This window comes from Amycolatopsis sp. VC5-11, from assembly GCF_037034185.1.
GTDB lineage: Bacteria > Actinomycetota > Actinomycetes > Mycobacteriales > Pseudonocardiaceae > Amycolatopsis > Amycolatopsis nivea.
Genome location: NZ_JBAGKF010000017.1, coordinates 1 through 56,267, shown reverse-complemented (window position 1 = coordinate 56,267; position 56,267 = coordinate 1). Strand labels below are relative to the sequence as shown.

54 protein-coding genes, 1 tRNA gene and 1 pseudogene (1 of these 56 running past the window's edge) are annotated in these 56,267 nt (G+C 68.7%); 25 read left to right on the top strand and 31 right to left on the bottom strand.

Annotation, left to right across the window (positions count from 1 at the left end; all coding sequences use genetic code 11):
• The 3 genes from WA670_RS35475 to WA670_RS35465 all read left to right on the top strand — a co-directional run.
• Positions 1-253, top strand: the final stretch of a protein-coding gene (locus WA670_RS35475; RefSeq protein ID WP_037811141.1) for a GNAT family N-acetyltransferase. Its footprint begins 407 nt before the window's first position; only the last 253 of its 660 coding nucleotides appear in the window; its start codon lies beyond the left edge, outside the window; it ends in the stop codon at positions 251-253.
• A 161-nt stretch (positions 254-414) separates the two neighbouring features.
• Positions 415-1,233 carry a divisome protein SepX/GlpR gene (gene sepX, locus WA670_RS35470; RefSeq protein ID WP_336160604.1) on the top strand — a complete coding sequence of 273 codons (819 nt, stop codon included), beginning with the start codon at positions 415-417 and terminating at the stop codon, positions 1,231-1,233.
• Positions 1,234-1,307: 74 nt separating this feature from the next.
• A tRNA-Ala gene (locus WA670_RS35465) sits at positions 1,308-1,380 on the top strand.
• Between the two features lie 149 nt (positions 1,381-1,529).
• Here WA670_RS35465 and WA670_RS35460 read toward each other — a convergent pair.
• On the bottom strand, positions 1,530-2,492 hold the full coding sequence (locus WA670_RS35460) for an amidohydrolase family protein (protein ID WP_336160602.1): 963 nt from the start codon (positions 2,490-2,492) through the stop codon (positions 1,530-1,532).
• Between the two features lie 144 nt (positions 2,493-2,636).
• Here WA670_RS35460 and WA670_RS35455 point away from each other — a divergent pair, with 144 nt between their 5' ends.
• Positions 2,637-3,560: a LysR family transcriptional regulator gene (locus WA670_RS35455; RefSeq protein WP_336160600.1), complete on the top strand. Its 924-nt coding sequence runs from the start codon at positions 2,637-2,639 to the stop codon at positions 3,558-3,560.
• A gap of 21 nt (positions 3,561-3,581) precedes the next feature.
• Here WA670_RS35455 and WA670_RS35450 read toward each other — a convergent pair whose 3' ends face one another.
• From WA670_RS35450 to WA670_RS35435, 4 genes are all read right to left on the bottom strand, one after another.
• Entirely contained in the window at positions 3,582-5,075 is a 1,494-nt protein-coding gene (locus WA670_RS35450; RefSeq protein ID WP_336160742.1) for an aldehyde dehydrogenase family protein, read from the bottom strand.
• Positions 5,076-5,117: 42 nt separating this feature from the next.
• Positions 5,118-6,191, bottom strand: a complete 1,074-nt coding sequence (locus WA670_RS35445) for an amidohydrolase family protein (RefSeq protein WP_336160598.1) — start codon at positions 6,189-6,191, stop codon at positions 5,118-5,120.
• A 138-nt stretch (positions 6,192-6,329) separates the two neighbouring features.
• Complete coding sequence (locus WA670_RS35440; protein ID WP_336160596.1) at positions 6,330-8,090, bottom strand: chitinase; 1,761 nt, start codon at positions 8,088-8,090, stop codon at positions 6,330-6,332.
• Positions 8,091-8,194: 104 nt separating this feature from the next.
• Positions 8,195-8,617, bottom strand: coding sequence for a MarR family winged helix-turn-helix transcriptional regulator (locus tag WA670_RS35435; protein ID WP_037811147.1), 423 nt, complete (start codon positions 8,615-8,617; stop codon positions 8,195-8,197).
• Between the two features lie 80 nt (positions 8,618-8,697).
• Here WA670_RS35435 and WA670_RS35430 point away from each other — a divergent pair, with 80 nt between their 5' ends.
• Complete coding sequence (locus tag WA670_RS35430; protein WP_336160593.1) at positions 8,698-9,843, top strand: MFS transporter; 1,146 nt, start codon at positions 8,698-8,700, stop codon at positions 9,841-9,843.
• 59 nt (positions 9,844-9,902) lie between these two features.
• Positions 9,903-10,859: a LysR family transcriptional regulator gene (locus tag WA670_RS35425; RefSeq protein ID WP_037811150.1), complete on the top strand. Its 957-nt coding sequence runs from the start codon at positions 9,903-9,905 to the stop codon at positions 10,857-10,859.
• Here WA670_RS35425 and WA670_RS35420 read toward each other — a convergent pair.
• From WA670_RS35420 to WA670_RS35410, 3 genes are all read right to left on the bottom strand, one after another.
• Positions 10,856-11,743: a carbohydrate-binding protein gene (locus WA670_RS35420; RefSeq protein WP_336160591.1), complete on the bottom strand. Its 888-nt coding sequence runs from the start codon at positions 11,741-11,743 to the stop codon at positions 10,856-10,858. The genes WA670_RS35425 and WA670_RS35420 overlap by 4 nt on opposite strands.
• A gap of 189 nt (positions 11,744-11,932) precedes the next feature.
• On the bottom strand, positions 11,933-12,472 hold the full coding sequence (locus WA670_RS35415) for a helix-turn-helix domain-containing protein (protein WP_336160740.1): 540 nt from the start codon (positions 12,470-12,472) through the stop codon (positions 11,933-11,935).
• A gap of 197 nt (positions 12,473-12,669) precedes the next feature.
• Positions 12,670-13,503 (bottom strand): LysR family transcriptional regulator, encoded by an 834-nt coding sequence (locus WA670_RS35410; RefSeq protein ID WP_037811154.1) that lies wholly within the window; start codon positions 13,501-13,503, stop codon positions 12,670-12,672.
• A gap of 70 nt (positions 13,504-13,573) precedes the next feature.
• Here WA670_RS35410 and WA670_RS35405 point away from each other — a divergent pair, with 70 nt between their 5' ends.
• Both WA670_RS35405 and WA670_RS35400 read left to right on the top strand, forming a co-directional pair.
• A complete protein-coding gene (locus tag WA670_RS35405) occupies positions 13,574-13,891 on the top strand; it encodes a hypothetical protein (RefSeq protein ID WP_043832494.1) in 318 nt (105 codons plus the stop codon).
• Positions 13,888-14,619, top strand: a complete 732-nt coding sequence (locus tag WA670_RS35400) for an SDR family NAD(P)-dependent oxidoreductase (protein ID WP_275290764.1) — start codon at positions 13,888-13,890, stop codon at positions 14,617-14,619. The genes WA670_RS35405 and WA670_RS35400 overlap by 4 nt, the downstream gene beginning before the upstream one ends.
• Here WA670_RS35400 and WA670_RS35395 read toward each other — a convergent pair.
• Genes WA670_RS35395 through WA670_RS35385 form a run of 3 tightly spaced genes read right to left on the bottom strand, consistent with a single transcriptional unit; the run spans position 14,616 to position 17,307 of the window.
• On the bottom strand, positions 14,616-15,386 hold the full coding sequence (locus tag WA670_RS35395; protein WP_336160589.1) for an alpha/beta fold hydrolase: 771 nt from the start codon (positions 15,384-15,386) through the stop codon (positions 14,616-14,618). The genes WA670_RS35400 and WA670_RS35395 overlap by 4 nt on opposite strands.
• Positions 15,387-15,396: 10 nt before the next feature.
• Positions 15,397-16,467, bottom strand: coding sequence for an NADH:flavin oxidoreductase/NADH oxidase (locus WA670_RS35390; protein WP_336160587.1), 1,071 nt, complete (start codon positions 16,465-16,467; stop codon positions 15,397-15,399).
• A gap of 45 nt (positions 16,468-16,512) precedes the next feature.
• Positions 16,513-17,307 carry an IclR family transcriptional regulator gene (locus WA670_RS35385; protein ID WP_336160585.1) on the bottom strand — a complete coding sequence of 265 codons (795 nt, stop codon included), beginning with the start codon at positions 17,305-17,307 and terminating at the stop codon, positions 16,513-16,515.
• A 56-nt stretch (positions 17,308-17,363) separates the two neighbouring features.
• On the opposite strand from WA670_RS35385, the gene WA670_RS35380 reads away from it, so the two are divergent.
• The gene (locus WA670_RS35380; RefSeq protein WP_336160583.1) at positions 17,364-18,278 is read left to right on the top strand and encodes a polysaccharide deacetylase family protein; all 915 of its coding nucleotides are present in this window, start codon (positions 17,364-17,366) and stop codon (positions 18,276-18,278) included.
• On the opposite strand, the gene WA670_RS35375 is transcribed toward WA670_RS35380, so the two are convergent.
• Positions 18,231-19,406, bottom strand: a complete 1,176-nt coding sequence (locus WA670_RS35375; protein WP_275290769.1) for an MFS transporter — start codon at positions 19,404-19,406, stop codon at positions 18,231-18,233. The genes WA670_RS35380 and WA670_RS35375 overlap by 48 nt on opposite strands.
• Positions 19,407-19,538: 132 nt before the next feature.
• Here WA670_RS35375 and WA670_RS35370 point away from each other — a divergent pair, with 132 nt between their 5' ends.
• Both WA670_RS35370 and WA670_RS35365 read left to right on the top strand, forming a co-directional pair.
• Positions 19,539-20,870: a sensor histidine kinase gene (locus WA670_RS35370; protein WP_051728832.1), complete on the top strand. Its 1,332-nt coding sequence runs from the start codon at positions 19,539-19,541 to the stop codon at positions 20,868-20,870.
• A gap of 11 nt (positions 20,871-20,881) precedes the next feature.
• Positions 20,882-21,529 (top strand): response regulator, encoded by a 648-nt coding sequence (locus tag WA670_RS35365; protein ID WP_037811162.1) that lies wholly within the window; start codon positions 20,882-20,884, stop codon positions 21,527-21,529.
• Positions 21,530-21,566: 37 nt separating this feature from the next.
• Here the strand turns inward: WA670_RS35365 and WA670_RS35360 are convergent, their stop codons facing one another.
• Positions 21,567-23,255 carry a 2-isopropylmalate synthase gene (locus WA670_RS35360; RefSeq protein WP_336160579.1) on the bottom strand — a complete coding sequence of 563 codons (1,689 nt, stop codon included), beginning with the start codon at positions 23,253-23,255 and terminating at the stop codon, positions 21,567-21,569.
• A gap of 203 nt (positions 23,256-23,458) precedes the next feature.
• Here WA670_RS35360 and WA670_RS35355 point away from each other — a divergent pair, with 203 nt between their 5' ends.
• Complete coding sequence (locus WA670_RS35355; RefSeq protein ID WP_134729226.1) at positions 23,459-24,388, top strand: LysR family transcriptional regulator; 930 nt, start codon at positions 23,459-23,461, stop codon at positions 24,386-24,388.
• On the opposite strand, the gene WA670_RS35350 is transcribed toward WA670_RS35355, so the two are convergent.
• The 6 genes from WA670_RS35350 to WA670_RS35325 form a co-directional block, all read right to left on the bottom strand.
• Positions 24,389-25,093 (bottom strand): GNAT family N-acetyltransferase, encoded by a 705-nt coding sequence (locus WA670_RS35350; protein ID WP_134729224.1) that lies wholly within the window; start codon positions 25,091-25,093, stop codon positions 24,389-24,391.
• Between the two features lie 13 nt (positions 25,094-25,106).
• Positions 25,107-25,838, bottom strand: a complete 732-nt coding sequence (locus tag WA670_RS35345; protein WP_037811165.1) for a DUF2786 domain-containing protein — start codon at positions 25,836-25,838, stop codon at positions 25,107-25,109.
• 230 nt (positions 25,839-26,068) lie between these two features.
• A complete protein-coding gene (locus WA670_RS35340) occupies positions 26,069-26,719 on the bottom strand; it encodes a response regulator transcription factor (RefSeq protein WP_336160578.1) in 651 nt (216 codons plus the stop codon).
• Entirely contained in the window at positions 26,716-27,858 is a 1,143-nt protein-coding gene (locus WA670_RS35335; protein WP_037811168.1) for a sensor histidine kinase, read from the bottom strand. The genes WA670_RS35340 and WA670_RS35335 overlap by 4 nt, the downstream gene beginning before the upstream one ends.
• Positions 27,859-28,072: 214 nt before the next feature.
• Entirely contained in the window at positions 28,073-28,642 is a 570-nt protein-coding gene (locus tag WA670_RS35330) for a TetR/AcrR family transcriptional regulator (RefSeq protein ID WP_009083495.1), read from the bottom strand.
• On the bottom strand, positions 28,639-29,424 hold the full coding sequence (locus WA670_RS35325) for an SGNH/GDSL hydrolase family protein (RefSeq protein WP_037811169.1): 786 nt from the start codon (positions 29,422-29,424) through the stop codon (positions 28,639-28,641). Before WA670_RS35325 ends, WA670_RS35330 begins: the two co-directional genes overlap by 4 nt.
• Positions 29,425-29,582: 158 nt before the next feature.
• On the opposite strand from WA670_RS35325, the gene WA670_RS35320 reads away from it, so the two are divergent.
• The 3 genes from WA670_RS35320 (at position 29,583) to WA670_RS35310 (ending at position 32,119) form a co-directional block, all read left to right on the top strand.
• Positions 29,583-30,227, top strand: a complete 645-nt coding sequence (locus tag WA670_RS35320) for a lytic polysaccharide monooxygenase auxiliary activity family 9 protein (protein ID WP_037811170.1) — start codon at positions 29,583-29,585, stop codon at positions 30,225-30,227.
• A gap of 86 nt (positions 30,228-30,313) precedes the next feature.
• Positions 30,314-31,183, top strand: a complete 870-nt coding sequence (locus WA670_RS35315; protein ID WP_037811171.1) for a YwqG family protein — start codon at positions 30,314-30,316, stop codon at positions 31,181-31,183.
• A gap of 24 nt (positions 31,184-31,207) precedes the next feature.
• Positions 31,208-32,119, top strand: a complete 912-nt coding sequence (locus WA670_RS35310; protein WP_336160575.1) for an NAD-dependent epimerase/dehydratase family protein — start codon at positions 31,208-31,210, stop codon at positions 32,117-32,119.
• A gap of 3 nt (positions 32,120-32,122) precedes the next feature.
• On the opposite strand, the gene WA670_RS35305 is transcribed toward WA670_RS35310, so the two are convergent.
• Positions 32,123-33,601, bottom strand: coding sequence for a helix-turn-helix domain-containing protein (locus tag WA670_RS35305; protein ID WP_238604193.1), 1,479 nt, complete (start codon positions 33,599-33,601; stop codon positions 32,123-32,125).
• Positions 33,602-33,701: 100 nt separating this feature from the next.
• Between WA670_RS35305 and adh the strand changes: the two genes are divergently transcribed.
• From adh to WA670_RS35280, 5 genes are all read left to right on the top strand, one after another.
• Positions 33,702-35,225, top strand: a complete 1,524-nt coding sequence (adh, locus tag WA670_RS35300; protein ID WP_037811172.1) for an aldehyde dehydrogenase — start codon at positions 33,702-33,704, stop codon at positions 35,223-35,225.
• Positions 35,225-35,596, top strand: a complete 372-nt coding sequence (locus WA670_RS35295; RefSeq protein WP_037811174.1) for a DUF779 domain-containing protein — start codon at positions 35,225-35,227, stop codon at positions 35,594-35,596. Before adh ends, WA670_RS35295 begins: the two co-directional genes overlap by 1 nt.
• 137 nt (positions 35,597-35,733) lie before the next feature.
• Positions 35,734-36,213, top strand: a complete 480-nt coding sequence (locus tag WA670_RS35290; protein WP_336160573.1) for a hypothetical protein — start codon at positions 35,734-35,736, stop codon at positions 36,211-36,213.
• A 17-nt stretch (positions 36,214-36,230) separates the two neighbouring features.
• Positions 36,231-36,731, top strand: coding sequence for a hypothetical protein (locus WA670_RS35285; protein WP_336160572.1), 501 nt, complete (start codon positions 36,231-36,233; stop codon positions 36,729-36,731).
• A 26-nt stretch (positions 36,732-36,757) separates the two neighbouring features.
• Positions 36,758-37,447 carry an MOSC domain-containing protein gene (locus WA670_RS35280; protein WP_336160570.1) on the top strand — a complete coding sequence of 230 codons (690 nt, stop codon included), beginning with the start codon at positions 36,758-36,760 and terminating at the stop codon, positions 37,445-37,447.
• Here WA670_RS35280 and WA670_RS35275 read toward each other — a convergent pair.
• Together WA670_RS35275 and WA670_RS35270 are read right to left on the bottom strand one after the other, a co-directional pair.
• Complete coding sequence (locus tag WA670_RS35275; protein WP_336160569.1) at positions 37,424-38,998, bottom strand: beta-N-acetylhexosaminidase; 1,575 nt, start codon at positions 38,996-38,998, stop codon at positions 37,424-37,426. The two genes, WA670_RS35280 and WA670_RS35275, sit on opposite strands and share 24 nt — an antisense overlap.
• Before the next feature lie 472 nt (positions 38,999-39,470).
• Positions 39,471-41,345, bottom strand: coding sequence for a propionyl-CoA synthetase (locus WA670_RS35270; RefSeq protein WP_336160567.1), 1,875 nt, complete (start codon positions 41,343-41,345; stop codon positions 39,471-39,473).
• Positions 41,346-41,562: 217 nt separating this feature from the next.
• On the opposite strand from WA670_RS35270, the gene WA670_RS35265 reads away from it, so the two are divergent.
• Positions 41,563-43,284, top strand: a complete 1,722-nt coding sequence (locus tag WA670_RS35265) for a serine/threonine-protein kinase (protein WP_037811181.1) — start codon at positions 41,563-41,565, stop codon at positions 43,282-43,284.
• Between the two features lie 41 nt (positions 43,285-43,325).
• On the opposite strand, the gene WA670_RS35260 is transcribed toward WA670_RS35265, so the two are convergent.
• Positions 43,326-43,892, bottom strand: a complete 567-nt coding sequence (locus tag WA670_RS35260; RefSeq protein WP_336160564.1) for a class I SAM-dependent methyltransferase — start codon at positions 43,890-43,892, stop codon at positions 43,326-43,328.
• A gap of 55 nt (positions 43,893-43,947) precedes the next feature.
• Here WA670_RS35260 and WA670_RS35255 point away from each other — a divergent pair, with 55 nt between their 5' ends.
• Positions 43,948-44,727: an AraC family transcriptional regulator gene (locus WA670_RS35255; RefSeq protein WP_336160562.1), complete on the top strand. Its 780-nt coding sequence runs from the start codon at positions 43,948-43,950 to the stop codon at positions 44,725-44,727.
• On the opposite strand, the gene WA670_RS35250 is transcribed toward WA670_RS35255, so the two are convergent.
• Positions 44,678-46,246, bottom strand: coding sequence for a dolichyl-phosphate-mannose--protein mannosyltransferase (locus tag WA670_RS35250; protein ID WP_336160560.1), 1,569 nt, complete (start codon positions 46,244-46,246; stop codon positions 44,678-44,680). The two genes, WA670_RS35255 and WA670_RS35250, sit on opposite strands and share 50 nt — an antisense overlap.
• Positions 46,247-46,300: 54 nt before the next feature.
• Here WA670_RS35250 and rsmI point away from each other — a divergent pair, with 54 nt between their 5' ends.
• Positions 46,301-47,140: a 16S rRNA (cytidine(1402)-2'-O)-methyltransferase gene (rsmI, locus tag WA670_RS35245; RefSeq protein WP_336160558.1), complete on the top strand. Its 840-nt coding sequence runs from the start codon at positions 46,301-46,303 to the stop codon at positions 47,138-47,140.
• Position 47,141: 1 nt separating this feature from the next.
• Here the strand turns inward: rsmI and WA670_RS35240 are convergent, their stop codons facing one another.
• Both WA670_RS35240 and WA670_RS35235 read right to left on the bottom strand, forming a co-directional pair.
• On the bottom strand, positions 47,142-48,263 hold the full coding sequence (locus WA670_RS35240) for a hypothetical protein (protein WP_336160556.1): 1,122 nt from the start codon (positions 48,261-48,263) through the stop codon (positions 47,142-47,144).
• 9 nt (positions 48,264-48,272) lie between these two features.
• Positions 48,273-48,749: a QsdR family transcriptional regulator gene (locus tag WA670_RS35235; protein WP_134665088.1), complete on the bottom strand. Its 477-nt coding sequence runs from the start codon at positions 48,747-48,749 to the stop codon at positions 48,273-48,275.
• Between the two features lie 176 nt (positions 48,750-48,925).
• Here WA670_RS35235 and WA670_RS35230 point away from each other — a divergent pair, with 176 nt between their 5' ends.
• Entirely contained in the window at positions 48,926-49,885 is a 960-nt protein-coding gene (locus WA670_RS35230; protein ID WP_037811187.1) for a quinone oxidoreductase family protein, read from the top strand.
• On the opposite strand, the gene WA670_RS35225 is transcribed toward WA670_RS35230, so the two are convergent.
• The 5 genes and pseudogenes from WA670_RS35225 to WA670_RS35205 form a co-directional block, all read right to left on the bottom strand.
• Positions 49,882-51,120: an aminodeoxychorismate synthase component I gene (locus WA670_RS35225; RefSeq protein ID WP_336160554.1), complete on the bottom strand. Its 1,239-nt coding sequence runs from the start codon at positions 51,118-51,120 to the stop codon at positions 49,882-49,884. The two genes, WA670_RS35230 and WA670_RS35225, sit on opposite strands and share 4 nt — an antisense overlap.
• A gap of 45 nt (positions 51,121-51,165) precedes the next feature.
• On the bottom strand, positions 51,166-51,780 hold the full coding sequence (locus tag WA670_RS35220) for a glycoside hydrolase family 25 protein (RefSeq protein WP_037811190.1): 615 nt from the start codon (positions 51,778-51,780) through the stop codon (positions 51,166-51,168).
• Between the two features lie 97 nt (positions 51,781-51,877).
• The gene (locus WA670_RS35215; RefSeq protein ID WP_037811192.1) at positions 51,878-52,642 is read right to left on the bottom strand and encodes an ABC transporter permease; all 765 of its coding nucleotides are present in this window, start codon (positions 52,640-52,642) and stop codon (positions 51,878-51,880) included.
• Positions 52,632-53,631 (bottom strand): annotated as a pseudogene (locus tag WA670_RS35210) (ATP-binding cassette domain-containing protein). The gene WA670_RS35215 and the pseudogene WA670_RS35210 overlap by 11 nt, the downstream one beginning before the upstream one ends.
• Positions 53,632-53,725: 94 nt before the next feature.
• Positions 53,726-54,310, bottom strand: coding sequence for a PadR family transcriptional regulator (locus tag WA670_RS35205; RefSeq protein WP_037811196.1), 585 nt, complete (start codon positions 54,308-54,310; stop codon positions 53,726-53,728).
• A 61-nt stretch (positions 54,311-54,371) separates the two neighbouring features.
• Between WA670_RS35205 and metG the strand changes: the two genes are divergently transcribed.
• A complete protein-coding gene (gene metG, locus WA670_RS35200; RefSeq protein WP_037811198.1) occupies positions 54,372-56,168 on the top strand; it encodes a methionine--tRNA ligase in 1,797 nt (598 codons plus the stop codon).
• Positions 56,169-56,267: the final 99 nt, after the last annotated feature.

The window sequence follows — 56,267 nt, the reverse complement described above, 5'->3', positions numbered from 1 at the left end:
CGTCGCGCTCGTGACAGATCACGCTTTCGATGTCGCCGGCCTGCACCGGCTCGAAGCGACCGTGCGACCGGAGAACAACGCCAGCATCCGCGTGCTCACCAAGGCCGGATATCGGCAGGAAGGGCTGTTCGAGCGGTACCTCGACGTCGCCGGCGCCTGGCGTGACCACCTGTGTTTCGCCGTGACGAAAGAGGAGACCGGCAACGGCCTGGTGTCCCGGCTGGTGGCGTCCGGACGCGCCGAACTTGCCTGACGGTGACTACGCGTCCCAGTGCGATCACGCGTTACCACATCATGTGAGATTCACCTAATGCGGTGATGCATTTTCGTGATCGAACCCGGCGAGTCTGCGCCTCCTGTGTGACTGTTGTGGCTAGCGTGACTACAGCAGAGGATCGGGGGAGGTGACGGGAGATGCCCAGTTCGGTGATCATCGTCGCGCTCGCCGCGGCATGGCTCGTCGTTCTCGTGCCCATGGTGGCTCGCAAACGCCAGCAAGTCGCGCGGACGCCAACCTCCGCGCTGGCCGCCCGGGTAGTGCGAAGGGGCAGTGCTCGCAACGAGGGACAGGAGGACGACGCCATGTCCGACCATGCGAATCCTTCGGTGGAGGATGACCTCGCCGAACTCGAGGCGGGACTCGACGCTGACCTGGACGCCGAGCCCGAACCCGAACCGGAGCCGCTTCCGCAGCCTTCGCGCGCGGAACGGGCCGCCGAACCGCGCCGCGAACGGCGCAGCTACCGGCCCGGCCGGGGCGGCTTCGACCCGGAGGCAGCGGAGATCGCGGCCAAGGCGAAGTACGCGTTCCGTCAGCGGGTGGTCGTGATCCTGCTGATCGCCGCCGTCGTCACGGCCGCGATCGCCGGATTCGCCATCTCGCTCGCGTGGTGGGCGCACGCCGCGGTGGACATCGCCCTCGTCGGCTACCTCGTGTACCTCCGCCGCCAGGTCCGCATAGAGAACGAGATCCGGCAGCGCCGGATGGCCCGCTACGCGACGACGGCTCCCGCTCCTGCCTACGAGGCGTACGACTCCTTCGAGGAGGAGGAAGAGGAGGACGTCGAGGTCGTCGCACCCGAGGTGCCGCGCGACATCGTGGAGCGCAAACCGTCCCCGATGTCCCGCATCCGCCGGCAGGCAGTTGTGGTCGACCTGGACGACGAAGACCCGGCTTTCGAGGAGCTCGCCGAGCCCACCGCGGGCCCGTACCGCCGGGCGGTCGGAGAGTGACCCCCCGTTGTTCGGTGCCTGGAGGGCGCTGCTAAGCTTTCCAAGCACTGAACAACAGGGGCTCACGCTCCTGAGGGGCTGTAGCGCAGTTGGTAGCGCGTCTCGTTCGCATCGAGAAGGTCAGGGGTTCGATTCCCCTCAGCTCCACAGCAAGTCAAAGGCCCTTTCCGGCTAACCGGGAAGGGTCTTTTTCGTGCCCGTACAGCAGTAAAGTACGGCAGCGCCTTTCGCCTCCCTATTCGTCAGTGCTGCAGTAGCAATACGGTCTCCGCCGTGTTCGAGTGCACGGAGTCTGCTCAGGCGGGCGTAACCTGCCGACCGAGCCGGGCGGCGGCTTCGGGGAATAGGCGTAGCGCGTTGCCGCCGATAGCTTCGAGTTGATCGCGCGGCAGTCCGTCGAAGCTTGCCAGGGCAAGTCTGTTGGCTTCCAGCGTTGCCTCCGTGCTGCATGGCACGCCGCTGTCGGAGCCGTAGACGATGTGGTCTGGGGTGGTCATGGCCAGAGCCGCGGCGAGAGAGTGCGCGGTGCCGGTGGCGGCGGTGTCCAGATACAGGCCGGCAAGGTGCTCCCGGATCTCGCGGGGGTCGAGCTGGTTCGGGTTCGGCACCCAGGCTTCCGTGCCCAGCAGTCGCAGCCGTCCGGACAGGGCGGGCAGCGCGCCGCCGCAGTGGGCGACGATCAGCCGCATGTTCGGGAATCTGCGGAAGATGCCCGCGTAGAGCATGTCGACGATGGTGCGCGCGGTTTCGAAGGCGACTTCCAGCAGCGGGCTCGGACGGCCCAGGGACGCGGGAGCGTAGGCGTCCGGGTGGGCGAACACGGTCGCGCGCCGGCGATCGAGTTCGGCCCACACTGGTTCCAGGCTTGCGTCGCCGAGGGAGATGCCGTTGTAGTCGCAGGTCACCGCGAATCCGTCCGCCGACAAGTCGCGGGAGGCGCGCTCGATCTCGGCGAGTGTGGCGGGCGGGTCGTCGGTGGGCAGTGCGGCGAGCAGACCGAACCTCGTCGGGTGATCCGACACGAGGGACGCGCCGTAGTCGTTAGACGCGCGAAGGGCGTCCGGCGTCTTCGGGATGTTGCTGAGGAACTGCATCGTGACGCCGGCGCGATCCATGTAGTCCAACGCCCCGTCCACAGTCCAGTGGTAAGGCGCTGGCGCGAGGAATTGCACCTCCCGCATCGACCGCCATCGTGCTTCCCGTTCTTCGGGGGTGGTGGGCGGGGTGAAATGCGCGTGCACATCGATCAAATCGGACATCGCCACGAGTAATCCTTTGCCTTGGAGGTGGCTCACTGGCCACGGGATCGATGGTCCGCCCTTATTCACAAAAAAGGAAGCAAATACTCTCCATATGGAGTATAGAGTGAGGTGATAACGCACCATCGCCCGTCGGAGTTCACCGTGGTTTCTGAGTCGGCTGAGCTGCACAGCCTGGACAACAATCACCTGCACGCATTGCACGCGCTGCTGACCGAGCGCACGGTCACCGGTGCGGCACACCGTCTGGGCCGTACCCAGCCGACGTTGTCGGTCGCGCTGGCCCGGTTGCGCCGCCATTTCTCCGATGATCTGCTGACCCGGGTCGGGAATCATTACCAGCTCACCCCGTTCGCGGAGCAGTTGCGGCCGCTGGTCAGTGTGGCCGTGGCCGCGGTCGCGCGAGTGTTCTCGGCCGAGCCGGAATTCGATCCGGCGAATTCCAGCCGGGTTTTCACCATCGTTTCCTCGGACTACGGAATCAGCGTCGTCGGTGCGTATCTGGTGGGGTTGCTGGAAAAGCGGGCGCCCGGCGCGGGGGTTCGCTTCGAGCCGGTGACCCCGGAAGCGCTGAGCCGGGACCCGGATTTCTACCGGACCGTGGACGGCGTTTTCATGCCGCACGGGTACATCGATCTGCCGCAGTCGATGGATCTGTTCCAGGACCAGTGGGTCTGCGTCGTCGCTGCCGGCAACCAGGAAGTCGGAGACCGGCTGACCATGGACGATCTGCGTCGCCTGCCCTGGGTCACCACCTTCGGCGACCCGTTGGGGCGGACGCCGGCGTGGCGGCAGATGGAACTTCTCGGCGTGACGCCCCGCGTGTGCGCGACCGCGGAGTCCTTCCTTCCTATGCTGCAACTTGTTCGCCGTAGCGGTGGTCTCGCGCTGATGCAACGCAAGCTCGCCGCCGGGATGGCCGAGGCGGCGGGGGTGCGGATTCTGCCTTGCCCATTCGACGCGGTACCCATCGTCGAGGCGTTCTGGTGGCATCCGATGCACGATCCGGATTCCGGTCATGCCTGGTTGCGTGGTCTCCTCGCGGAGGCGAGCGCCCTGATCGCCTGAACGTGACCGCCGGGCGGCGAATCAGGAATCGTTCGCGTCGATGACTTCCAGGGACGGTGCCCAGCGCGGGATCTCCGCGGTGCCGGAGGGTAGTCGGAGGCTCTTGCTGTAGCCGAACTCGTGCAGCGTTTCCAGGGCGTGTTCGCGGCCGTAGCCGCTGGCGCCCACCCCGCCGAACGGGGTCCCGGTGAACGCGCGGTGGTAGTGGTTGACGAACACCATGCCCGCGCGGATCGCCCGGCTGACCCGCAGAGCGCGCTCGGAATCGCGGGTGAACACCCCGGCCACCAGGCCGAAGTCCGTGCCGTTGGCGATGGTGATCGCTTCCGCCTCGTCGCGGAACGGGATCAAGCACACGACCGGGCCGAAGATCTCCTCCTTGGCGATGCGCATGTCCGGGGTCACGCCGGTGAACAGGGTCGGCGGTGCGTAAAACCCGTCCGCCAGGCCCGGATCGGCGGGCAGCGCCGCCTGTGCCGCGATCGTCGCGCCCTCGGCCACACCGATGTCGAGGTAGTCCAGCACCCGCTGGCGCTGTGCCGGTGTCACCAGTGGACCCACGTGGGTGCCCGCGTCGGCGCCATTGCCGACCTTCAGCCGTTTCACTGCGGCGGCGTAACGCCGGGCGACCTCGTCGTAGAGATCGGCATGCACGAGGACACGGGAGGCAGCGGTGCAGGCTTCGCCCTGGTTGAAAAAGCCACCCTCCACCGCCCAGGGCAGCGCCGAGTCCAGGTCGGCGTCGTCGAAGAGCACCAGTGCGTTCTTGCCGCCGAGTTCCATCAGGGTGGGCGTCAGATTGTCCGCCGCCGTCTTGATCACTGCGGTCCCGGTGGCGGGAGCTCCGGTGAAGGAGATCTTGCCGACCAGCTTGTGTCCGGCCAATGCGGCACCGACCTTGCCGGTGCCCGGGACGACGTGCACGACGTCGTCCGGAAGCACGGACTGCACCAGTTCCGCGACGCGCAGCACCGACAGCGGTGCCTGCTCAGGCGGCTTGATAACCACGGCGTTTCCTGCCGCGAGCGCGGGGGCGAGTTTGCCGGCGGCGTGCAGCGGCGGCCAGTTGAACGGCACGATGGCACCGATGACGCCATAGGGTTCCAGCACGGTGACGTCCAGAATGCTGCCCGCGTCACGCACCTGGTTGGGCATGGCTTCACAGAGACTGGCGAACAGTTCGAAGATCGCGACAGCGGCTTCCACATCGAACTCGCGCGCTTGGGACACCGGTTTGCCATTGTCGCTGGACTCCAGCGCAGCGATCTCGTCGCCATGCTCGCGTACCGTCTGGGCGATCTTCCACAGCCATCGCCCGCGCTCCCGTGGCGTGCGGGCTTTCCACGCGCCCTGCGCCTCATCCGCGGCACGGACCGCCTGATCCACCTGGTGCACACCGGCGCCCTGGATCACCACGACCGGCTGCCCGGTGGCCGGATTGTCCACAGTGAACTGATCAGCGTCGTCATCCGACGACCACCGGGTGCGCAGCACCTGACCGGGTCCGTATGTCATGGGCACGAAATCCTCCTTGTCCAACGGGTGATCGCCCACCGGTCACCGGTGGCCGGGCGCAGGGTTTCCGGGCGACGGGGCGGAACGCGGCAGCAGGTTGAGGTTCGCCGCGTTCCGACCCCTGATGGCCGCGGCGACGACGGGGTCGGACACCGCCTCGTTCACCTGCTGCACGGGGTCATCGACGCCCATGTCGAATGGGTAATCGGAGCCGAGCACGAGCTGAGTGGGGCCCGCCGCACGGATCAGGGCGTGCAGCGACTCCGGGGTGTACACCAGCGAGTCGAACCACATCCGGCGCAGGTACGTGCTCGGCAACTCACGACATCCGCTGGCTTCGGGACGGTTGAGCCAGGCGTGGTCATTGCGCCCGAGGCAAGCGGGCAGATATCCGCCGCCGTGCGCGATAAGCAGACGCAGCCGGGGAAACCGGTCCAGCACACCGCCGAAGATCAAGTGCGACAGAGCGACCGCGTGCTCCACCAGTTGCCCGACGGAATTCGACAGATACCAACGGTCCAGGCGCGCGGCGAGGGTGCAACCCCAGGGATGAATGAAGACGACGGCTTCCAGTTCTCCGGCGCGTTTCCACAGCGGGTCGAGCCTGGGATCGGACAGCTCGACCGTCCCGCCCGGCTGGTCTGGTGCGTGGGAAGAAATCTCGACGCCGCGCAGTCCGCTGCGCACAGCGTGCTCCAAGGCGGCCACGGCTACCCCGGGATGCCGCAGCGGAGCAACTCCCAGACCGCATAACCGGTCCGGATAGACCGCGCAGTGCGTCCGGATGCCTTCGTTGGTGGCCTGGGCCAGCTCCCACGCCAGCGCGGAATCCGCCCAGGAATGGTATTGCGTTGGCGAGACCGAGACGACCTGAACTTCAACCTGGGCCTCGGTCATCACCTCGATCCGGGTGCGCGGATCGATCAGCCGCTCCCGCCGCTCAGCGAAACGACGCTTGCTCACCGCGCTCGATTCCCGGCCCGCGCGCAACTCTTCCAGGCCCGCATACGCCGCGTATCCCGGACGATTTCGCACGAGCGCCTCGACTTCCGGCAGCCAGGCGTGCGCATGCACGTCCACGGTCGGAAACACGGAACTGCTTACCTCGCCGGGCATGGAGCGCCTTTCACCATTGCACTGTCACGCAGTCAATGCTCGGCGTTCCACCCGCAGTAAAGGAAGCCAATTTTCACGATAGGCGGTATAGATCAGTGCGATGGCGCGCTGTCCGAGACCGGATCCCTGGCCTACGGCTCAGCCAAGACCGTCCAAGAACGGTCGGTGTGCGTTCTGGAAAGCCCAGCCGTAGTACCGATCCCAGTTCACCGACCAAGTCATCAACCCCCGCAGCGCTGGCGACGGTCCACCGCGCAAGGTGTACGAGTCGCAGCCGGTTCCGTGGGCCAGGCAGGTCACGGCGGTTTGGACTTCCGCCGGGGAGACATAGCCGTTGCCTGCGCTGACCGCCGCGGGCAGGCCGACGGCGATTTGGTCTTCTCGGAGGCCCGGGAAGGTCTGGCCGGTGTTCGCGACCTTGAAGCCGGACTTCAGCATGTCGGTCATCGCGATCAGAAAGTCCGCGCCGCCCATGGTGTGGTACTGGTTGTCCAATCCCATGACTGGGCCGGAGTTGTAGTCCTGGACATGCAGGACCGTCAAAGAGTCGCGCAAGGCGTAGATCACCGGCAGGTACGCGCCGGTTCGGCTGTCGCCGCCGCCTGCGCCTCCGTAGAACTGGTAGCCCACCTGGACGAAAAATGTTTCTGGGGCCATCGTCAGGACGAATTTGGCTCCGTAGCGGGCTTTCAACGTTTTCAAAGCCGAGATCAGGTTGACGATCACCGGGGTGGTCGGGTTGTGGAAGTCCGTGTCGCCCGAGTTCAGGGACAGGGACTGGCTTTCGAAGTCGACGTCCAGACCGTCCAGGCCGTATTTGTCGATGATCGCCGCGACTGAGTTGACGAAGTTGTCGCGGGCGGCGGTGGTGGTGAGCTGGACTTCGCCGTTTTGGCCGCCGATCGAGATCAGGACCTTCTTGCCTTGTGCCTGCTTCGCGCGGATCGCGGCGATGAAGTCCGCGTCGCTTTCTACCCCGGGGCATTCGGTAACCGAGCAGCGGTTGAAGCGGATGTCGCCCGAGGTCACCGACGTGGGTTCGGCGAAGGCCAGGTCGATGATGTCCCACGCGGCGGGGACGTCGGCGAGTTTCAGGTAGCCCGAGCCGTTCGCGAAGCTTGCGTGGACGTAGCCGATCAGCGCGTGTTTGGGCAGGCCGGTGCTGGTGCAGCCGCCGGTCGTGGCGGAAACCGCTGGAGTGTGGGCGGATTCGGCCTTGTCGTTGTAGGAGGTGATCGAGTAGCTGTGCGAGGTGCAGGGGGTCAGACCGGAGAGTGTCGTGGTGGTTCCGGTGACGGTGGCGCGCAGGACGTTGTCTTCGTAGACGCGGTAGCCGGTCACGGTGCCTGCGGCCGCGGTCCAGTTCAGGGCGATTGACGTGTTGGTGACGGTGCCGACGGTTGGCGTGCCTGGGACGCCGGGGGCACCCGGGGTGTCGCCGCCTGGGCCATCGAGGACTACGTCGTCGGCGTAGTACGTGCCGGCGCCGTACCAGCCGTGCAGGTACAGCTCGGCGGACGTCTGGTTCGCGGTGGTGGTGAAGGACAGCGAGAGTTGGCTGTAGGCGGAGGCGTTAGTCCAGGTGGAGGAGCCGCCGGTGACGCCTAGGTAGACCGGGGAGCCTTGGACCCAGGCGGAAACCGTGTAGGTCGTGTTCGGGCGCACGGAGACTGTTTGGGTGCATTGGCCCTGGTCAGACGCACCGGGGGTGACGGCTAGGGCGTAGCTGCCCGAGTGCACTGGCGTCTTCACGGCCGCACCTGCGGGGCAGGTCCAGCCGGAGGTCGAACCGGCTTCGAAACCGGGGTTGGCGAGCAGGTTCGCCGCCTGCGCTGGCCCGCCGACGACCAGTCCGGCTGCGGCTAGCAGGAGCACGACGAGGAAACGAGCACGCTTCATTGCGGTTCCTCCGGTCCGATGCGACCCTCTGAGCACATATTGTCTAGACCACTCGCGGAGTTGTCCAGACCTATTGGGGCGACGAAAGTCGGCTTTCCGGTGAACTAGGCCGTGCTGTCCGGCATCAGTGCGCGGAGCAGTTCGTGCAGGGATTCCTGCTGGGCCGGGCTGAGCGGCGTCAGCGGGGAGCGCGCGTCCAGGTGGCGTAGTGCTTCGGTGCGGCGGCGTTTGCCTGCCGGGGTCAGCACGATCTGTTTGGCCCGGCGGTCCGCGGGGTGCGGCTGACGCTGGATCAGGTCCTGCTCTTCGAGCCGGTCCAGGACGAAGGTGGCGTTCGACGCTTCGCACACCATTCGGGCGGCCAGTTCGCGCGCGGTGATCGGCTCGGACAGTTCGCGCAACGCGATCACTTGGCTCGGCGTCAGGCCCATCTGCTCGGCCACGCGACGCACGTGGACATCCAGCGTGTGCGCGAGGTGGTGGACCAGTTTGCACACGTCGCGGTCCACGCCCGGAGTCCCTGCCATGCGCCCGAGTCTAGCGGAACTGATTCGAGCTGTGATAGTTCTAGTTCGAATCATTTGAACTAGAACTACTGTGGGGTGCCGTGCCGCTCTCGGTGTTTTCCTTGCTGCTCGTTGTCTTCAGCCTCACCACCGGCGAGTTCGTGATCGCCGGCATCCTGCCCGACGTCGCCGCCGGGCTGTCGGTCTCGGTCGGGTCGGCCGGGCTGCTCGTCACCGCCTACGCGATCGGGATGATCGTCGGCGGCCCGCTGGTCACGCTGGCTACCGCGCGGGTCGCGCGCAAGCCGCTCATCGCGGGGCTGATCGTGGTGTCCATGGCCGGCAATCTGGGGTCGGCGCTCGCTCCGGGCTACGCGCTCGCGGTGGTGTCGCGGTTCGTCGCCGGGCTGGTGGTGGCGACGTTCTTCGCGGTCGCGATCGCGACTGTCGTGTCGATGGCTCCGCCGGGAAAGGCGGTTTCGACCATCGCGAAGGTGACCATGGGGCTGAACCTGGGCATCGTCGCGGGCAGTCCGCTCGGCACGGTGCTCGGTCATCATCTTGGCTGGCGGGCGACGTTCGGGGCGGTGGCCGTGGTCAGCGGGATCGCGCTGCTGCTCGTGCTGCGGTTCGTTCCGGCCCAGCCCGCGACCGGGTCGGTGCGCGGGGAGTTGCGGGTACTGGCGGATCGCAACGTCTGGCAGGCGATCGGCCTGACCGTGCTCGGCAACGTGGGCGTGGTGACCGTTTTTACGTATATCGCGCCATTGCTCACCGACGTCAGTGGATTCAGCGAGCTGCTTCCGGTGCTGCTGGTTCTTTACGGGGTCGGCGCGGTCGCGGGCAACTACCTCGGCGGGCGGTGGGCGGACCGGGCACTGCTGCCGTCGCTGGCCTGGATGCTGGCCGCTCTGGTGGTAGCGCTGGCAGCGGCTTGGCTGGGCAGCCCGGTCAAACCGGTGATGATCGGGTTGGTGTTCGTGCTCGGGATGCTTGCCTTCGGGATCGTCCCGGGAATGCAGGCGCGGGTGATCGCCGCGGGCAGCAGCGCTCCGACGCTGGCGGTAGCGGTCAACGCGTCCGGGTTCCAGCTGGCCGCCGCGGTCGCGGGGCTGCTGGGCGGGCAGGTGATCGCCCGTGCGCCGCAGTCGATTTATCTGCTGGCCGCGGTCCTCACCGTGATTGGCCTCGGCATCGCGCTGTACGCGCTGCGCCGGGAGCGACTGAGTACCGACTCGCGTCGGTAATTCCCCACGATCTTCGGCGTTACAGTGGCCAGGCGAGAGGGGTTGCGGCCGGAGGAGTCATGGAGCTGGAACTGCGCCACCTGCGCGCGCTCGTGGCCATCGCCGACGCGCACAGTCTCGTTCGCGCGGCCAAGGCGTTGCACGTTTCTCAACCGGCTTTGTCCGGGTTGCTGCGGCGCGTCGAACGGTCGGTCGGCGGGAGTTTGTTCGCGCGCTCGCCGACGGGATGCGTGCCGACCGCGCTCGGGGAGGACGTCGTCGCGGACGCGCGGGCGGTGCTGGCGGGGATGTCGGCGCTGACCGAGCGGGCTGGAGCGCGGCGGGAAGCGGCGGGGGCGGTTCGCCTCGGCGGGTACAGCGGGTTTCTGCATCTCGCGTTGGCGAGGTGGTTGCGAGATCAGCCGTGGTGTCCCGCGGTCCGGGTGCACGAGGAGCAGGACGAGGACCGGACGTTGGCGGCGCTCGCGGACGGGGACCTTGATCTCGCACTGGTTTACCTTGCGCCGCTTCCGGATCGGATCGTTCCGGACGGCGTCGAGAGTCTCGTCGTGCAGGCGCGGGAGCCGGTTTTCGTGATTCTGGCCGAAGAGCATCCGCTGGCCACTCGTGCGGAGATACCGCTGGCGGAACTCGCCGGGTATCCCTGGGCGGACGACCCGCCGTGGACGACCCGGTGGTCGGCGTACTTGCAGGAGGTCTGCCGACAACACGGGGTCGTGCTCGATCAGCCGCATCGGCCGCAGTGTCTGGCTACTTTGCTGGATTTGGTGCGCGAGGGCATGGCGGCCGCGCCGGCGTTGGCGACTCGGGAGGACCGGCAGGACGGGATCGTCGTGCGGGCGATCGAGGACGCGCCGCTGTGGCAGGAGCTGCGGTTGTGTTACCGGGCAGGCACGGCGGTCGCGGACCGGGCCGGCGAGATATCTCAGAAGGTGGCCCGTGATTACGCCAACCGGCAGGGGTGCAGTGCCGCGTTCGACCGCTGGTGGCACGCACTCCTGCCGGCCGGGGCCTAGACGGTGACGCGCCAGTTGCTGTTCGGCGTCGGCACCTCGAAGTTCAGCGACGAGCAGCTGTAGTCGCTCGGGTTCGGGTTGGCGGTCGGCTGCAACGGCGAGTTCGACTCCGTCGCCGGGGTCCACTGGCCGCCGATGCGCAACTGCAGCTGGCTGGATTCGAAGACCTTGCCCTTGGCGTCCGAGCAGTAGTAAGCCTGGCCGGTCGACGGGTCGACGGTCGAGTACAGCTCGAAGATGTCCCAGCCCTCGTTGAGGGTGCTCTGGTCGCTGCCGCTTTGCGAGAACAGGTCGTCCCACTTGCCGGTCTTCACGTTGTAGAGCGACGCGGTCCAGCTGTTGGCGCTCGCGTCGGTCTGGACTTCCTGGACGGTGAACGCCGGGTGTCCGTCCACTGTGGACGTGTAATTGGAGAGGAACGAGCTGTCCAGCGGGACGACCTTGGCCGGGCCGACCGTTCCGCACCAGTCCCAAGCCCAGACCTGACCGCCTTGGTCGAGTCCGTACGCGGTGACTACCTCGATGCAGGAATGGCCGGTGGGCTTGACCGTCGGGGCGTAGACGACGTCCGCGCTGTTCGAGAGTCGCAGGTCCGGGACGACACTGTGCGTGACGAGAATTCCGTCCGCGCCGCTGGACAATTGCGGTTCGGGGCCCCAGAAGGTGTGCTGCTGCGCGTCGATCCGCGGTTTGACGGAGCGGCCGGCTTTTTCGCGGCGCAGCTTGAGGAATTTGTCCGCGGCGGTCCCAGCGGCGGCTTTCGCGGCGGCACCGGTCAGCCCGGGCACCACCCCGCTGCCCGGAGCCGCCGAAACCGGCGGGCTGCCGGCGACGACGGCCGCGGCCGCCAGGGCGGAAGTGAGCAGGGCAAAGAGTTTCCGCATCGATGCATCTCCTCGTCGTGAGCGAAGGAAACGCGCGGAGGGAAAAGGGTGTCCGTCCGCGGGACACGGATGTTAAGTCGGGATTTTTGGTGCTAGGCACCGACTTTCGACGGTGTGTTCCGATAAACGCAGCTCAGTGCGGGCATAGGTTTTCCCCTGCGCCCGGGGTTATACCGCCAAGTGGAGCAATCAGCGGGTCTTGGCGCGGACGCGGATGCGCTCGCCCTGCTTGCCGAACATGCTGAGGATTTCGACCGGGCCCTCGCCGGTGCTGCCGAACCAATGTGGGATCCGGGTGTCGAATTCGGCGACCTCGCCTGCTTTGAGGACGACGTCGTGGTCGCCGAGCACGAGCCTGCCCTTGCCGCTGAGGACGCAGAACCACTCGTGGCCGGGATGCGTGCGCGGATCGGGTTCGCGCTGGGCGGCGTCGAAGATCATCTTGAGCGACTGGAACTGCCCGGGCTGCTGGGTGAGCGGCACGACGGTCCGGTCGCTGCGCGTGACCGGCTGCAGCGGGGCGGTGCCGACCAGTTCGTCCAGCGGGACCCGGTGCGCGCGGGCGATGGGCAGCAGCAGTTCGAGGGTGGCCTTGCGCTGGCCGGATTCGAGACGGGAGAGGGTGCTGATCGAGATGCCGGTCGCGTTCGACAGTTCGTCCAGGGTGCGGTTGCGTTGCCGCCGGAAGTGGCGGAGCCGGGGTCCGACCGCTGCGATGATGTCCTCCACGCCAGCCAGCATGACACTCCTGGCCGCGGGATTGAACGCAATTAGACCAACGGCTACCCGCGATCGACCGCGGACGGATGTTTCGCCGGTTCGGCCGCCCTAGCGTGGTGCGGGTGACCGGGCAGGCAGCCGTCCCCGCACCCGCGGTCGTGGGGGCTGCGGTGTTCAGGGCGGCGCGCCTGGTCTTCAACCGCGGGTCAACGGACCGAATCCAGCGCCGCGTTCACGAACGAAGCCACCTGCGGCCGCCGGTCCTGCTCGTTCCACGCGAGCACCAGCTGACTGGGCGGAGCGTCCGCGATCGGCACGCAGACCACGCCCGGCGGGACCTGGTCGACCAGCGACCGCGGCAGTACGCCGACCATCCGTTCCAGCGAGATGAGGTGCAGCAACTGGACCACGTCAGCCACCTCCGGGCCGGTTCCCTCGACGCCGGGCACGCCCTTCCACGACGGCAGCGTTTCTCCGTCCAAATCGGACAGCCGGACCGACGGCTGCTGAGCCAGCCGGTGTGTGCTGGGGACGATGGCGACGCGATCCTCGGCGTGGAGGGTTTCGTGGGCAAGCCCGGTCAGGTCGTCGAACGGGACGAACAGGAGGCCGACGTCCGCGCGGCCGCTGAGGAGGAAGTCGGCGCGGTCGGCGGGGCCGCTGAAGAGGATGTCGACCTGGTGGGCGTCGGGATGGTGGGAGTATTCGGCGAGGATTCCGGACAGCAGTCCGGCGTCGCCGCCCGGTTTGAGCACCAGGCGCAGGTGGCTTTCGCCGGCGCGGCGGGCGTTGCGGGCGGCGGCGCTGACCGCGTTGAGCGCGTGCCGTCCGTGTTCCTGGAGCGCCTCGCCGGCCGCGGTCAGTTCGACGTGGCGGCTCGAGCGGGCGAACAACTGCACGCCGAGCCGGGTTTCGATGCGTTGGATCGCCTTCGAGAGCGCCGGCTGGGCGATCGACAGCCGTACTGCGGCCCGGCCGAAGTGCAGCTCGCTGGCGACTGCCAGGAAGTACTCGAGTTCGCGCGTCTCCAGTTCAGCCATGCCTCCAGGTTATCGCCAAATAGCGAATCGGTCTTGGACGTCCGGGCGGAACCGGGGCAAAACTTGAAGCATGATCACGCACACGATGATTGTTTCGTTCGACCAGCCGCTACCCGACGGCGAGCTGGATCAGTACCTCAGCGATATCAAACAGGCCATGCTGGCGACCGGGTTCGCCGAGTCGGTCGAAACTCGCCGCCACCTGCCGATCCCCGGGGAAGACGCCATCCCGGCGCTGATCGCGACGGCGATCGTCCAGGTCACCCTCGCCGACCTCGACACGCTGGCCAAGAGCTTCACCGCACCTGAGCTGCACGAGGTGATCGAGAAGTGGCAGGCGCGGCATTCGTATCGCGTGGCCTGGGCGAACCACGAGTCGCTGTCGTGAGCCGGCGACGCGGGCTCGTCACCGGGGCGGGCAGCGGGATCGGCCGCGCGGCGGCGATCGAGTTCGCGCGCACCGGGGCAGCGGTGGCCGTCCTGGACATCGACGCGGCGGCCGCGGCGGAAACCGTCGAGTTGATCAAGAAGGACGGCGGGGAAGCGCTGGCCGTCCAGGTCGACATCGGCGACGAGTCTTCAGTACAGGCCGCGGTAAAGCAGACGGTCGAGGCGTACGGCGGGCTCGACTTCGCGGTGAACAACGCCGGGTTGTCGTCGCACAAGCGCGTCGACCAGCTGACGCTCGCCGAGTTCGAGCGCGTCGTGCAGGTGAATCTGTCCGGGACCTTCCTCTGCATGAAGTACGAGCTGCCGCACCTGAAGGGCGGCGCGATCGTGAACGTCGCGTCCAACGGCGGGTTGTACGCGATCCCGAACGCGCCGGCTTACGTCGCGTCGAAGCACGGGATTGTGGGCCTGACCAAGGTTGCGGCGGTCGACTACGCGGCGGACGGCATCCGCGTCAACGCGGTGTGCCCGGGGCCGACGCGGACGCCGGGGTTCGACAAGTGGGCTGGCGACCCCGGCATGATCGCCCGGCAGGAAGCGATCACTCCGCTCGGCAGGCTGGCGACTCCGGAAGAAGCCGCCGCGGCCGTGGTCTGGCTTTGTTCGGACGCCGCGTCGTACATCACCGGGACGACGTTGTCCGTCGATGGCGGGCGACGGGCCTAGAGTTCGTCGGCCAGGATCTTGGCGGTTTCCGCCGGGGATTCGACGGGGAAGTGGTGGCTGCCGAGGTCGACCAGTTCGATCCGGATCCGGTCGCCGTAGCGGTCGATCGCCTCCTTGGCGATGATCGAGCGCACGGCGAACAGCACGACCGGCTGGGCGATCTCGCGCAGCGCCGCGTCCATGTCCCAGCGTGCGAGGCCTTCGAGCGCGTGCAGACCGGCGGGCTGACGCACGGAGCCCATCTTCTTGATATATGAGTCCACTAAGGACGGATCGGTGCCTTCTGGCGAACCGGCTTCGACCATCCCGCGCATCGCACCGGTGAAGTCCTCGCGGAACGGCTGCAGCAACGCCTGGACGTCCTCCTCGCTCTGCGCGGGGAACAAGCCCAAGTAGTGCAACGCATCGAGCGCGATCACCCGGGTGACCGTGTCCGGAAGCAGCCGGGCGGTCTCGACCGCGACCGCTCCGCCAAGCGAATGCCCGGCTACGACAGTGGATTCGACCGACTCGGCGGCCAGAACGGCGGCTACGTCGCCCGCAAATTCCTCGATGGTCCACGTGTCGCGAGACGACCGTGAGTCGCCGTGTTCCGCGAGATCGACGGCCAGCACGCGGACCTCGGGCGGGAGGTGCTTGACGATCGTGTCGAAATCCCCGCGGTCGCAGCCCCAGCCGTGGATGAGCGTCAGCGCGGGCCCGTCGGTGGAACCGGTTGCGGTGTAATGGATTCTCGTGCCGTCCGAACGGGTGGTTTCGTGATTCACGGGTAATCCCTCAGAAAGCGCGGTGGTAGCGGACGGGCCAGGCGTCTTTGGACTGGTTGCGCAGGGCGAGGTACGGGTCGCGCAGCAGCGAACGGCCCATCAGCACGGCATCGGCCTTGCCCTCGCGGATGATCTGGCCCGCGGCAGCCAAGTCGGTGATCTGGCCGACCGGCGCGACCGCCAGCCCGGACGCTTCCTTGAGCGCGGCGGCGAACTCGACGTTCACGCCTTCCCGGTTCGGCGGCCGGGCGCCTCGATCGCGCACGAGCACGCCGGAGGTCACGTCGAGCAGGTCGATCCCGATCGCCGCCAGTTCCTTGGCGAACGCCGCGGCGTCGTCGAGCGCGATGCTGTCCTCGACCCAGTCGGTGGCGGTGATGCGGACGAACACCGGTTTGTCCTGCGGGAACGCCTCCCGCACGGCGCGGGCCACGCGCAGCGGGAAGCGCATCCGGTTCCGCGGGCTCCCGCCGTACTCGTCGGTGCGCTGATTGGACAGCGGCGACAGGAACTGGTGCAGCAGATAGCCGTGCGAGGCGTGGATTTCGACAGCCTGGTAACCGGCCAGCTCGGCCATCCGGGTCGCGTGCGCGAAATCCTCGACGGCCTGGTCCAGGTCGGCCGCAGTGGCCGGGCGGGGCATCGCCAGGTCGCCGAACGGGATCGCCGACGGCGCGATCAGCTCCCAGCCGCCGTCGGCGACCGGCACCGGTCCGTTCTGCCCGTCGCCGACCCACGGGACCTGGTGCGATCCCTTGCGGCCGACGGCGTTCAGCTGCACCGCGGGCACCGCGCCGTGGCCGGCGACGAACGAGGTCAGCTTCCGGTGCGCGAGCGCCTGTTCCTCGTTCCAAAGCCCGAGGTCGGCCGCGGTGCACCGGTTGTCTGGGCTGATCGCGGTGGCCTCGACCATGACCAGCCCGACGCCGCCGATCGCGCGGGGGCCGTAGTGCGCCAGATGCCATTCGGTCGGCAGCCCGTCCGGGCCCGCCGCGTACTGCGCCATCGGGGACATCCAGACGCGGTTGCGGAAGATGACGTCGCGCAAGCGCAACGGGGTCGTCTCCGGAAACTCACTCATGCCACAACACGGTACGCGTCATTCCGCAATGCGGCACGGATCGTGTCAGCTTTCGGCGAGCAGGCGGCTGACCTCGGCTGCTGCCGCCACGACCAGCGGCGCGAAGGTCTTCTCCTGGGCGCGGGTGTAGCGCATGTCGGGAATCGCGAGGGTGATCGTCGCCACTGGCCGTCCGGCCGGGTCCGTGATGGCCGCGCCGATCGACGACACCTGCGGGCGGTACCACGACGAGGACCCGTTGAGCGCGTACCCACGCTTCGCGGTCAAGGCGATGTCGCGGCGGAGGGCGACGAAATCCGGTGCCGGGTTCTGGGCGAACTCGGGAAGTTCGTGGGTGAACAGCTCCTCGACCTCGGATTCGTCGAGCCGCGCCATGATCGCCGTGCCACCGGAGGTGGCCAGCAGCGGGACGCGCGTGCCGACATCCAGCACGACCCGCACGACCTGGTCAGTGTGCTGAGTGGCGATGACGACGAGATTGTCGCCGTCGCGTTCGGCCAGCATGACGGTCTCGTTCGTCTCCGCGGCGAGCCGTTTGACGACCGGGTCGGCCAGCTCCTTGAGGTCCGGCTTCCCGCAGTCGCGCAGACCGAGCGCCAGCACGCGCGGCGCGACACCCCAGCGCGAGCGTTCGGCGTCCACGACTTTCAGCCATCCTGCCTGCTGAAGCGTGATCAGCCCGCGCTGCACGGTGCTCTTCGGGATCTCCGTGCACCGTGCAAGCTCCGAGACGCCGATGGGCTGTCGCTGGGCGACTTCCTCGAAGACTCGCAGCGTGCTGAGGACGCTGTTCATCGTCCGGACCCCGCTGGCCGGCTTCTCGGGCTCTTCGTCGTGCATGTGCCTCATCGTGGCACAGCGATACGATGAAGCCTCGCGGCGCAGGGGGAGGAAGCATGACCGAACCGTGGCAGTGGAGCGAGCAAACCTGGCGGGGCCACGTCGAGCGCGTGCGTGCCGGGCGGCCGCTGCGGCCGGACTCCTGGCCGGGCGGGGCGCGGGTGGCCGTGGCGTTGTCGTTCGACTCCGACCACGAGACGATCTCGTTGCGCGACGGCCACGTGCTGCCGGGCAAGCTCTCACAAGGCGAGTACGGCTCGCGGGTCGGCGTGCCGCGGGTGTTGAAGCTGCTTGAGCGGTTCGGGGTGCCGTCGACGTTCTTCATGCCCGCGGTGTCGGCGTTGCTGCACGACGGCGAGGTTCAGTCCTATGTGGATGCTGGGCACGAAGTCGCGTTGCACGGCTGGATCCACGAAAGCAACGCCCAACTGCCGCCCACCGCTGAACGTGACCTCACCTTCCGGGCCGCCGACACGCTGGAGCGGCTCACCGGCACGCGTCCGGTCGGCATCCGCACGCCGTCCTGGGACTTCTCCGAAAGTTCCCTCGCGATCATCCGCGAACTGGGCCTCGCCTACGACTCCTCGTTGATGGCGGACAACGGCTGCTACGAGATCCTCGCCGACGGCGAACCGACTGGCATCGTCGAGCTTCCGGTGGAATGGATCCGCGACGACGCGCCGTACTTCACGATGAACCGCTTCGGCTCGCAGCGTCCGTACACCCCGCCGCGGGAAGTGCTGCCGATCTGGCGTGACGAGTTCGACCTAGCCTTGGCCGAGGGCGGCCTTTTCCAACTCACCATGCACCCGCACATCATCGGACATCGTTCCCGCATCACGATTCTCACCGAGCTGCTGGAGCACATCGCTTCGCACGACGGGGTTTGGTTCGCGACGCACGCGCAGGTCGTCGACTACGTGTCATCGCCGATGGATGACAGCCACGACAATCCCGACGGCCGCGGCTAACGCTCCAGCCAGGACGAACGTCGTCCCCATCCCGACGGCGTCGATCACCGGCTGCGCGATCAGCGGCGACGAGAATTGGCCGAGGAACAACGCGGAGGTCAGCAACCCCAGCGCCCTGGTTCGCACCCCAGGGGAGGCGGTGGAGACCAGCCAGCCGTTCACGGTCGGGTTCTGCAGCCCAATGCCAAGTCCGACCACGACCATGCCCAGCGCGGCTGTCCACAATGCACTCGCGGTACCGAGGACGACCAGCCCGACGGCGAACGCGGCGAACATCGCGATGGCCAGCGCGGGGAAGGACCAACGGGCCCGCAGCCGGCGGAAGTTCAGGCCCACCAAGGTCATCACCAGATTGACCGCGGCGATCAAGGCTCCCGCGACTGCCGGTCCGGCGCCGCCGACTTCGGCCAGCCAGAACGGTGCCTGTGTCGGAACGGTGTAGAAGACCACGACGCCGATGAAGATCAACGCGTACAACCCGAGCAACCTTGGCTGCCACGGCGACGCGGCCGTGGTGGTGTCCGCCGGATCGGTCGGCTGGACGGGCGCGTCCGGCACGAATCGCAGCACGAGCACCAGCATCGGAATCGCGAGCAGGTAGATGGCGAACGGACCGCGCCAGTCAAGCGCGGCCAGCAAGCCGCCGAGCAGCAGCGCCACGACGCCGCCGAAACCCATTGCCGCGCCTTGCAATCCGAGCACGCGGCCGTGTTCCTCGGGGTCATGGTGGTCGGCGATCAGCGCGGTGGACGTGGTCATGATCCCGGCGATGCCGATCCCGAGCACGGCCCGTCCGACGAGCAGCGCGGGGAGCGAGTCCAGCAGCAGGCCGGACCCGCCGCCGACGGTGTAGAGGGCGAGGCAGGCGAGCAGCAGCGGCACGCGTCCGGTCCGGCCGCTCAGCTTGGCGAGCAACGGCGCGGAGACCATGATCGCCAGCCCCGGCAACGTCAGCACCAGCCGGACGAGAAGCTCCGCGTGCGGTTCCGCGGCGAAGTGCTGTTGCATGCCCGGCAACGCGGGCGTGATCGTGGCACTGGCCATGATGGTCATGGTGCTGACGCCGAGGAGCGTCGCCAGCAGAGATCTCGGTGGGCGCCGCACTCCGGCGTCAGTCGTTTCGGTCACGACGCCGAAGGTAGAACTTCAACTTAACTTGAAGTCAAGGCCAGGACCGCGTGCCGGGTATGCCTAGCCCTACCTCCGAGACTACGGGCAAGCTGATCGAAACCGGGCAGCACGCTGGCTAATCTGGATCTCGTGGCTACCGTCTCGACAACCGCGAAACCGCGCACTGTGCTGGATGCTTTGTCGCATCGGACATTCCTGATTTCCTCCTGGCCGTGGCGGGCGCTGCTGTACGGGCTCAGCACCGGCCCGATGACGCTGCTGTTCGGCCTTCCGTTCGGGTTCTGCCTGCTGCCGCTCGCGGTGCTGGTCAGCCGGGTCGTGCAAGGACAGACCTCCGATCTGGGGCTGGTCGCGGCGTTCTCGGTGTTCGGCATGCTGTTGTTCCTGAGCGCAGGCCCGGCGTGGGCGGCGGTGGTCGCCGGGGTCGAACGGCAGCGGTTGCGCATGGTCGACCTCAACCCGGTGACCGTCCCGTTTGGACCGATCAGTGAACCGGGCTGGTGGCCCCGAATGCGGACGCGTTACACCGAACCGGCGGCGTGGCGTGAACTCGGGTACGCGGTGCTGTTGTGCACCGCGATTCCCGCGCTGTACTCGGTGGCCGGCATGGTCGCGTTGTTCGCGGCGGTTCTGGTGGCGAGTCCGCTTCTCGTCAACGAGCACGACACGATTTCCGTTGGCTTCACTGAGGTTTCGACTCCGGGTGGGGCGGTGCCGTACGCGCTGGCCGGGGTGGTGTTGCTCGTTCTGTCCGGCTATCTGCTGTCCGGGTTCGCTGGCCTGCACGCGATGCTGGCGCGTTCGCTGCTCACCGACGGGGCCGCCGAGAAGCTCCGCGGCGAGCTGACCGAGGTGTCGCAATCCCGGACCCGGCTGCTGTCGGCGTTCGACGCGGAACGCAAGCGCATCGAACGCGATCTGCACGACGGCGCGCAGCAACGGCTGGTCGGGCTGAGTCTGCAGCTCGGGCTCGCGAAGGTCGATCTGCCGCCGGATTCCGCGGCGGCGAAGGCGGTGTCGGACGCGCATGACCAGGCCAAGAAGCTGATGGTCGAGCTGCGCGAGCTGATCAACGGCATCCATCCGCGTGCGCTCGCTGAACTCGGCTTGCCCGCCGCGTTGGAGGAGCTCGCCGACGGATGCGCGGTGCCGGTCACCGTGGACGTGGCGGTGCCGGTGCGGTTGCCGGAGTCGGTGGAGTCCACGGCGTACTTCGTGGTGGCCGAGTCGCTGACCAATGTCGCCAAGCACTCCGCGGCCAGTTGCGCCTCGGTGACCGCCGGAATTGTCGGTCGGGTGCTTACCATTGAGGTATGGGACAACGGAGCGGGCGGTGCTGAGCCGTCGCGCGGCACGGGGATCACCGGCTTGAGCGACCGGGTCGCCGTGCTGGGCGGCCGGATGTGGGTGCGCAGTCCGGTCGGCGGGCCGACCGTCGTGCGAGTGGAGCTGCCGTGCTGAGGGGAGAGCCGATGCGGGTCGTCCTCGCCGAAGACGAGGTGCTGCTGCGCGAGGGATTGTGCGGGTTGCTGGAGCGGTTCGGTTTCGAGGTCGTCGCCGCGGTCGGTGATGCCGAGGGGTTGCACGCCGCGGTGCGCGAGCACGGACCGGATCTGGTGCTCACCGACATCCGGATGCCGCCCGGCCATTCCGACGAGGGCCTGCGCGCCGCGGTCGAGCTGCGGCGCACGCGGCCGGAGCTGGCTGTGGTGGTGCTGAGCCAATACGTCGAACACCACCACGCGGCCGAGCTGCTCGACTCCGCCGAGGGGCGCGGGGTCGGCTACCTGCTGAAGGACCGGGTGGTCGACGTCGAGGAATTCGTCGCGACGCTGCGCCAGGTCGTCGACGGCGGAACGGCGGTGGATCCGCAGGTGGTGCGCCAGTTGCTGCGCCGCCGGGCCGACCCGCTCGCCCGGCTGTCGGCGCGGGAACGGGAAGTCCTGTCGCTGATCGCCGAGGGGCACTCGAACGCGTCGATCGCCCGGCGGCTGGTGGTGTCCGACGCCGCGGTGGGCAAGCACGTCGGAAGCATCCTGTCGAAACTCGACCTCCCGCCGACGGACGACGGGAACCGTCGAGTGCTGGCGGTGCTGGCCTTTCTTCGCGGGGGCGGCTGAAGCGGTGCGAGCGCAGGTCGCGCTCGCACCGCTGGGCTTAGGCCGCGTTCACCACCGCGGTGAGGCTGGCCGCGAGCACCGAACGGTCGCGTCCGGCTGTCCATTGTGTACCGCTGTCAGTGCGATATTCCAGCAGTGTCAACGCTTCGCTGTCGTTGCCGGAGCCGATGCTCGTCTGGTGCAAGGCCACGATGTCCACCTTCCGCCCGTGCTCGCCGAGCGCCGCGGTGAGCGCTTCGACCGGACCGGTTCCGTTGTGCGTGCTGGTGTGCTCGATCCCGTCGACGCGCAGGGTGATGCTGGTGTGCTCGTCGGCTGAGTTTTCGAAGCGGGACAACGTGATCGCCGGGTTCGGCTGCAGGTAGGCGGCTTCGAAGAGCTGCCACAGTTCGGTCGCGGTCACCTCGTGTCCGGAGCCGTCGGTGTGGCCTTGGACGCGGCGCGCGAAGTCGATCTGCAGCCGCCGCGGCAGCGTGATGCCGTACTCGTTTTCCAGCAGATAGGCGATTCCGCCCTTGCCGGACTGCGAGTTCACCCGGATCACGGCGGCGTAGTCGCGGCCGAGGTCGGCCGGGTCGATCGGCAGGTACGGGACGCGCCAGTCCAGTTCGCGGGCGGGCACGCCGGTTTCCGCGGCGCGTGCGTGATGTTCGGCGAAGCCCTTCTTGATCGCGTCCTGATGGGTGCCGCTGAACGCGGTGTGCACGAGGTCGCCGACGTACGGATGCCGCGCGTGAACCTCGATCCGGTTGCAGTACTCGACGGTGCGGCGGATCTCGTCGATGTCCGAGAAGTCGATCATCGGGTCGACGCCCTGTGCGTGCAGGTTCAGCGCGAGCGTCGTCAAGTCGACGTTCCCGGTGCGCTCGCCATTGCCGAAAATGCAGCCCTCGACGCGCTCGGCCCCAGCCAGCACGGCGAGTTCGGCGCAGGCGACGCCGGTGCCGCGGTCGTTGTGCGGGTGCACGGACAGGATTACCGAATCGCGGCGCGCGAGGTTGCGGTGCATGTATTCGATCTGGTCGGCGTACACATTGGGCGTCGCGATCTCGACGGTCGCCGGCAGGTTCAGAATTACCGGACGATCCGGGCTCGCCTGCCAGGTTTCGGTGACCGCGTCGCAGACTTCCAGGACGTAATCGGGTTCGGTGAGGTTGAAGACCTCGGGGGAGAACTCGAAGCGGATGTTCGGCCGGTCGCCGGTCGCGCGCAGAACGTCGCGGGCACCGTCGAGGATCAGTTCTTTCAGCGACGCTCGATCGTGGCCGAGGACCACTGTGCGCCAGGTCGGCGCGGTGGCGGTGTACAGGTGGATCACGACGTCGTTGCGGATGCCGCGGACGGACTCGACGGTGCGCTCGATCAGGTCGCGTCGCGCCGGGGTGAACACGACGATGGTGACGTCTTCCGGGGCCAGATCGGTGTCCGCGAGCAGCCGGACGAAGTCGTAGTCGGTCTGCGAGGCGGACGGGTAGCCGACCTCGATTTCCTTGTACCCCATGCTGATCATCAGCTCGAAGAACCGGCGTTTGCGCGCCGGGTCCATCGGTTCGGCCAGCGCCTGGTTGCCGTCGCGCAGGTCGACCGGCACCCAGAGCGGGGCTTGGGTGATCCGGTTGCCGGGCCAGGCGCGGCCGGCGTTGGGGACGTCGACGCGCTGGTAGACGTCGCGGTAGCGGTACGACGGCATGCGAGAGGGTCGCTGCCGGTTCCAAACGGTGTTCATCTGCGGTCCTTCAAGTGGTCGGGAGCCGACCGGCGCGCGTGCTTGCCCCACGGCGGGGGGCCGGTCCGGTCAGGCCCCGCCGTGGCGGCGAAGGAGAAGGAAGCGCGTGAACATCGAGGCGGAGCGTAGCACAACTCCTCAGACAAGTAGCGGGGTCGGGGCAACTCGCCGCGGCGGGCGGCGCGAGCGCTTAGGATTGGTCCGTGGAGCTGGAATTCGTGCGGACCTTCGTCGCCGTCGTGGACGGAGGGCAGTTCCAGGAAGCGGCCGCGGAGCTGGGGATCACGCAGCAAGCAGTGTCCAAACGCGTCGGCGCGCTGGAACGCGAACTAGGGGTGCAGTTGTTCACCCGCACCGCGCGCGGGGCTCGGTTGAGCAGCGATGGCGAGGCGTTCCTGCCGCACGCCCGGGTGCTGCTCGACGCCGAGAAAAGCGCGCTCGCCGCGGTGCGCCCGGAGCAGCGGCCGTTGCGAGTGGACGTGCTGAACCGGCGGACCAAGTCGGCGCAGCTGGCACTGAGCTTCCACCGGGCGTTCCCGGAGGTGGAGCTGGAGATCGTGACCACCGGCGCCGAGTTGAGCTTCGACGCCGCCGTCGCCGCGGTCGCGGCCGGTTCGGTCGACGCGGCGTTCCGCGGGGTCCCGAAGCACGACCTGCCGGGCGGCGTGACGAGCGGGGTGGTGGACTACGACGCGCACGAGCTGCTCGTCGGCCCGCGCCATCCGTTCGCCGACCTGCCGTCAGTGCCGATCGCGAAACTCGCCGGCCATCGGATCTGGATGCCGGGGCTGTCGGCGAGCATGGAATGGGGCGCGTACTACGCGGAGCTGGCCGAGGCGTTCGACCTGACCATCGATGTGTCCGGCCCGGTCTTCGGCAACGAAACGATGCTGGACGAACTGGCGACCTCGCCGGACCTGGCGACGTTCGTGGGAGCTGGTTCGCGCTACTTCTGGCCGGACGAGTACGACCTCCGCCGCGTGCTGGTGGTCGACCCGACGCCGGTGTACCCGATGTCGCTGCTGTGGCGGCGCGAGCCCGCGCATCCGGACGTGCGGAAACTGCGCGATCACCTGGTGACCGGGCAGGAACCCGGGGACGGGGTTTGGCTGCCTGGCTGGGAGCAGGCGTAGTCAGAGCGGGTGCTCGTACCAGACGTTCGGCTCGACGTACACGCCCAGATCCTGTTCCGTCGACGCCAGCACCGGGGCGATTCCGCCGGGCACGACGGTGTGTCCGTCTTCGAGCCGGATGCCGGTCCACTGCTCCCACTGCGCGAGCGTGCCGGTGACGGTCATCGCGAACGGCGCGATCTTCCGGAACTTCGCGCCCAGCCGCTCGTGACTGCGCAGCCAGGGATCGGTGCCTCGGCCGAGATAGTCCACAATGGACTCCAAGGGCGGTTTTCCGGTGGGCCGCACCGGCACGACCAGCCGGGAAAGCCCAGCCCGGCGCGCCCGGTTCTGCAACTCCACGAGCGCTTGGGCGGCAATCCCTTGCCCGCGCGCGGATTCCGCGACGTACACCTCCAGCGCGACCAGCGTGGTGGGTGCCCGTCCGTCGAGGTGGTCTTCGGCGGCCCAGACGAGAGCACCGTCCCAGCCGTGGTCGGGCAGTTCAGTTCGCTCCGGGGTGGGGAAGGCGACGGGAATCGCCGCCGCTCGCGCTACCGGTACGTCGTCGTCGAGGAGGACCAGGAAGAACTCCGGGGCGATCCGCCTCGAGCTCGCCAGCCCGGCGGTGAGGCCCTGGCCGAGGAACTCCCCGCCGACGAATCCCAGCTGGAGCGCGGGAACGCGCAGCTCCGGCCGGGCGGCGAGGTCTTCGATGCGGAGCACGACGCCCTCCAGGTCAGCGCACCGGAAGCGCTGACCGCCGCCTTCCCAGCGCCGCCGGGTCGAGATTCGCCCGGGTCCCGGCCCGGTGCCCCTCCCGGTATCCGGACCCCGACAACCGTCGCGGGGCCGCCGAGCGCAGGTCGCCGTACTCGCGGTCGAAGGCCTGCTGCACCAGCGCCGTCCGATCCCGCACCACCAGTTCCGCCGACTTCCCGCCGGCGACATCAGAGTACGTCCGCGCGGCGTTTTCTTCCGCCGCGGTCAGCCGTTCGTGCACCGCGCGCGCGAAGCCGTGCAGCCACGTCCGCCGGTACGCCGCCAGCGATTCGCGGAACACCCGTTCCTCCGGCCGCACCCGGGTGAGCTGTGTGCTCGCCTGCAGCAACAGGCTGGTGAACAGCAGCTCGACCCGAGCGAGGTCGGTGCGGAAGCCGAACACGGTGACCTCTTCGACCCCTTGGCCGACCCGGTGCAGCAAGGTCCGGCAGCGCAACGGGTACGCGATGCTGGTGAGCAGGCTGGCTTTGTCACGGCTGTACGGATTGGAGATCGGCAGCTTCAGCACCGTGATGTCGTCGCCGCTTTGCCCGGACGCGGCCAGCATCGCGTTGTCGATCCCGTGCCGCGCGATCAGCTGCGCCGCTTTGGTGTTGTACAGCTCGGCTTCGGCGGGCGTGACGGCCGGGTCCTCGGCCTTGGCCAGCAGCTTCCGCACGCGCTCCAGCAACGTGTCGTGGTCGGGCATGACCCCCCTCTCCAGCAGGCGCGGCCCGTGCGGACCGGCATGGGGTGCACGGTAGGCGTGGGGTACGACAATATTCGATCAGATGTTCGGGAGTGACACTGGGCGCCCGGTTCGTCGCAGCCGTGGTCGGCTCGGGTCCGAACGGCCTGGTCGCGGCTGTCAGCCGAGGATTACTGTCCACATTGGAGGGACGAAAGCCGGGGAGAACGCGTGCTGCGCCGCGAATTCGGCTACCGTCCTGGCCGGACCAAACCGGTTTCGTAAGCGACGACGACCGCCTGCGCCCGGCTGGAGATGCCGAGTTTGGGCATCAGCCGGTTGCGGTGCGTCTTCACCGTCGCCTCGCTGACCAGCAGCCGGGCCGCGATCTCCGCGTTCGGCATCCCCGTGCCGACCAGCCGGAGCACCTCGCGCTCGCGTTCGGTCAGCCCGCTCAGTTCCGGCGCGGGCTCCGCGGGCGGCGCGCTCGTGTAAGCCTCGACCAGCCGCCGCGTGATCGTCGGGCCGAACAGCATGTCCCCGCGCGCCACCGCCTGGATGCCGGAGATCAGCGTCTCCGGCGGGCTGTCCTTGAGCAGGAATCCGGCCGCGCCGGCCCGCAGCGCGCGGTACACGTATTCGTCGAGGTCGAAGACGGTCAGGATCAGTACGCGCGGGTGGTCCGGCCCGGCGAGGATGCGGGCGGTGGCCGACACGCCGTCGAGACCGGGCAGCCGGATGTCCATCAGGATCACCTCGGGCCGCAGTCGCGCCGCCTCGTGCACGGCCTCGATCCCGTCGCGCGCCTCGCCGACGACCTCGACGCCCGGCGCGGCGTTGAGCAGCGCGACGAGCCCGGCGCGGACGAGATCCTGGTCGTCCACCACGAGCACACTGGTCACTTCGGTTCTCCGCCGGTCCGGTCCGAGTACGGGAGGGTCAGCACCACCTCGAACCCCGCCGGTTCGCGAGGCCCGATTTCGATCTCGCCACCGTACATACGCGCCCGTTCCCGCATGCCGACGAGGCCGTGACCGGCGGGATTGCCGTCGGAGCGCGGTCCGCCGCCGGAGTCGGCGACGCTCAGCCGCAGTGCGTCGGACAGGTACTCGACGTCCAGCGTCGCGAAGGATTCCGGAGCGTGCTTCAAGACGTTCGTCAGCGCTTCTTGCGCGACCCGGTACGCGCACAGCTGCTGCCCCGACGGCAACGTCCGCGGCGTTCCGGCGACGCGCAGCCGCACGGTCAGCCCGGCCTCGCGGACCCGGCTGACCAGCGAGGGAAGCTCTTCGAGACCCGGCTGTGGACGGTATTCGCCCGGCTCGTGGTGCGGCGGCCGCAGCACGCTGAGCAGGCGGCGGAGTTCGTCCAGCGCCTCGGTGGTCGTGCCGGTGATCGTGTCGAGCGCGCCGCGTGCGGTGTCCGGCGCGGACTCGAAGACGTACCGCGCGAGGTTGGCCTGCACGGAGATCACCGACAGATGGTGCGAGACAACGTCGTGCAGCTCGCGGGCGATGCGCAGCCGCTCCTCGACGACCGCCAGTTCGGCGCGGTCGGCCCGTTCCGCGGTCGCGTGCAGGGCGAGCCCGCGGAGGTAGACCGAGTGTCCAATAAGGACGGTCGCGGACGCTTGCAGCACCGCGATCACCGTGTCGCCGATCGGATTCGAACTGTCGCCGACGAGCATCGTGACCTCGAACCCGGCCACCGCGAACAGCGACGGCGGCCAGGCTTGCCGGACCGGATAGCGCGCCCACACGGTGTACGCGGCGATCAGCAGGTCAGGACGGCCGAGCGTCGCGCGGTACCCGGCCAGCGCGAACGCGCCGACCAGCAGGGTCACCGCGAGCAGCACGGTGATCGGGTAGCGCCGGCGGACCACCAGCGGCACCGCGCCCGCCGCGGCGAGCAGCAGCCCGAACAGCCCCGGCCGATCGCCGAGGGAGCCGTGGTGGACCGCCGCTCCGGCGAAAAGGAATAGTCCGACCGCAGCCGCCAGCAGCGAATCCGTGCACAGCGGCCGCGCCCGCAGGATCCGCATCACGCGCCCGAAACTACCTGCCTGACCGGCGGTTTCCCAATTCCGTACCGCGATCGCGGCAGGCCGCCTACCGCCAGGGTTTACCCGAGGCTGCGGCGAAGGGCGGATTCCGCGGACGCGATCGAGCGGTTACGGTCGTTTTTGAATGGTCATCCATTCCCGCTGTTCGGCGGAGAGCCAGGGGTGGGGAGGATTCCGGGCTCTCCGCTGAGCTTCACCCCAGATACGCGTCGAGCGTCACCGCCAACGCCGATTCCGGCGAAGGCGCGAAGCTGGCTCCGGCCAACCCGCCCCACAACCACAGTTGTGCGAGACCGTGCAGCGCTGCCCACAGCGACGCCGCGACCAGCCGAGGATCCGTACCCGGACGCAGTCGATCGTCGTCCGCTTCGGCGCGGTCGAGCCGCACTAGTTCGGCGAAGGTGTCGAAGACGGCGCTGCTGGCCGCGACCAGCCCTGGCTCCTCCGGGTCGATGAGGTCGCGACGGAACATCAGCTCGAACATGGCGGGGTTCGCCACCGCGAAGTCGACGTACGCGTGACAGGCGGCCGTGACGCGTTCGCGCGGGGTGCCGTCGGGCAACTGTGCGCCGCGATGGAGCAGCTGTGTGAAGCCAAGCGTCGCTACCGCGGACAGCAACTCCGCGCGTCCCGAGAAGTGGCGAAGCGGCGCACCGTGCGACACGCCTGCCGCCTTCGCGATACCGCGCAACGTCACGGCCTCGACGCCGGAGCCGACGAGGAGATCCGCTGCGGTGCGGATCAACCGCTGTCGCGCGCTCATACCTGAGCTTCGGAGAAGGCCACCGGCAGCAGCTCCGGACGCTTCGGCACGAAGCCGTCGCCAGGGGACCGGCCGGTGAGCCGGTTGCGCAGCCGCGTGATCCCGACCGGCAGCACCTCCTGCCACAGCCAGCGCAGGTCGGCGATCGCGCTGCCCTGGGCCGGAGCGCCAGGAAGCGGCCGCAGCCAGCTGCCGTCGTGCGTGACGCCGAGCCGGTCGAGCACGTGCCCGGCGACGCGCAGATGCCCGGCCTGCGACAGGTGCAGCCGGTCCGGCCCGAAGTAGCGCGAATCGTGCGCGGCCTGGTCCGGCCACAGGTCGACGAGCTTCGCGCCGTAGCTGACCGAAGCCTCGCGGATGGCGTCGTTGAGCGCGGTGACCCGCTGTCGCATCCGCCCGCCGAGCGGCATGCGATGCGCGATGTCGCTCAAGGTGAAGGTGACGACGGTGGGCGCGATCTGGGTGCACTGCCGGATCGCGGCGTCGACGCGCCGAGCGACCGTGCGAGCGTCCCAGCCGCGGCTCATCACGTCATTGCCGCCGCCGAACAACGCGATCAGATCCGGTTCGTGCCGCTCGGCCGCGGGCAACTGCTCCGCGGCGATCTGGTCCAGCCGCCGCCCGCGAACGGCGAGATTGGCGTAGCGAAACGCGGTTTCGTCGCGCGCGAGCCGCCCGGCGACGTAATCCGCCCAGCCGCGGTACCGGCTGTGATCCGGGTAGGGATCGTCCAGCCCCTCCGCGCAGCTGTCGCCGACGGCGACGAACGTGTGGAAACCCATTCCGCTCTCCGTAACCCCTGGTTCATCTTGTAGACACTGTCTATCAAAGTAGGTAGACGGTGTCTACCTCGGGGGCGCCCGACTTTCGGGTCTACAGCGCGCCGCTGCCGCGCCCTTACCGTGGGTTTGGTCTAGACCTCTCATGAGAGGAACCCGCGATGAAGTTTTCCCGCTCCGCCGTCAAAGTCGGGATACTGACCGCCGTGCTCGGGACGGTTTCGGTGTTCACCGCCGTTCCCGCACTCGCGCACGGTTCGATGGGCAACCCGATCAGCCGGATCATGCAGTGTTTCCAGGAGGGTCCGGAGAATCCGCAGTCCGCCGCGTGCAAGGCCGCCATCGCGGTCGGCGACAGCTGGCCGATCTACGACTGGGACGAGGTCAACATCGGCGACGCCAGCGGCCGCAGCCGCGAGATCATTCCGGACGGCAAGCTGTGCAGTGCCGGCCGGGACAAGTACAAGGGGCTCGACCTCGCCCGCGACGACTGGCCGGCGACCACGCTGCCGAGCAGCGGCCCGTACACCTTCCAGTACCAGCTGACCGCCGCGCACGAGGGCACCTTCGAGCTGTACGTCACCAAGCCGGGCTATGACCCGACGAAACCGCTCAAGTGGTCCGACCTCGAAGACACCCCGTTCTACAAGCAGGACAACCCGCCGATCGCGGGCAACGCCTACCAGCTCCAGGCGAACATCCCCGGCGGGCGCACCGGCCGGCACTTGATTTACTCGATCTGGCAACGCCATTGGCCCGATTCCGGCGAGGCCTTCTACTCCTGCTCGGACGTGATCTTCCGCTGATCGCGGGGCCCGGCAGGGGCAGCGAAGACCTCTGCCGGGCAAGCTGCTCGAGCGTTTTTGTCGGTGTGCCGCGCCATCATGACGGAGTGACGGCATGGAAAGATCGACTCAGCGCTCTCGCTCAGGATCGGCTGCCCGCTGAGGTGGCGGCGAAATGGATCGAGCTGTTTCAACCCGGAATCCGGCTGGTGTCCCGCGGCACCGGTCCACGGGTGGGGCAGCTCGGCGGAAACCCGGCGTTGCCGGAAGCGGTGGAATGGCCTGCCTGGGCGGACCATGGGCCGCTGACGTTCGTCGCCGCGGTGGACTGCGCGACGCTGCCGCGCGAGTTCGTGACCATCCCGCTGCCGGAGGCCGGAACGCTGTTGTTCTTCTGCTTCGACGGCCGCTACACCCCCGATCGCTACCAGCACGATCTGCCCCGCGATGCCGACGGGTACCGAGTGCTCTTCGTGCCCGCAGGCACTCCCGTCGCCGAACGGACGCCCCCGTCCGGCCTCGATCCGTACCCGCGCCGGGACGTTTTCGCGGAAATCGTGGCCACCGCGCCGGAACGAGAGCACTTCCTGCTGGACCACACCACGATCGCGAGCGGAGAGTCTCTGGCCGAAGCGGTCAAGACGGTCCTCGGTCCTGGGCGGTCAGGCACCGATGTGTTCGGGGAGATGACGTGGGAAGTCGCCCAGGGCACGCGGCGGCATCAGGTCGGCGGCCTTGCCGCACCAGTCCAGGGTGCCGTGGAGAACGAGATCGCGGCGGAAGTGCTCGAGGGCGGGTGGGAAGATCCGCGGCACAAGGAGGAAGCGGCCCGCTGGGTGCTGCTCGCCCAGTTCGACAGCGCCGAGGAAACCGACATGATGTGGGGCGACGTCGGAATGTTGTACTGGCTCATCCGGCCGGACGATTTGAAGGCAGGCCGGTTCGACGCTGCCCGCTGCTTGATGCAGTGCGGCTGACGACAAGCCCGAATGGAACGGACCATGAAGATCTTGGTGGTGGGCGGCAGCGGACTGCTGGGCCAGCATGTGCTCGACGAACTGCGGAACCGCGGGCACGAAACGACCGCCGTCGCGCGGACGGCGCGTGCAGGCATCGACCGGACGCTCGACGTCTCGAAGGCTTCGCACGCGGAGTTGCGCGAAGCGCTCGACGGACACGACGGTGTCGTCTTCGGCGGTGGCATGGACGACCGTGCGGTCGGCCGCGGACCGGTCGAGCCTCGGCTGCGCGCGGGCAACGTCGCGCCTGTCGCCGCGTTGTTGCGCGCGGCGCGCGAAGCAGGTTGTACGCGCGCGGCGGTGCTCGGGTCGTACTACACGTACTTCGACCGCGTACATCCTGAGTGGGGGTTGGCCGCGAAGCATCCGTACGTGCGCAGTCGGCTGGAGCAGGCTCGCGTCGCGCGCGAAACGGCTGGGCCGGGGTTGCCGGTGGCGGTGATCGAGGTGCCGTTCGTCTTCGGCGTTGCGGAGGACCGGGTGCCGCAGTGGTCGGTGCCGATCGTCAAGTGGGTCCGTTCCAACTCGCCGCTCTTCGCGCCTCCCGGCGGGACCGCGGCGACGAGTGCGCGCGGTGTTGGCGTCGCGACGGTGGACGCGCTGGAGCAAGCATCCGGCGCGGACGTCCCGGTAGCAGAGGAAAATCTCCAGTGGACGGACATGTTCGCCCGGCTGGCCGCAGCAGCGGGACGCCCGCGCCGGATCCGGTCGATGCCCTCCTGGCCGGTGCGCGGTGCGTTCAAGCTCGGCGGATTTCTCAACGGGCTGAGCGGAAAACAGCCGGGGCTGACGGTGCAGCACATGGACGGCTTGTTGCTGCGGGAGTTGTATTTGGAGCTGAATTACCCGGCTCCGGTGGACGAGGCGATCAGGGAGACTGCTGTGGCACGGTAAGAATCAACCCAGCCGGGCCCGATGCGTCCGCACCGCCGCCAACCGCGGATCCGACGGTTCGAGCACCGAGGCCAGCGCGTCCAGGATCGCCAGATCATCGACACCACAGGAGGTTTCCCAGAACGCCCACAACGTGTCCGCGTCCCGGCTGTTCAACGCGAGCTGCCGGACCTGCGCGCTGATCGACTCGCGTTCCTCCAGGATCGCGGGCGATTCCGACTCCGCGAGCAGCGGGCCCTGGAACGACCGGACCGCCGCCGCGGCGTCCCCGGCGCGCAGAGCTGCTTTGGCGCGCAGGAAATCCGCGTCCACCGTGGCCGCGAGGCGGTACGGGCGCGTCTGCAACACCCCGGTGCCGAGCTGGGTGCGCAACCGGTGGATCTCGGCGCGCACGGTCACCGGATTGCCGGTCTCGCCGTACAGCTGCAGCGCCAGCTTCTCCGCCGACAAACCGCGCGGCTGAAGCGCAAGCAGAGTCAGCAATTCGGCGTGCCGCAGGGTGAATGGGATGTCCCGACCGTCCACAGTGGTCGATCCAGGGCCATCGGTGAGGTACTCGAGCGACAACTTCCGCCGGGTCGCGGAGCCGGACGTGGCGATCCGCAGGAGGTAGCCGTCGTCGAGCGGGTCGACGGTGGCGATCCGGCCGTCCGGGAGCGTCACGGTGCCGCCGCCTTTCCGTACCTCCACAGTGGACGGAAGGGTGCACGCTTCGGCGGCCAGCACCCGTCCGCCCGCTGAAAGGAGCGCGCCGGGGCGTCCGCGCAACGACGCCAGGTGCGGCATGTTCGCCCGCCGCACCTTCTCGTCGCGGACCGCCAGCTGCGCTCGCAACCGCCCCTCGGCGAGCTGCGCGGTGGCCGTGACCAGCGACAACATCGCCGGATGCACCGTGCGCAGAGGTCCGCTGACGTCGATCGAACCGAGCAACGCGCCGGTGTCCGGATCGCGTACGGGGGCCGCCGCGCAGGTCCACGTGTGATAGCGGCGGACGAGGTGTTCGGCGGAGTAGATCTGCACCGGCTGCCCGGTCGCGAGCGTGGTGCCCATCGCGTTCGTGCCGATCGCCTCTTCGCTCCACCGCGTGCCCTCGGTGAGCGCGACCTGGTCCGCGCGCAGCAGCACGCCGGTCGCGCCCTCCCGCCACAGGATGAGCCCGTTCGCGTCGGTCACGATCATCATGTGCTCGGCGTCGTCGGCGATGCTCACCAGCATCTCGCGCAACAGCGGCAGCACCGGGGCCAGCGGATGCTCCGCGCGCAGGTCGGAGAGCTCGTCCGCCTCGCAGATCAGCGGGGCCTCGCCGGCGTCCGGGTCGACGCGCGCGGCCAGCGAGCGTTCCCACGACGCCGACACCACCGAGCGCGGCGAACGCGGCGAGGTGGACCCGGACAGCACCGCCTCGCGGACATGCCGGAGCAGCCGCGCGTACGACTCCGGATCGCGCAACAGGTCGGGTTCGGGCGCCTCTGCCACGTCCACGAGAGTAGAGACCCTGGTCACAAGGCTGCAACGTCGGCGCAACGTTGCCCGGCCTACGGTCGCCGCCGACCGTCACCGACCAGCAACGAGGCAGGGCAAGATGGCCGTATACGCCGCACCGAACACCGACGGCTCCGTCGTCGACTACGAGACCCGCTACGACCACTACATCGGCGGCGAATACGTCGCGCCGGCCGGCGGGCAGTACTTCGAGAACCCGACCCCGGTGACCGGGAAGACCTTCACCGAGATCGCCCGCGGGACGGCGGCCGACATCGACCGGGCGCTCGACGCGGCCGAGGGCGCCGCGCCCGCGTGGGGCCGCACCTCGCCCGAGGAGCGCGCGAACATCCTGCTCAAGATCGCCGACCGGATGGAGCAGAACCTCGAGAAGATCGCGGTCGCCGAGTCCTGGGAGAACGGCAAGCCGGTCCGCGAGACCCTCGCCGCGGACATCCCGCTCGCGATCGACCACTTCCGCTACTTCGCCGGCGCGCTGCGCGCCCAGGAGGGCGGCATCTCGCAGATCGACGACAACACCGTCGCCTACCACTTCCACGAGCCGCTCGGCGTCGTCGCGCAGATCATCCCGTGGAACTTCCCGCTGCTGATGGCGGTCTGGAAGCTCGCTCCGGCGCTGGCCGCGGGCAACGCGATCGTGCTGAAGCCCGCCGAGCAGACCCCGGCGTCGATTCACCTGTTGCTGTCGATCATCGGCGACCTGATCCCGCCGGGCGTGCTGAACATCGTCAACGGCTTCGGCGTCGAGGCGGGCAAACCGCTCGCGTCGAGCAACCGCGTGCGCAAGGTCGCGTTCACCGGCGAGACCACCACCGGGCGGCTGATCCTGCAGTACGCCAGCGAAAACATCATCCCGGTGACGGTCGAGCTGGGCGGCAAGAGCCCGAACATCTTCTTCGACGACGTCGCCGCGGCCAACGACGCGTTCTACGACAAGGCGCAGGAGGGCTTCGCGCTCTTCGCACTGAACCAGGGCGAGGTCTGCACCTGCCCGTCGCGCGCGCTGATCCAGTCCGGCATCTACGACCGGTTCCTCGGCGACGCGGTCGAGCGCGTGAAGAAGATCAAGCAGGGCAACCCGCTCGACACCGAGACGATGATCGGCGCGCAGGCCTCGAACGACCAGCTCGAGAAAATCCTGTCCTACATCGACATCGGCAAGCAGGAGGGCGCGAAGGTCCTGACCGGCGGCGCGCAGTCCGACCTCGGCGGCGACCTGTCCGGCGGCTACTACGTGCAGCCGACGGTGTTCGAGGGCGACAACAAGATGCGCATCTTCCAGGAGGAGATCTTCGGCCCGGTGGTGTCCGTGGCGAAGTTCGACGACTACGACGACGCGCTGAAGATCGCCAACGACACCCTGTACGGCCTCGGCGCCGGCGTCTGGTCCCGCGACGGCAACACCGCCTACCGCGCGGGCCGCGACATCCAGGCCGGCCGCGTGTGGGTGAACAACTACCACGCCTACCCGGCACACGCGGCCTTCGGCGGCTACAAGGCGTCCGGCATCGGCCGCGAGAACCACAAGATGATGCTGGACCACTACCAGCAGACGAAGAACATGCTGGTCTCCTACTCCGACCAGGCGCTGGGCTTCTTCTGATGCCGCAGCGGGTGGACCTGACCCCAGCCGCCGCCGACCTCCTGCGGCGGCTGGTGCCAGTCCACGGACCGGTGATGTTCCACCAGTCCGGCGGATGCTGCGACGGCAGCGCCCCGATGTGCTACCCGGCCGGCGAATTCCGGGTCGGAGCTCGCGACGTCCATCTGGGCGACCTGACGGTGGAGGGCATCGACGCGGTGCCGGTGTGGATGTCCGGTCCGCAGTTCGAGTACTGGCGGCATACGCACCTGACGATCGACGTGGTGCCGGGACGGGGGAGCGGGTTCTCTTTGGAGGCTCCGGAGGGGGTGCGGTTCCTGATCCGGTCCCGGTTGCTCAGCGACGAGGAGTCGGCTGAGCTGAACGGATAACTCTGGTCGGCTACGGCGGCGCCCGGTGAGTGTTTCCCGCTCACCGGGTGTCGCCGTTTGTTTGTTGACGGCTGGTTGAGCGCGCCATTAAGCTTCCTTGTGGTTCGGGGGTTGACTGATTTCTGCGAGAAGAAGTGTTGAAGAAGTCTGCTGTTGTCGTTCTTCTCGCCCTGGTGGCGGCCGGGTGTAGCGGGCCGCCGGATCCTCGGGCGTATCCCGGCAGCGAGGACGGAGTGAGCTGGGAAGAGGCTGCTGCGCGGTACGCGATCGCGTTGCCGTCGTGTCCGACCAAGGCTTTCCGGTTCGACGTGCAGCCCCGGCTTCGGGACCACCTCATTTTCACTTTCGAGGCCGCGAAGTCCTGCGTGGACGGCTTTTTGACGAAGTACGGTGCGGACCCTGCTCACCCGGGGCTGAAATGGCCTCGGGACGACAACTTTCCGCCGTTCGGAGCGGACAAGTCGGAGCGATACGGCTGGACCTATGACTTGAAGCAGCGCTCCGCTCTGTACCACGGTTTCCGGACACCGAATGGCTCGTCGTTCTGGGTGTTCGTCAAACAGGGTGCCGAGGAGACGGTGTACGCCTATAGTCTGACGACCGGTTACCCGAACTAGTAATCGCCGCAGGGAAAATGACAAAGAAATCGATAGCCGCGATTCTCTTTTCCGTCGCGGTAGTCGCCGGATGCGGTGGCCAGCCGGACCCGCGGGCGTATCCGGGCAGTGAGGACGGCGTCAGCTGGGAAGAGGCCTCCGCCAGGTTCCAGATGACGCTGCCGTCCTGTCCGGTCAAGGAGTTCCATTTCGACGTCCAGCCCAGGCTCACCGAACGGCTCGCCTTCGCCTTCGTCGCGTCGAAGTCCTGCGTGGACAAGTTCCTGAAGCAGTACGGCGACGATCCGGCGAACCCGACCCGCAAGTGGCCGGTCAGCGACCCCGAGCCGCGGCCTCCGTTCGACGCGGACGAGATGCGGCAGTTCGGCTGGACCTACGATCCCGAGGCGAAGGCGGACCTGTACACCCGCCTCGAGACGCCGTACCACGCGAAGTTTTCGGTTTTCGTGAAGCCGGGCATCGAGGAGACGGTCTACGCGCGCAGTCTGACCTCTGGCTTCCCGGACCCGTCGAAATAGTCGGGGCCCCTTGCTAGGTTCATCCCATGCTGTCGCTGAAAGACGTCTACGCAGGCGAGCCGACCGTCCTCGGCCACCAGCGGGACCAGCCCGTTCTGAGCGCCATCCGGAAAACCCGGGTCGCCACTCCAGAGCTGGCACTGTCCGAACTCAACCTCTCCGGTGACCGTCAGGCCGACCTTTCGGTGCACGGCGGGCCCGACAAAGCCGTCTACGTCTACCCGATCGAGCACTACCCGGTGTGGACCTCCGAGGGGTACTCCGTGGCGCACGGTGACTTCGGCGAGAACCTGTCCGTCGAAGGCGCGCTCGAGACCGACGCGCGGATCGGCGACGTCTGGGCCTGGGGCGAAGCACTCGTGCAGATCGCCCAGCCGCGCCACCCGTGCTTCAAGCTCGCCATGCGGACCGGGCGCAAGGACGTCGTTCCCGCGATGATCAGCACGAATCGCTGCGGCTGGTACCTGCGCGTGCTGCGGCCGGGCACGGTCCCGACGGCCGGTCCGCTCGAGGTCGTGGAGCGGGCCGAGGGGCCGACCGTCGCGGAGACCTTCCTGGTCGCTTCGGCGAATTACGCGCAGTTGCCCGACCCGGCGCCGATGCTGGAGCTGGCCGAGCGCGTGCTGACGTCGACCGCGCTGCCCGAAAGCTATCGCAACGGGATTAAGTCCAAAGTGGACCGGGCGAAGGGGTTACTTCCAGTCGACCTGGGGTGAGCGGTAGAAGTCGATTCCCTGGGCTTCCCAGCGCGGCGCCTGCTTGGCGATGCGGTCCCGGTAGCCGTCCCAGGTGCGGGACGCTCGCGGCGACCAGCCGATTTCCGCGACGCCGGGCAGGCGCGGGAAGGCCATGTACTCGATGTCGTCGTTGGTCCGGATGGTTTCCGTCCACAGTGGAGCTTCAACCCCGGCCACGGACTTCTCCTCGACCCCGGGAACGAGCGTCGCCGGGTCCCATTCGTAGGCGTCGCGGACTTCGACCAGACCGGCCCAATCCTGGCCCAGTTTCGTCGATTCCGTGTACTTCATGTCGAGATACGCGTGGTTGGCGGGCGACATGACGAACTTGTTCCCGCGCACCGCGGCGGCGGCCACGTCCTCGTTCGGGCCGCCCTGGTCCCAGTACTGCGGCACGGCGGACGTCGGCAACGGAGTCTTCGCGATTTCGTGCCAGCCGGTGATCAGCTTGCCGTACTTCGCGACCATCGGGCTTACCTTCTCGTAGAAGGTTTTGTAGTCCGCGGCGGGCGTCGAATGTGCTTCGTCGCCGCCGATGCCGATGTACTTTCCGGGCGTGATCGCGGCGAGTTCGCGGATCACGTCCTCCACGAATCGGTACGTGGTGGGCGAATTGATGCACAGCGAGCTGTAGCCGACCTCGATGTCGGTGCGCGGCGGGACCGCGACGCCGTCGCAGTTCAGCTCCGCGTACACCGACTGGGCGGCGTTCGTGTGTCCGGGCATGTCGATCTCCGGCACGACCGTCACGTGCCGGCTCGCGGCGTAGGCGACGATGTCGCGGTACTGCTCCTGCGTGTAGTAACCGCCCGGGTCGCCGTAGGCCGCGGTCTTGCCGCCTTCGGTCGCCAGGCGCGGCCAGCTCTTGATCTCGATGCGCCAGCCCTGGTCGTCGCTGAGGTGCAGGTGCAGCGTGTTGATCTTGTACTGGACGATCTGGTCGATGTATTTCTTCACCTGCGTCGGCGTGAAGAAATGCCGCGCGACGTCGAGCATCGCGCCGCGGTGGGCGAAGCGCGGGTAGTCGAGGACGCTGCCGCCGGCGATCGTCCACGCGCGGTGCTGCACGGTCTTCGCCTCGATCGCCGACGGCAGCAGCTGCCGCAGCGACTGGACGCCGGTGAACAGCCCGGCGGAGGTGTTGGCGCGCAGCCGGACGCCGTTCTTCGAGACGTCGAGCTGATACCCCTCGTCGCCGACGCGCGGGTCGGCGTGGCCGAGGTCGAGCGAGATCGCGGACAGCCCCGGACTCACCGGGACGACCGGCAGCGGGAACCCGGTCGCGGGCCGCAACAGGCCGCGCAGGTACCCGGCGACGTCGCCGGTGCCGTGCCCGGCGCGGATCACCGTCAGCGGAGTGAGCCGGAAGGTGGCGTCCGCCTTCGCCACGGCATGCACCGGGACCGGTACGAGGTCGGTGACCTGCCGTTCACTGGGCGCGGGACTCGCCGCGGCCGGCCCGGGCACTCCCACCGCGGCGAGCCCGAGCACGGTCACCCCAAGCACGGCCCTGGACAGGGTCTTCCTCACGGCATACCTCCGGTCGCGTCGCGGAGAAGGCGGACTCCAAGAGGTATAGACCACTCCGGGCGGGCTGACAACGCCCGAAAGGGTCGGCTGGCACCTGATGTCCCGTTCGCCGGGATGCCTGCGGCGCCCCAATGCCGCATTGGGTGCGCTGGACGCACCGAACGCCGCATTGGGTGCGTCGCATGCACCCAATGCCGCATTGGGGGTTTTCAGCAGCTGTGGTGTGCGGCGGGTCCCGCCCATCGGCTAGGGACAGCTTCACGCACCGCGCTCGTGGGGCTGGCACGCGCTGGCGAAGTCCGTGAAGGGCTCCTTGCGGGAATCAGATTCCCTCAAGGAGCCCTTCACGGACTCAGCGGGAGTGAAACCGTCCGGCGCGGCTCGGCGGCCGGTGCCCGCAGCGCCCGGCAAACACCGCCACCGCGAACCCGCCACACACCGCGCTGCTGAGAAAACCTCTCCGTGTCGGTCCTCAGGGTCGCAGAATCGCCCGCAAAGCGTCGAGCACCGACGGGTCCTCGATGGTCGACGGAATCACCTCGTCGCGTCCGTCCGCGATCCCGCGCATCGTCTTGCGCAGGATCTTCCCCGAGCGCGTCTTCGGCAACGCGCTGACCACCGAGACGTCCCGGAACGCCGCCACCGGCCCGATGTCCCGGCGAACCAGCGCCACCAGTTCGTCCCGCAACTGCTCCTCAGGCACGTCCACCCCGGACTTCAGCACGACGAAACCACGCGGCACCTGCCCCTTCAGCTGGTCCGCGACCCCGATCACCGCGCACTCCGCGACCGCCGGGTGCGAGGCCAGCACGGCTTCCATCGAGCCGGTCGACAGGCGGTGTCCGGCCACGTTGATCACGTCGTCGGTGCGGCCCATGACGAACAGGTAGCCGTCCTCGTCGAGGTAGCCCGAATCGCCGGTCAGGTAGTAGCCGGGGTAGCGCGACAGGTACGCCTCGCGGTAGCGCTCGTCGTCGCCCCACAGCGTCGGCAGCGAGCCCGGCGGCAGCGGCAGTTTCAGCGTGATCGCGCCCTCGCGGCCCGCCGGGAGTTCTTCGCCCGCCTGGTCGAGGATGCGCACGTCCCAGCCGGGCACCGGTTTCGTCGCCGACCCGGGTTTGACCGGCATCGGTTCGAGCCCGCGCGGGTTCGCCGCGATCGGCCAGCCGGTTTCGGTCTGCCACCAGTGGTCGACGACCGGCGTGCCGAGGATGTCGTGCGCCCAGTGGTAGGTCTCCGGGTCGAGCCGCTCGCCCGCCATGAACAGGGTGCGGAACCGCGACAGGTCGTACTTCTTGAGCTCGTCCGCGTCCGGGTCCACCTTCTTGACCGCGCGCAACGCCGTCGGCGCGGTGAACAGCGCCTGCACGCCGTGCTCGGAGATGACCCGCCAGAACGCGCCCGCGTCCGGGGTCCCGACGGGTTTTCCTTCGTACAGCACGGTTGTCGCGCCGACCAGCAGCGGCGCGTAGACGATGTACGAATGCCCGACGACCCAGCCGACGTCGGACGCCGTCCACCAGACGTCCCCGGCGTGGACGTCGTACAGCGCGCCCATCGACCACGCCAGCGCGACCGCGTGCCCGCCCGCGTCGCGGACCACGCCCTTCGGCCGCCCGGTGGTGCCGGACGTGTAGAGGATGTACAGCGGGTCGGTCGCCTTCACCGGAACCGGATCGACCGGGTCGGCGTCGGCGACGAGTTCGGTCCAGTCGAGGTCGGCGCCGGACAGTTCCGCGCGCGCTTGCTCGCGCTGGAACACCACGACGTGGTCCGGCTGGTGCTCGGTGGTCTCGAGAGCGGCGTCGATGATCGGCTTGTACTCGACCACCCGCGTCGGCTCGATCCCGCACGACGCGGCGAGGATCAGCTTCGGCTTGGCGTCCTCGATCCGCGCGGCCAGTTCCTTCGGCGCGAACCCGCCGAACACCACGGAGTGCACCGCGCCGATCCGCGCGCAGGCGAGCATCGCGATGACGGCCTGCGGGATCATCGGCAGGTAAAGGATCACGCGGTCGCCGCGGGTCACCCCGAGCGACGCGAGCGCGCCGGCGAAGGTCGCGACCTCGTCCCGCAACTCGGCATAGGTGTAGCGGCGTTTGCGGCCGGTGACCGGCGAATCCCAGATCAGCGCGTCCTGCGCGCCGCGGCCGCCGTCCGCGTGCCGGTCGAGCGCGTTGTAGGAGGTGTTCAGCTCCCCGTCGGGATACCAGCGGTAGAACGGCGCGGCGGACGAGTCGAGCGCGCGGGTGGGCCGCTGCGTCCAGTCGATCGCCCGGGCCGCTTCGAGCCAGAACCGCTCGGGGTCGTCCAGACTGCGTCGATACGTCTCGGTGTACGCGCCCACGAGGTCTCCTTTGACTTCCGACGGCCGAATCTGCCCTCATGATGGCCTTTCCCCCGGCGGAACGCAGGTCAGCGAGGTCAGGCGAGAACGATGCAGTGGATCACGATCCCGGCGCGACCCGGCAACCCCGCGAAGGCCGTGTGCGTCCTAAGCTGGACCGTGGGGAACAGCCGCGCAGCGGCACCAAGACGACACTGACAGTGAGGGGAACCAGCCGGTGAGCGGAATCGCGAGCGCGCTGCTCTCGCTCGCGCACACCTTGTTCGGCCCGGGGTTCTGCCCCGGCGACTGGGTGTGGGCGACGACCACAGCGGGTGCGCTCGTCGCGCTCTTCCCGGCGGCCGGGGCGCTGATCGTGGCGATCGTCCGCAAGGGGACCGGCAACCGGTACGACGCGACGACGCTCACCGTGTTCGGGCTCATCGGCGTGGTCAGCGTGCTGGTGCTGCCGTGGCTGATGGCCTCGGGCATCTCGGAAACCTTCCGCGCGGCCAACGCGGGCGGCGTGAGCGGGCTGTCCGCCTCCGAAACCGCCAAGCTGAGCACGAACTACTGCTCGTTCATCGGCGTGCAGAAGACCTACCTCGGCGGCGGGCCGAACGTCTTCGAGACGCTCTTCTACCCGCGCGGCCTCAAGCTGTCGTACGCGCTGTACCTGCTCGCCTTCACCGTGCTGCCGGTCGGCTCGCTGCTGTTCGTGATGCTGCAGGCGCGCACCGCGTTCCGCCGCGGGCCGAAGTGGCCGTCGCGGTTCTTCTGGATTCCCTTCGTGGTCATGGCGGTCGCGAGCTCGGGCATGTCGGCCAACACCGCCGTGCACTTCTGGCTCGGATTCCTGCCGTTCAGCATCCTGGGACTGATCCCGGTCGCGCTGGTCGGCCCGCCGCCGTGGTCGGTGATCAACCGGCCGGAGCCGCGCCGCGACGAACCGCCCGCCGCGCCGCCTCCGCCGCGCCGGGAGCAGTTGCCGCCGCCTCCGCCGCCGCAGAACAAGCAGTACCCGGCCACCGCGCTGGCGTCCGCTCCGGAGCCGCCGCCCGCCGGGATGCTGGCCGCCGCGCCCGGCGCGATCCCGCCGCCGCCCGGTTCGCGCAACGCGGGCAGCAGCCGGTACCGGCGCGTCCGCCAGCTCGGGCACGGCGGGTTCGGCACTGTCTGGGAAGCCGTCGACACGCAGCTCAACCGCACTGTCGCGCTCAAGATCGCGCACGCGCCCGACCGCGACACCGAGGAGCGCATGCAGCGCGAGGCGCGGGCGCTGGCCGTGGTGAACCACCCCAACTGCGTCCGCGTGTACGACCTGGTCGAGGAGCCGGACGGGCTCGCGCTCGTCATGGAGTACCTGCAGGGCCGCCCGCTCGCCGAGGTGGTCGACGGACAGGGCCCGATCGACGACGTCGCCGCCGGCCGACTGTGGTCCACGATGGCGGGCGCGCTGGTCGCCGCGCACGAGCGGGGCGTGCTGCATCGCGATGTGAAGCCGTCCAACGTCATCCTCGACCCGGCGGGCATCGCGCACCTCATCGACTTCGGAATCGCCCGCAGCCAGGGCGACTCGAAGATGACCGCCACCGGGATGATGATCGGCACGCCCGATTTCGTCGCCCCGGAGCAGGCGATGGGTTCCCCGGCGAGCCCGGCGTCGGACGCCTGGCAGCTCGCCGCCACGGTCAGCTACGCGCTGTCCGGCCAGCCGCCGCGCGGCACCCGCGAGACGCCGATGGCCGCGCTGATGGCCGCGGCGCGAGCCGATCCGGTCACGCACCTGCCGCAGCGTTCGGTGCACGCCCGGATCCTGGCGGCGTCGCTGGACCCGGAGCCGCGCCGCCGCCCGACACTGAACTCGGTGCGGCGCGAGGTCGACGGCTGGCTGAGCAGGCAGGGCAAGGCACTGGACGGGCCGGTCACGCAGATCGTGCCGCGCCGGTCGTCCCGCTGAGTCTCGTGAGCGGCTAAGCCGGTTCTAACCGGCGTCGCCACTCACGACGGCTTCACCGCGGAAAACTCCAGTCGCTTGCGCTCGATCCCCACCCGCACCTGCTCAAACCCGGCCGCCGCCAGCCGTCCCGGCAGCGTGCCCGCGTCGAGGACGTTCATCGTGTCCCCAAGGTGCAGAAGCCGGAATCCGAAGCTGAGCTGGCTGTCCACGCCGCAATAGATGCCGCCGGGCCGCAGCACCCGGAACGCCTCCGCGAAGATCCGGTCTTGCAGTTCGTCGGTCGGCACGTGGTGCAGCATCGTGAAGCACACGACCCCGGAGAACCGGCCGTCCTCGAACGGCATTTCCGCGCCGCTGCCCTCGACGATGTCCGCCTGGTCCCCGTATTCCGCCTGCAACAACCGGGTCGACGCCGGGTCGATTTCCAGCGCGGTCAGCCGCGGGAGAGCGTCGATCAACACCCTCGTGGTGGCCCCGAAACCCGGTCCGATCTCGAGCACGTCGTCGCCCAGTTCGAAGCGGGCGAGCCAGTCCGGCAGCACCTCGGCGACCGCGGCGGCCCATTTTTCCGAGCTGCAGAGCTTGCGGTGCATCAGGTTCATCGGCATGGCCCCGACGCTAGGGACGAGCCTGGCTGACCGGAAGACGATAGGCTGTCACCTCATGTCGCAGTACGGTCAAACCGGCGCGATGCTGCTCGGCGACCTCCCGATCGCGCCCGGAGCCTGGTTCCCCTGGCACGAACATCCGGCGCACCAGCTTGTCTGGGCCGCGCGCGGGGTCGCCGCGGTGATGGTCGGCGACGCGCAGTGGGTGCTGCCGTCCACGCGCGCGCTCTGGATCCCGGCCGGGGTCCGGCATCGCACCGGCGCGGCCGGGAACGTCGAACTGCGCGGCATCTACGCCGATCCCGAACAGTGCCCGGTCGACTGGCCGTCCCCGCGAATCGTCATCGTCCGGCCGTTGCTGCGGGAGCTGCTGGAGCACCTGTCCGCGGACGGAATCAGCGACGCCGCCCGACGCCGTGCCGAAGCCGTCGCGTTCGATCTGCTGGAGCCGATGGACGTAGCGCCGATCGTGGTCCCCGCGCCCGCCGATCCGCGAGCGCGGGACGTCGCCGACGCGGTGCTCGCCGACCCCGCGGACTCGCGCAGCCTGGCCGAGCTGGGCCGCGAAGTCGGCGCGAGCGAGCGGACGCTGGCCCGCGCGTTCGTCCGCGACTGCCGGATGACGTTCGGGACCTGGCGCACGCAAGCCCGGCTGCGCGCGGCCTTGCCGTTGCTGGCGAAGGGAACGCCGATGACGACCGTCGCGCACCGGGTCGGGTACGCGACGGCCAGCGCGTTCGTCGCCGCCTTCCGCCGGGCGGTCGGGCTGCCGCCGGGCGCTTACTTCAGCGCCACGAAGGCAGCCACATTTCCGCCTGCCAATGGGCGTTCGTGATCGGGATTCCGTTGAGGATCGGCCACAGCCAGGCGAAGTTCGCGACCACCAGCCCGACGTAGAGCGACACGACGAGCAGACCGGTGCCCCGGCGTTCGAATCCGCGTTTGGCGCTGCCGAGGATCTGCCCGAGCGCCAGCACCAGCCCGAGCACGAGGAACGGGGCCATCGGCGTGGCGTAGAAGAAGTACATCTGCCGGTCGATGTTGGTGAACCAGGGCAGGTAGCCGGCGAAGTACCCGGTGAGCACGGCGGCGTAGCGCCAGTCCGCGCGGAAGAACCAGCGCCACAGGCCCCAGCCGAGCATCGGGACCGCCAGCCACCACATCGCGGGCGTGCCGATCAGCATCGTCGCGCCGAGGCAGCGCGATTCGCCGCAGCCGGTGACGTCGCCGTCGTAGTAGTAGAGCATCGGCCGCAAGCCCATCGGCCACGTCCACGGCTTCGACTCCCACGGATGCGGATTGTCCTTGGGCGTCAGCAGGGTTTCGTGGAAATGCAGCACGTTGGCGGTGTAGCTGCCGAGCGAACGCAGCGCGGGCGGGATCCAGCCGAACATGCCCGGGTCGAGGTTCTTGATCTCGGTGTAGTGCCGGTCGGTCGCGGTCTCGCTGGCGAACCACGCCCAGTACGCCGCCAGGTACATCAGCACCGGCACGACCAGGATCGCCCACAGCGCGGGCGCGACGTCGCGCCGGATCGTCCCGACCCACGGCCGCCGCACGCCAGCCGCGCGCCGGGCCGCGACGTCGAAGAACACGGTGAGCAGGCCGAACGCCGCGATGTAGTACAGCGCCGACCATTTGACGCCGAAGGTCAGGCCGATCATCAGCCCGGCCGCGAACCGCCACCACCGGAAGCCGAGCTTCGGCCCCCACTGCGATTCGCCGATCCAGCCCTCGCGCACCGCGACGGCCAGCCGTTGCCGCACCTGGTCGCGGTCGCAGAGCACGCAGGCGAACGCGGCGAGCACGAAGAACGCGATGAAGATGTCCAGCATCCCCATCCGCGACTGCAGGTGCAGCACGCCGTCGCAGATCACCAGCACGCCCGCGATGCCGCCGAGCAGCGTCGAGCGGGTCAGCCGGCGCGCGACGCGCACGGTGAGGAGCACGATCAACGTGCCAGCCACCGCCGACATCAGCCGCCAGCCCCAGCCGTTGTAGCCGAAGAGCCACTCGCCGAAGGCGATGAAGTCCTTGGCCAGCGGCGGGTGCACGATCAGCTCGTACCCGGCGTTGTCCTCGTACCCGCCGTTGCGCAGCATCTGCGCGGCCTGGGGCACGTAGTGCTTCTCGTCGAAGACGGGACTGCCGTGGTCAGTGGGCAGGCCAAGGTTCTGCAGCCGGACGACGCCGCCGATCACGGTCAGCACGATCGTGACGATCCAGCCGCGCAGCCGGTCGCCGGGCATGGCCCGGCCGAGCAGGGTGGCTTCGCGGTCGGTCGGGGGACGGCGCGCGTCGACCGGGTCCGGCCGCACGCTCTCGTCGTCGGCACGGGTCAGCAGCGCGGTCACGGGGCCCGATAGTACGGCCTGATCCACCGGTGGCGTCTGGTTAGGCTGACTGCCATGACTTCTGCGCCCGGACGGCTCGTCCTCGCCGCCACCCCGCTGGGCGATCCCGGCGACGCGTCCGCCCGGCTGATCGAGGCGCTGGGCTCGGCGGACGTGATCGCGGCCGAGGACACCCGGCGCCTGCGCGGGCTCGCTTCCGCGCTCGGCGTGTCGCCCACCGGGCGGGTGGTCAGCTTCTACGAGGACGTCGAGACCGCCCGGCTGCCGAAGCTGCTGGAGGCACTGCACGGGGGCGAGACGGTGCTGGTGGTGACCGACGCCGGGATGCCGAGCGTGTCCGATCCGGGCTTCCGTCTCGTGGCCGCCTGCGTCGAGGAGGACCTGCCGATCACCTGCCTCCCCGGCCCGTCGGCGGTGACGACGGCGCTCGCGTTGTCCGGGCTGCCGTGCGACCGGTTCTGCTTCGAAGGCTTCGCGCCGCGCAAGCCTGGCGAGCGGTCGAAGTGGTTCGCGGAGTTGGCGAGCGAACGCCGGACTGTCGTGTTCTTCGAATCGCCGCACCGGATCGCTTCCCTGCTGTCGGACGCTGCCGCCGCACTGGGCGGTTCGCGGCGAGCCGCGGTGTGCCGGGAGCTGACGAAGACGTACGAAGAGGTCAAACGCGGCACGCTCGCGGAACTTGCCGAGTGGGCAGCGGACGGGGTGCGCGGCGAGATCTCGGTGGTGCTGGAGGGGGCGGCACCTCGGCAGGCATCGGTGTCGGATTTGGTGCCGGAGGTAGCGGAACGGGTCGCTTCGGGGGAGCGACTGAAGACCGTGGCGGCCGAGGTGGCGGGTGCGGCTGGGGTGTCTACGAAGGAGCTTTACGCGGCGGTGCTCGCGGCTCGGAAGTGAGTCAGCTTCTCCGGGCGTTGCCTTCGGCTAGAAGCCGCAGCCAGTGCGGGTCGCCCGGCGCGGTTTTAGTGATCGTGGCCAGTTCCTCCGGCCGCCAAGTGCCGACACCGTCGGTGTGCACGACGTGGTCTTCCGTCAGGCCGTCGTCGGGAATTTCCTTGGTGCTGGCAAGGAACTCGGCGACGGTGGCCGGATCCGCGACGGTGCGGGGAGAAGGAACGGGCACCAGTGCGAGTTCGCCGTCTCCGGCGACCACGAGGTCGCCGTTCGACGTCGCGGCCAGCGCGGTCACTGCCGAGCGGAGCAGTTTGTGCTTCTTGGTTCGGTCGCGCTCGACGTCCACCTCCAGCAAGGTGCCGGACGGCGTCCCGATCCACAGCGCGCCGGGCCGTGCACCGAAGGCGATGGCGAGCTGGGACGAGATGGAATACTTTTTGAGCGAGGTCTTCAGGATTCGGCGCAGCGAAGGGAACTCGAATACCAGGACCTGGTGTTCGTAGGTGTTGCCGCGAATCGCCAGGTACCGCCCGTCGGAGCTGAAGACCGGAAGGCCCCAGCAGTTGGCCTCCAGAATCAGCGCCCGGTCCAGGAACCGCAGCCGGTCGCCTGGACGGGAGAAGAGCACAAAGCTCGCGCCCTGGTCGCTTTGCTTCGTGGCGATCAGCCCTCCCGCCGGATGCGCGACGATGCCGCCGTCCCACATCGGGGCAGGCGTGACGGCCCCGATGTCGAGATCGATGACGTCCGAACGGTCGTAGCGCTCGGGTGGGGTCGGCGACGTCCACAGCGACTGGCCGTCCGGGCTGAACGCCACGTCGAGAGAGACGGCGACATTCAGCACGGAGGTGCCGTTCCGGGTCCAGCGCACCGTTTCCCCGCTGCCGGGCACGACCAGTTCCGGCCGTTCCGGATGCCAGGCGACGACGGGCCAGCGGTCGAACTTCCCGTACTCCGCGGAATCCGCCCCCACCGCGCCGATTTCGCGAAGCACTTTCTCGGCGTAGTAGAGATGCACCGCGGGCCGCTCCTGGTCGATCCCGGCGACGAGCGGCAGTTTCGGATGGGATACCAGCTCGCCGATCGAAGCGGCGGGGATCCGGGCGATGGCCTGGACAGCGGTCACCAGAAGACTTTAGCGACTGCGCAACAGCATTTTGGCCGCTATTAAGGCCTTCTCCGCGTCCGGCTCCTCGCCGGTGATCGCGTCGGTGTAGATGAACGACTCGCCGACCCGCACCAGCAGGTACGCCAGATCCGCTACCGGCAACGGAGACTCCAGCCGCCCGGCCGCGACCTCGTCGGACAGCAACGCCTGCACCTTCTCGATGGTCCGCGACTGCACCAAGCTCGCCTTGGTCGTCAGCAACCGCAGTGCGCGCTCGGGCTCCCGGCGAAGGAAGGCTCGGAACGGCGAGGAAGCGTTGACCGTCCGCACGAACGCCCCGATCGCCTCCGCGATGCCGTCGCCGCCGCGGCCTGCATAACTGACGTTATCCAGCACCGAGGACGTCTCCGCCCACAGGATTTCGCTCAGCAGGTGGTCGCGGCTGCCGACCCAGCGGTGCAGGGTCGCGCGGCTGACGCCGAGGTCGGCGGCCAGGTCGCGCATGTCGACGCGGTCTCCGGCGAGGAACCGGGCGCGGGCGAGGCGGAACGCCGCGACGGCGTCGGGTCGCGAGGTTCGGGTGGACAGTGGCGTGTCGATGAGTGAGACGTTAGCAGAAAGTGTTCCATCGATGAGACATATGGCAGAATGTCTCACGAGGAGCGAGAGGAGCCGCGAAGATGCGTGCTGTGCAGGTGACCGAGTTCGGCGGTCCCGAGGTGCTGAAGCCGGTCGAGCTGCCCGATCCGGTGGCCGGGCCGGGGCAGGTGCTGATCGAGGTCGACCGCGTCGGGCTGAATTACGCGGATACGCATCAGGCGGAGAACTCGTATCTCGCCCCGAGCAAACTGCCGCTCGTGCCGGGCGGCGAGGTCGTCGGGCGCACGGCGGACGGCAAGCGCGTGGTGGCGCTGCTCAACGACGGCGGCGGGTACGCCGAGCGCGTCGCGGCCGACGAAGCCATGACGTTCCCGGTGCCGGACGGCGTCGACGACTTGAACGCGCTTTCCATGCTGGTCCAGGGCGCGACCGCGTGGATCATGCTGCGCAAGAACGCCCACCTCGAGCCCGGTGAGACCGTCGTCGTGCACGCCGCGGCTGGCGGGGTCGGGTCGATCGCGGTGCAGCTGGCGAACGCGTGGGGCGCGGGCCGCGTCATCGCGACCGCGAGCAGCGAGGAAAAGCGCGAGCTGGCGATCGAGCTCGGCGCGGACGTCGCGGTCGATTCCCGTGCCGAGAACATGACCGAAGTCCTGCGGGAAGCCAACGGCGGCAAGCGGGTCGACATCGTTCTCGACATGGTCGGCGGCACGACGACCGACCAGAGCATCGCCGCGCTCGCCCCGTTCGGCCGTCTGGTGTTCTACGGGATGGCCGGCCGCCGCTCGCCGAAGCCGATCGAGTTGCGCAACCTGCTCGGCCACAGCACGACCGTCGCCGGGATGTGGCTGCCGCACGTGTTCCGCTTGCCGGGCAACGTTTTCGGCACCGCGCTGGCCGATCTGTTCACCATGGTGCTGGACGGGAAGCTCCGCGCGATCGCGGGCGGCGAGTACGCGCTGGCGGACGCCCGGAAGGCCCACGAAGCGCTGCGTTCCCGTGGCACGACTGGAAAACTGCTGCTCGACCCGCGGCGCTAGCACTCCCGGGGGCTGGCGAGCAGGGACTCCAACGGAGCCGCTTTGTGCAGGCACTCCTGCCACTCGGCGGCGCTGTCCGAGTCCGCCGTGATCCCGCCGCCGACCCCCAGCGCGATCCGGCCTTCGGCGATCTCGAAGGTCCGGATCGCCACGTTCAACTCCAGCCCAGCCAACGGCGACAGCAACCCGACCGCGCCGGTGTACACGCCGCGCGCGGTCGGTTCCAGCTCAGCGATCAGGTCCAGCGCCCGGATCTTCGGCGCCCCGGTAACCGACCCCGGCGGGAACGTCGCCGCCAGCAGCCCGGCATCGGTGCCGCCGTTCGCGAGCACACCCTCCACAGTGGACGCCAGATGCCACACCCCGGGAGCCGGGTGCACCGCGAGTAGTTCCGGCACCACGACGCTGCCGACCTCGCACACCCGCCCGAGGTCGTTGCGCACCAGGTCGGTGATCATCACGTTCTCCGCGACGTCCTTCGCCGACTGCCGCAACCGCGATGCGTTCCCGTCGTCCGCCGGGCCGCGACGGGGCAGCGTGCCCTTGATCGGCGACGACCGCACGCGGCGGCCGTGGCGTTCCAGGAACAGCTCCGGCGACAGCGAAACCACCGAACCCCATTCACCGGTGACGTAAGCCGCCCGCTGCGGAGCCAGCCGCCGCACTCCCTCGGCGAACAGCGCGGCGGGCGAGCCCTCGAACGTCCCGGTGAACCGCGAGCAGACGTTCGCCTGGAACAGTTCGCCCGCCTCGATCTCGTGCACGCACGCCTTCACCGCCTGCTCGTGCCCGGACGGCCGGTCCAGCGCACTAGCGGACCACGACAACTCCGCGGACCCGGCCAACGCACGCTCCACCACGGCGAGCTGCGCGTCCGCGTCGCCTTCGAGCGACTCGAACCAACACTCTCCCGCCGCGTCCCAGCGCAGCACGTGGTCCGCCCAGCCCCAGGCCGACGCCGGAACCCCGGTCGAGCGGCTGGACGGATCAGCCTGGTCGTAAGCCAGAAATCCGAACCACCCGCCGCCGATCCGGCCCGAGGGTCCCGAGGCGGAAAAGGCCGACGGGAACGGTCGCGGAGTCACCGACACGAACGGCGCCACCACCGCGCGCGATCCGAACCAGTTCCCGCACGCCGCGGCGGGTTCGGGCAGGCCGTGCGCCCGCGCGTACGCGGACAGCAGAACGAGCGCCCGAGAAGGGGTCAGGTCGGTCCGCAGCCGCTGGAAACGCATCGCGCCATTGTGCCGGAAACCGGCGGTGACCAGCGGAAAAGGTGATCAGAGCAGCACATCGGACAGGGCGAACGGATACACCACCGCGTCCTGCGCCACCGGTCCGTCGACTCCGGGCACGTCCGGCGCGAAGGCGTGCTGGTGCAGCCCAAGCCGAGAATGGAACCAGCCGGGCCGCCCGGGGATGCCGTTGTGCCGCACGAGCCAGAGCACGACCTCGGAATCGGCCCAGCGGTCCGGGTGCAGCCGGTGCGCCCAGCAGTCGTGCCCGGCGTACACGAGCACCCGGCTGATCTTCGCGGCGTGCCGCACGTGCTTGATCCACGCCTTCACGAACCGGTCGTCGACGCTCTGCGCATCCACCTCCAGCGCGGGGGCGAGCGATCCGGGCGCGAACGCGCCGAGCCTGCTCGCCGTCCGGACGAAATGGTCGGCCTGGTCGTGCACCGCGCCGGGCCGGGCGTAGTGCCGGGCCCCGGTGTGGATGCCCGCGTGCTGGGCCGCGGCGAGCATCCGCTCCGCGCCCGGATCGCTCCAGTTGACGTTTTCACTGATCGTGACCGAGGCGAACCGCACGTCGGCGCCGCGCACCGCCGTCCAGTCGAGCACCTGCTCGCGATGAGTGAGCGTGAGTCCGCGCCCACTCTCCGGTTCCGCCACCTCGCACCCCTGGCAAGCCCCACGACGGGTGAAAGGCCACCCTACGTCCGGAATTCCGGAGCGGGGTGACCTTTCCCGGCGTGTCGATGGGCTTTGATCAGGCGTTTTCCCGCTGGAAGGTGCGCGTTCCCCACCAAATCGCCAAAACGGCCATGACCAGCACGACCACGCTGCCGGTGAACAGCGCGTCCATCGAGAAGTCGCCGCGGAAGCTGTTGCGCTCCACGTCGACCACGTGCCGGAACGGGTTGATCTGCGAGATCGTGTACAGCCACTTCGGAGCCAGTCCTGCGGTGATCGGGATGAGGATCCCGGACAGCAGCAGCAACGGCATGAGCACCGCGTTGAGCAGCGCAGGGAACGACTCCTCGCTCTTGAGCGTGAGCGCCAGCGCGTAGGAGCACGACGCCAGCGTGAGCGCGAGCAGGAACACGATGGCGAGGCTCAGCAGCACGCCGCTGAACGGCGCGTTCAGGTCGAACACCAGGTAGGCGAGCAGGATGATCAGCACCGATTGCACGGTCGCCTGCAACGCGTTCGCCAGCACCTTCCCGAGCAGCAGCGCGGCCCGGTGCACCGGGGTGACGCGCAGCCGCTCGACCACGCCGGACCGGAACTCGGCCAGCAGCCCGAAGCCCACGAACGAACTGCCGAACAGCGCCAGCTGCGCGATCAGCGCGGGCGTGAGCACCATCCAGCCGTCGACCTCGGACATCCCCTGCGCGCTGAGCGACTTCACCAGCAGTGGGCCGAAGAAGAACAGGTACAGCAGCGGCTGGGCGAGCCCGATCAGCAGCCACGCCGGATTCCGCAGCGCGGCCGCCATGTCGCGACGGAAGATCAGCCAGGTGTCACGCAGCATCGGGCACCTCCGGTCCCGCCGGCGCGGGCTGCTCGGCTTCGCGCAGCGACCGGCCGGTGAGCGCGAGGAACACGTCGTCCAAGGTCGGTCGCGTGACCTGCATCGAGGTCGTCGCGATTTCCTTGGCGTCGAGCGCGCGCAGCAGTTCCGGCATCGCGGTGTCGCCGCGCGGCACCCGGAACCTGATCGAGCCCTCGCGCACCGCGAACTCGTGCGCGCCGGGCAGCTGCCGGGCCAGGTCCGCAGCGGCCGCGGCGGATTCCGGATCGACCTCGATCGCGACGCCGTCGCCGGAGACCTGCTCCTTGAGCGCGTCCGGATGCCCGTCGGCGACGATCCGGCCGTCGTCGATCACGATCAGCCGGTCGGCCAGCGCGTCCGCCTCGTCGAGGTAATGCGTGGTTAGGAAGATCGTGACGCCCTGCTCGGCGCGCAACCTCCGGATGTGCTCCCACAGGTTCGCCCGGCTCTGCGGGTCGAGCCCGGTGGACGGTTCGTCCAGGAAGACCAGGCCGGGCGAATGGATCAGGCCCAGGGCGATGTCGAGCCTGCGCCGCTGACCCCCGGACAGCGTCTTCGTGGCGCGCTGTTCGAGCCCGGTCAGGTCGAGCTGGCCGGCGAGCACCTTGCCGCGCGCGATCGCGTCGGCCTTGCTCATCCGGTACAGCCTGCCCTGCAGCTCCAGCTCTTCGCCGACGCGCGATTCGGGCGCGGTCCCGCCGCCCTGGGCGACGTACCCGATGTTGCGGCGCACCCCCGCCGCGTCGGTGAGCAGGTCGTGCCCGCCGACGGTGGCCGTGCCCGCGGTCGGTTTCAGCAAGGTGGTGAGCATGCGCAGCGTGGTGGTCTTGCCCGCCCCGTTCGGGCCGAGGAACCCGACCAGTTCGCCCGCCTCGACGTCGAGGTCGACCCCCCTTCACCGCGTGCACCTCGCCACCGGCTCGGCCCTTGCGGCGGAACCGCCGCTCGAGTCCGCGTGCCGTGATCATGGAAACCCCTCTCCTCCCAAGAAGATCAACTAGTCAAGCTTGACTAGTTGACGCGCACACTGTGCCCGAGCAAGAGCGAGTTAGTCAAATTTGATTACTGGGCCGGTTGGCCGAACGCCGAGCCCGGGTCGTCGGCCATCACGTATTCGCCTGCCTCGAGCCTGGTGATCAGCCCGGTGAGCCATTCCCGGCTGGCCTTGGCGATCCCGCCCCACAGCCGGAACAGCTCGGACACGTGCGGCGGCTTGTTCCAGGTGTCGTCTTCAAGGCCCAGCCGCGACCGGCGCTCCTCGGCCTCGAAGTGGATCAGGTTCTGCCGGAGCAGGCTGATCACGTTCCTGCGGGGAAGCGCGGGCATCAGGCTGATCGCCGCGCACAGCTCCGCGTTGCTCGCGCTCGGATCGGACAAGCCCTTCGCCAGCAGCGTCTGGAACTCCTGCTCGCCGTCCGGGGTGAGCCGGTAGGCGACCCGGTCCGGACCGCCGTCGCCCGGTTCGACGTCGATCTTCTCCAGCAGGTCCTCGGCGGTCATCTTCTTGAGCGCGTGGTAGATCGAACCGGGCTGGACGTTCGCCCACTTGTCCGCCGACCACGACAGCAGTTCGCGGCGCACCTGGTAGCCGTGCGCGCGGCCGAACATCCGCACGACCCCGAGCACCAGCAGACGCGTCGCCGACACCGGCTCTCCCTTCCCCGACCGCCAGGAAACGCCCTGGAGCGCATCCGTAGGCTAAACAGGTATGAGCACCCCTGTGTTGACCGCGGTGGCCTGGCCCTACGCCAACGGCCCCCGCCACATCGGCCACGTGTCCGGATTCGGCGTCCCGTCCGACGTCTTCTCCCGCTACCAGCGAATGGCCGGCAACCGGGTGCTCATGGTGTCCGGGACCGACGAACACGGCACGCCGATCACCGTCCAGGCGGACAAAGAGGGGATGACCCCGCAGCAGACCGCGGACAAGTACACCCGCCAGATCGACGAGGACCTGCGGGGCCTCGGCCTCTCCTATGACCTGTTCACCCGCACCACCACCGGCAACCACGCCGCGGTCACGCAGGAGATCTTCCTCGCGCTCAACCGCAACGGCTACGTCGTCCCGAAGACCACCCGCGGCGCGATCAGCCCGTCCACCGGCCGCACGCTGCCCGACCGCTACATCGAGGGCACCTGCCCGATCTGCGGCTACGACGGCGCGCGCGGCGACCAGTGCGACAACTGCGGCAACCAGCTCGACGCCGCCGAGCTGATCAACCCGAAGTCGCGGATCAACGGCGAGACGCCGAAGTTCGTCGAGACCGAGCACTACTTCCTCGACCTGCCCGCGTTCACCCAGACCCTCGGCGACTGGCTGGGCACCAAGACCGACTGGCGCCCGAACGTCCTCAACTTCACCAAGAACCTGATCGACGACATGCGCCCGCGGCCGATCACCCGCGACCTCGACTGGGGCGTGAAGATCCCGCTGGACGGGTGGCGCGACCAGCCGCTCAAGCGGTTCTACGTGTGGTTCGACGCGGTCATCGGCTACTTCTCCGCCAGCGTCGAATGGGCGCGCCGCAACGGCACGCCGGACGCCTGGCAGGAGTGGTGGGCCAACCCCGACGCGCGCGCCTACTACTTCATGGGCAAGGACAACATCACCTTCCACGCCCAGATCTGGCCCGCGCTGCTGCTCGGCCAGAACGGCGACGGCGACCGCGGCGGCGAGCCCGGCAAGTACGGCAAGCTGCACCTGCCGGACGAGATCGTGTCCAGCGAGTTCCTGACCATGAGCGGGTCGAAGTTCTCGACTTCGCGGGGCACGGTCATCTACGTGCACGACTTCCTGCGCGAGTTCGGGCCGGACGCGCTGCGGTACTTCATCTCGGTGGCCGGGCCGGAGACTCAGGACACGGACTTCACGTGGGACGAGTTCGTGCGGCGGACCAACTTCGAGCTGGCCAACGAGTGGGGGAACCTCGTCAACCGGTCGATCTCGATGGCGCACAAGAACAATGGGGCTATTCCGGCTCCGACTGCGCCTGCGCCTGCTGATGAGGAGTTGAAGTCCTTGTCTCGGCAGGCGTTCGAGACTGCGGGTGGGCATCTTGCGCGGTCGCGGTTCAAGTTGGCTGCGGCTGAGGCGATGCGGGTGGTTACGGCGGCTAACCGGTATCTGTCGGATCAGGAGCCTTGGAAGCTCAAGGACGATCCGGATCGGCGGGATGCGGTGTTGCATACGGCGTTGCAGGTGGTTAGTGACGCTAATACGTTGCTGACGCCGTTCCTGCCGCACTCGGCGCAGAAGGTGCATGAGGCGCTTGGCGGGACTGGGGTTTGGGCTGCGCAGCCTGAGCTGCAGGAGGTTCCGGATCTTGATGTGCCGGATCGGGTTAATCCTATTTTGACCGGGGATTATGCCGGGGAGCAGGCTCGGTGGGAGTCGAAGCCGGTCGAGGTGGGGCGGCCGTTGGCGAAGCCGACGCCGTTGTTTACGAAGCTGGACCCGAAGTTGGGGGAGACTGGGCCTGAGTGGGCTCCGATTGTTACTGACTGACTGGGGGCTCGTCGCCTGGCGGCGACATCGCTCTCTGGCGTGCGTGGGGCACCCCGAAGCTTGATTGTGCTGACGGTTCGGGGGTGCTTGTCAAGGCGG

What these genes read in the sequence shown, in the direction of transcription:
- WA670_RS35410 (WP_037811154.1), bottom strand. Translation starts at nt 13,503, where the DNA reads ATGGCTGAACTGGAGACGCGCGAACTCGAGTACTTCCTGGCAGTCGCC.
- WA670_RS35450 (WP_336160742.1), bottom strand. Translation starts at nt 5,075, where the DNA reads ATGACATACGGACCCGGTCAGGTGCTGCGCACCCGGTGGTCGTCGGAT.
- metG (WP_037811198.1), top strand. Translation starts at nt 54,372, where the DNA reads ATGAGCACCCCTGTGTTGACCGCGGTGGCCTGGCCCTACGCCAACGGC.
- WA670_RS35335 (WP_037811168.1), bottom strand. Translation starts at nt 27,858, where the DNA reads ATGCGGATCCTGCGGGCGCGGCCGCTGTGCACGGATTCGCTGCTGGCG.
- adh (WP_037811172.1), top strand. Translation starts at nt 33,702, where the DNA reads ATGGCCGTATACGCCGCACCGAACACCGACGGCTCCGTCGTCGACTAC.
- WA670_RS35360 (WP_336160579.1), bottom strand. Translation starts at nt 23,255, where the DNA reads ATGAACACCGTTTGGAACCGGCAGCGACCCTCTCGCATGCCGTCGTAC.
- WA670_RS35445 (WP_336160598.1), bottom strand. Translation starts at nt 6,191, where the DNA reads ATGCCCGGCGAGGTAAGCAGTTCCGTGTTTCCGACCGTGGACGTGCAT.
- WA670_RS35325 (WP_037811169.1), bottom strand. Translation starts at nt 29,424, where the DNA reads ATGGGTTTCCACACGTTCGTCGCCGTCGGCGACAGCTGCGCGGAGGGG.
- WA670_RS35320 (WP_037811170.1), top strand. Translation starts at nt 29,583, where the DNA reads ATGAAGTTTTCCCGCTCCGCCGTCAAAGTCGGGATACTGACCGCCGTG.
- WA670_RS35440 (WP_336160596.1), bottom strand. Translation starts at nt 8,090, where the DNA reads ATGAAGCGTGCTCGTTTCCTCGTCGTGCTCCTGCTAGCCGCAGCCGGA.
- WA670_RS35405 (WP_043832494.1), top strand. Translation starts at nt 13,574, where the DNA reads ATGATCACGCACACGATGATTGTTTCGTTCGACCAGCCGCTACCCGAC.
- WA670_RS35295 (WP_037811174.1), top strand. Translation starts at nt 35,225, where the DNA reads ATGCCGCAGCGGGTGGACCTGACCCCAGCCGCCGCCGACCTCCTGCGG.
- WA670_RS35390 (WP_336160587.1), bottom strand. Translation starts at nt 16,467, where the DNA reads ATGAGTGAGTTTCCGGAGACGACCCCGTTGCGCTTGCGCGACGTCATC.
- WA670_RS35330 (WP_009083495.1), bottom strand. Translation starts at nt 28,642, where the DNA reads ATGAGCGCGCGACAGCGGTTGATCCGCACCGCAGCGGATCTCCTCGTC.
- WA670_RS35225 (WP_336160554.1), bottom strand. Translation starts at nt 51,120, where the DNA reads ATGCGTTTCCAGCGGCTGCGGACCGACCTGACCCCTTCTCGGGCGCTC.
- WA670_RS35215 (WP_037811192.1), bottom strand. Translation starts at nt 52,642, where the DNA reads ATGCTGCGTGACACCTGGCTGATCTTCCGTCGCGACATGGCGGCCGCG.
- WA670_RS35425 (WP_037811150.1), top strand. Translation starts at nt 9,903, where the DNA reads ATGGAGCTGGAACTGCGCCACCTGCGCGCGCTCGTGGCCATCGCCGAC.
- WA670_RS35235 (WP_134665088.1), bottom strand. Translation starts at nt 48,749, where the DNA reads ATGCGCGACCTGGCCGCCGACCTCGGCGTCAGCCGCGCGACCCTGCAC.
- WA670_RS35460 (WP_336160602.1), bottom strand. Translation starts at nt 2,492, where the DNA reads ATGTCCGATTTGATCGATGTGCACGCGCATTTCACCCCGCCCACCACC.
- sepX (WP_336160604.1), top strand. Translation starts at nt 415, where the DNA reads ATGCCCAGTTCGGTGATCATCGTCGCGCTCGCCGCGGCATGGCTCGTC.
- WA670_RS35365 (WP_037811162.1), top strand. Translation starts at nt 20,882, where the DNA reads ATGCGGGTCGTCCTCGCCGAAGACGAGGTGCTGCTGCGCGAGGGATTG.
- WA670_RS35420 (WP_336160591.1), bottom strand. Translation starts at nt 11,743, where the DNA reads ATGCGGAAACTCTTTGCCCTGCTCACTTCCGCCCTGGCGGCCGCGGCC.
- WA670_RS35280 (WP_336160570.1), top strand. Translation starts at nt 36,758, where the DNA reads ATGCTGTCGCTGAAAGACGTCTACGCAGGCGAGCCGACCGTCCTCGGC.
- WA670_RS35385 (WP_336160585.1), bottom strand. Translation starts at nt 17,307, where the DNA reads ATGCACGACGAAGAGCCCGAGAAGCCGGCCAGCGGGGTCCGGACGATG.
- WA670_RS35345 (WP_037811165.1), bottom strand. Translation starts at nt 25,838, where the DNA reads ATGCCCGACCACGACACGTTGCTGGAGCGCGTGCGGAAGCTGCTGGCC.
- rsmI (WP_336160558.1), top strand. Translation starts at nt 46,301, where the DNA reads ATGACTTCTGCGCCCGGACGGCTCGTCCTCGCCGCCACCCCGCTGGGC.
- WA670_RS35285 (WP_336160572.1), top strand. Translation starts at nt 36,231, where the DNA reads ATGACAAAGAAATCGATAGCCGCGATTCTCTTTTCCGTCGCGGTAGTC.
- WA670_RS35230 (WP_037811187.1), top strand. Translation starts at nt 48,926, where the DNA reads ATGCGTGCTGTGCAGGTGACCGAGTTCGGCGGTCCCGAGGTGCTGAAG.
- WA670_RS35435 (WP_037811147.1), bottom strand. Translation starts at nt 8,617, where the DNA reads ATGGCAGGGACTCCGGGCGTGGACCGCGACGTGTGCAAACTGGTCCAC.
- WA670_RS35255 (WP_336160562.1), top strand. Translation starts at nt 43,948, where the DNA reads ATGTCGCAGTACGGTCAAACCGGCGCGATGCTGCTCGGCGACCTCCCG.
- WA670_RS35380 (WP_336160583.1), top strand. Translation starts at nt 17,364, where the DNA reads ATGACCGAACCGTGGCAGTGGAGCGAGCAAACCTGGCGGGGCCACGTC.
- WA670_RS35310 (WP_336160575.1), top strand. Translation starts at nt 31,208, where the DNA reads ATGAAGATCTTGGTGGTGGGCGGCAGCGGACTGCTGGGCCAGCATGTG.
- WA670_RS35260 (WP_336160564.1), bottom strand. Translation starts at nt 43,892, where the DNA reads ATGCCGATGAACCTGATGCACCGCAAGCTCTGCAGCTCGGAAAAATGG.